At 66.1% G+C, this 57,671-nt stretch carries 44 protein-coding genes and 1 pseudogene (1 of these 45 running past the window's edge); 30 read left to right on the top strand and 15 right to left on the bottom strand.

Going from position 1 to position 57,671, the window contains the following annotated elements; genetic code table 11:
• Window positions 1–218 carry the final stretch of an ANTAR domain-containing response regulator gene (locus tag A5791_RS24160; protein ID WP_067242501.1) on the top strand. It extends 406 nt beyond the left edge of the window, so 218 of the gene's 624 nt are visible here — the last part of the coding sequence; its start codon lies beyond the left edge, outside the window; it ends in the stop codon at window positions 216–218.
• Window positions 219–303: 85 nt separating this feature from the next.
• On the opposite strand, the gene A5791_RS24155 is transcribed toward A5791_RS24160, so the two are convergent.
• Together A5791_RS24155 and A5791_RS24150 are read right to left on the bottom strand one after the other, a co-directional pair.
• Window positions 304–1,506: a lipid-transfer protein gene (locus A5791_RS24155; RefSeq protein WP_197504768.1), complete on the bottom strand. Its 1,203-nt coding sequence runs from the start codon at window positions 1,504–1,506 to the stop codon at window positions 304–306.
• Window positions 1,503–1,946, bottom strand: coding sequence for a Zn-ribbon domain-containing OB-fold protein (locus A5791_RS24150; RefSeq protein WP_067242498.1), 444 nt, complete (start codon window positions 1,944–1,946; stop codon window positions 1,503–1,505). The genes A5791_RS24155 and A5791_RS24150 overlap by 4 nt, the downstream gene beginning before the upstream one ends.
• Window positions 1,947–2,066: 120 nt before the next feature.
• Between A5791_RS24150 and polA the strand changes: the two genes are divergently transcribed.
• From polA to coaE, 3 genes are all read left to right on the top strand, one after another.
• Window positions 2,067–4,742, top strand: a complete 2,676-nt coding sequence (polA, locus tag A5791_RS24145; protein ID WP_067242679.1) for a DNA polymerase I — start codon at window positions 2,067–2,069, stop codon at window positions 4,740–4,742.
• Between the two features lie 178 nt (window positions 4,743–4,920).
• Entirely contained in the window at window positions 4,921–6,366 is a 1,446-nt protein-coding gene (gene rpsA / locus A5791_RS24140) for a 30S ribosomal protein S1 (RefSeq protein ID WP_067242494.1), read from the top strand.
• A 10-nt stretch (window positions 6,367–6,376) separates the two neighbouring features.
• Window positions 6,377–7,600: a dephospho-CoA kinase gene (coaE, locus tag A5791_RS24135; protein ID WP_067242491.1), complete on the top strand. Its 1,224-nt coding sequence runs from the start codon at window positions 6,377–6,379 to the stop codon at window positions 7,598–7,600.
• Between the two features lie 28 nt (window positions 7,601–7,628).
• Here coaE and A5791_RS24130 read toward each other — a convergent pair whose 3' ends face one another.
• Complete coding sequence (locus A5791_RS24130; protein ID WP_067242487.1) at window positions 7,629–8,039, bottom strand: hypothetical protein; 411 nt, start codon at window positions 8,037–8,039, stop codon at window positions 7,629–7,631.
• Window positions 8,040–8,417: 378 nt separating this feature from the next.
• Complete coding sequence (locus tag A5791_RS24125) at window positions 8,418–9,086, bottom strand: response regulator transcription factor (protein ID WP_067242484.1); 669 nt, start codon at window positions 9,084–9,086, stop codon at window positions 8,418–8,420.
• A gap of 115 nt (window positions 9,087–9,201) precedes the next feature.
• Between A5791_RS24125 and A5791_RS26935 the strand changes: the two genes are divergently transcribed.
• From A5791_RS26935 to A5791_RS24115, 3 genes are all read left to right on the top strand, one after another.
• Window positions 9,202–9,357 (top strand): DUF6131 family protein, encoded by a 156-nt coding sequence (locus A5791_RS26935; RefSeq protein ID WP_172828949.1) that lies wholly within the window; start codon window positions 9,202–9,204, stop codon window positions 9,355–9,357.
• A 113-nt stretch (window positions 9,358–9,470) separates the two neighbouring features.
• A complete protein-coding gene (locus tag A5791_RS24120) occupies window positions 9,471–10,046 on the top strand; it encodes a hypothetical protein (RefSeq protein ID WP_067242481.1) in 576 nt (191 codons plus the stop codon).
• Window positions 10,043–10,522 carry a hypothetical protein gene (locus A5791_RS24115; RefSeq protein WP_067242477.1) on the top strand — a complete coding sequence of 160 codons (480 nt, stop codon included), beginning with the start codon at window positions 10,043–10,045 and terminating at the stop codon, window positions 10,520–10,522. The genes A5791_RS24120 and A5791_RS24115 overlap by 4 nt, the downstream gene beginning before the upstream one ends.
• 28 nt (window positions 10,523–10,550) lie before the next feature.
• Here A5791_RS24115 and A5791_RS24110 read toward each other — a convergent pair whose 3' ends face one another.
• Window positions 10,551–10,985, bottom strand: a complete 435-nt coding sequence (locus A5791_RS24110) for a DUF402 domain-containing protein (RefSeq protein ID WP_156661589.1) — start codon at window positions 10,983–10,985, stop codon at window positions 10,551–10,553.
• Window positions 10,986–11,071: 86 nt separating this feature from the next.
• Complete coding sequence (locus A5791_RS24105; protein ID WP_231995995.1) at window positions 11,072–13,723, bottom strand: ATP-binding cassette domain-containing protein; 2,652 nt, start codon at window positions 13,721–13,723, stop codon at window positions 11,072–11,074.
• Window positions 13,724–13,895: 172 nt separating this feature from the next.
• Here A5791_RS24105 and A5791_RS24100 point away from each other — a divergent pair, with 172 nt between their 5' ends.
• The 3 genes from A5791_RS24100 (at window position 13,896) to A5791_RS24090 (ending at window position 19,599) form a co-directional block, all read left to right on the top strand.
• Window positions 13,896–15,905: a serine/threonine-protein kinase gene (locus A5791_RS24100; protein ID WP_369828129.1), complete on the top strand. Its 2,010-nt coding sequence runs from the start codon at window positions 13,896–13,898 to the stop codon at window positions 15,903–15,905.
• Window positions 15,906–16,015: 110 nt separating this feature from the next.
• Window positions 16,016–18,187, top strand: a complete 2,172-nt coding sequence (gene uvrB, locus A5791_RS24095; protein ID WP_067242469.1) for an excinuclease ABC subunit UvrB — start codon at window positions 16,016–16,018, stop codon at window positions 18,185–18,187.
• The gene (locus tag A5791_RS24090) at window positions 18,184–19,599 is read left to right on the top strand and encodes an MFS transporter (RefSeq protein WP_067242465.1); all 1,416 of its coding nucleotides are present in this window, start codon (window positions 18,184–18,186) and stop codon (window positions 19,597–19,599) included. Before uvrB ends, A5791_RS24090 begins: the two co-directional genes overlap by 4 nt.
• Here the strand turns inward: A5791_RS24090 and A5791_RS24085 are convergent.
• Window positions 19,588–21,174: a glycosyltransferase family 39 protein gene (locus A5791_RS24085; RefSeq protein WP_067242462.1), complete on the bottom strand. Its 1,587-nt coding sequence runs from the start codon at window positions 21,172–21,174 to the stop codon at window positions 19,588–19,590. The genes A5791_RS24090 and A5791_RS24085 overlap by 12 nt on opposite strands.
• A gap of 186 nt (window positions 21,175–21,360) precedes the next feature.
• Between A5791_RS24085 and A5791_RS24080 the strand changes: the two genes are divergently transcribed.
• On the top strand, window positions 21,361–21,804 hold the full coding sequence (locus tag A5791_RS24080) for a universal stress protein (RefSeq protein ID WP_067242459.1): 444 nt from the start codon (window positions 21,361–21,363) through the stop codon (window positions 21,802–21,804).
• Window positions 21,805–21,864: 60 nt separating this feature from the next.
• On the opposite strand, the gene A5791_RS24075 is transcribed toward A5791_RS24080, so the two are convergent.
• Entirely contained in the window at window positions 21,865–22,551 is a 687-nt protein-coding gene (locus tag A5791_RS24075) for an MBL fold metallo-hydrolase (protein ID WP_067242673.1), read from the bottom strand.
• A 96-nt stretch (window positions 22,552–22,647) separates the two neighbouring features.
• Between A5791_RS24075 and uvrA the strand changes: the two genes are divergently transcribed.
• Complete coding sequence (gene uvrA, locus A5791_RS24070; protein ID WP_067242455.1) at window positions 22,648–25,566, top strand: excinuclease ABC subunit UvrA; 2,919 nt, start codon at window positions 22,648–22,650, stop codon at window positions 25,564–25,566.
• A gap of 108 nt (window positions 25,567–25,674) precedes the next feature.
• On the opposite strand, the gene A5791_RS24065 is transcribed toward uvrA, so the two are convergent.
• The 6 genes from A5791_RS24065 to lysX all read right to left on the bottom strand — a co-directional run bounded on the left by A5791_RS24065 (window position 25,675) and on the right by lysX (window position 34,724).
• A complete protein-coding gene (locus A5791_RS24065) occupies window positions 25,675–26,856 on the bottom strand; it encodes a winged helix DNA-binding domain-containing protein (protein WP_067242451.1) in 1,182 nt (393 codons plus the stop codon).
• The gene (gene htpG, locus A5791_RS24060; RefSeq protein WP_067242447.1) at window positions 26,857–28,803 is read right to left on the bottom strand and encodes a molecular chaperone HtpG; all 1,947 of its coding nucleotides are present in this window, start codon (window positions 28,801–28,803) and stop codon (window positions 26,857–26,859) included.
• Window positions 28,804–28,903: 100 nt separating this feature from the next.
• Window positions 28,904–30,640, bottom strand: coding sequence for a serine/threonine-protein kinase PknH/PknJ (locus A5791_RS24055; protein ID WP_067242443.1), 1,737 nt, complete (start codon window positions 30,638–30,640; stop codon window positions 28,904–28,906).
• Window positions 30,633–30,860 (bottom strand): hypothetical protein, encoded by a 228-nt coding sequence (locus tag A5791_RS24050; RefSeq protein ID WP_067242439.1) that lies wholly within the window; start codon window positions 30,858–30,860, stop codon window positions 30,633–30,635. The genes A5791_RS24055 and A5791_RS24050 overlap by 8 nt, the downstream gene beginning before the upstream one ends.
• A 10-nt stretch (window positions 30,861–30,870) precedes the next feature.
• Complete coding sequence (locus A5791_RS24045) at window positions 30,871–31,296, bottom strand: DUF6653 family protein (RefSeq protein ID WP_067242435.1); 426 nt, start codon at window positions 31,294–31,296, stop codon at window positions 30,871–30,873.
• Window positions 31,297–31,391: 95 nt separating this feature from the next.
• Entirely contained in the window at window positions 31,392–34,724 is a 3,333-nt protein-coding gene (gene lysX, locus A5791_RS24040) for a bifunctional lysylphosphatidylglycerol synthetase/lysine--tRNA ligase LysX (RefSeq protein ID WP_082967107.1), read from the bottom strand.
• Between the two features lie 483 nt (window positions 34,725–35,207).
• On the opposite strand from lysX, the gene infC reads away from it, so the two are divergent.
• From infC to A5791_RS24020, 4 genes are all read left to right on the top strand, one after another.
• Complete coding sequence (infC, locus tag A5791_RS24035) at window positions 35,208–35,810, top strand: translation initiation factor IF-3 (RefSeq protein WP_082967117.1); 603 nt, start codon at window positions 35,208–35,210, stop codon at window positions 35,808–35,810.
• Window positions 35,811–35,894: 84 nt separating this feature from the next.
• Window positions 35,895–36,089, top strand: coding sequence for a 50S ribosomal protein L35 (gene rpmI / locus A5791_RS24030; protein WP_067242428.1), 195 nt, complete (start codon window positions 35,895–35,897; stop codon window positions 36,087–36,089).
• Window positions 36,090–36,173: 84 nt separating this feature from the next.
• Complete coding sequence (gene rplT, locus A5791_RS24025) at window positions 36,174–36,563, top strand: 50S ribosomal protein L20 (protein ID WP_067242424.1); 390 nt, start codon at window positions 36,174–36,176, stop codon at window positions 36,561–36,563.
• A gap of 14 nt (window positions 36,564–36,577) precedes the next feature.
• Window positions 36,578–37,363, top strand: coding sequence for an RNA methyltransferase (locus A5791_RS24020; RefSeq protein WP_067242419.1), 786 nt, complete (start codon window positions 36,578–36,580; stop codon window positions 37,361–37,363).
• On the opposite strand, the gene A5791_RS24015 is transcribed toward A5791_RS24020, so the two are convergent.
• Window positions 37,364–38,416 (bottom strand): oxygenase MpaB family protein, encoded by a 1,053-nt coding sequence (locus A5791_RS24015; RefSeq protein WP_067242415.1) that lies wholly within the window; start codon window positions 38,414–38,416, stop codon window positions 37,364–37,366.
• Between the two features lie 273 nt (window positions 38,417–38,689).
• Between A5791_RS24015 and A5791_RS24010 the strand changes: the two genes are divergently transcribed.
• From A5791_RS24010 to A5791_RS23945, 14 genes and pseudogenes are all read left to right on the top strand, one after another.
• The gene (locus A5791_RS24010; protein ID WP_369828132.1) at window positions 38,690–39,544 is read left to right on the top strand and encodes an adenylate/guanylate cyclase domain-containing protein; all 855 of its coding nucleotides are present in this window, start codon (window positions 38,690–38,692) and stop codon (window positions 39,542–39,544) included.
• Window positions 39,545–39,553: 9 nt separating this feature from the next.
• Complete coding sequence (locus A5791_RS24005) at window positions 39,554–40,351, top strand: rhomboid-like protein (protein WP_067242409.1); 798 nt, start codon at window positions 39,554–39,556, stop codon at window positions 40,349–40,351.
• 134 nt (window positions 40,352–40,485) lie between these two features.
• The gene (gene pheS, locus A5791_RS24000; protein ID WP_067242405.1) at window positions 40,486–41,529 is read left to right on the top strand and encodes a phenylalanine--tRNA ligase subunit alpha; all 1,044 of its coding nucleotides are present in this window, start codon (window positions 40,486–40,488) and stop codon (window positions 41,527–41,529) included.
• On the top strand, window positions 41,529–44,042 hold the full coding sequence (gene pheT, locus A5791_RS23995; RefSeq protein WP_067242402.1) for a phenylalanine--tRNA ligase subunit beta: 2,514 nt from the start codon (window positions 41,529–41,531) through the stop codon (window positions 44,040–44,042). Before pheS ends, pheT begins: the two co-directional genes overlap by 1 nt.
• 146 nt (window positions 44,043–44,188) lie before the next feature.
• Window positions 44,189–45,248 (top strand): annotated as a pseudogene (gene argC / locus A5791_RS23990) (N-acetyl-gamma-glutamyl-phosphate reductase).
• The gene (gene argJ, locus A5791_RS23985) at window positions 45,245–46,459 is read left to right on the top strand and encodes a bifunctional glutamate N-acetyltransferase/amino-acid acetyltransferase ArgJ (protein ID WP_067242395.1); all 1,215 of its coding nucleotides are present in this window, start codon (window positions 45,245–45,247) and stop codon (window positions 46,457–46,459) included. Before argC ends, argJ begins: the two are co-directional and overlap by 4 nt.
• A complete protein-coding gene (argB, locus tag A5791_RS23980; protein ID WP_067242390.1) occupies window positions 46,456–47,337 on the top strand; it encodes an acetylglutamate kinase in 882 nt (293 codons plus the stop codon). Before argJ ends, argB begins: the two co-directional genes overlap by 4 nt.
• Window positions 47,334–48,533, top strand: coding sequence for an acetylornithine transaminase (locus tag A5791_RS23975; protein ID WP_067242387.1), 1,200 nt, complete (start codon window positions 47,334–47,336; stop codon window positions 48,531–48,533). Before argB ends, A5791_RS23975 begins: the two co-directional genes overlap by 4 nt.
• Complete coding sequence (gene argF, locus A5791_RS23970; protein WP_067242384.1) at window positions 48,530–49,456, top strand: ornithine carbamoyltransferase; 927 nt, start codon at window positions 48,530–48,532, stop codon at window positions 49,454–49,456. Before A5791_RS23975 ends, argF begins: the two co-directional genes overlap by 4 nt.
• On the top strand, window positions 49,453–49,947 hold the full coding sequence (locus tag A5791_RS23965) for an arginine repressor (RefSeq protein ID WP_067242381.1): 495 nt from the start codon (window positions 49,453–49,455) through the stop codon (window positions 49,945–49,947). The genes argF and A5791_RS23965 overlap by 4 nt, the downstream gene beginning before the upstream one ends.
• Before the next feature lie 12 nt (window positions 49,948–49,959).
• A complete protein-coding gene (locus A5791_RS23960; RefSeq protein ID WP_067242378.1) occupies window positions 49,960–51,156 on the top strand; it encodes an argininosuccinate synthase in 1,197 nt (398 codons plus the stop codon).
• 82 nt (window positions 51,157–51,238) lie between these two features.
• Window positions 51,239–52,651 (top strand): argininosuccinate lyase, encoded by a 1,413-nt coding sequence (gene argH, locus A5791_RS23955; RefSeq protein ID WP_067242375.1) that lies wholly within the window; start codon window positions 51,239–51,241, stop codon window positions 52,649–52,651.
• Between the two features lie 118 nt (window positions 52,652–52,769).
• Window positions 52,770–53,831, top strand: a complete 1,062-nt coding sequence (locus A5791_RS23950; RefSeq protein WP_067242372.1) for a type III polyketide synthase — start codon at window positions 52,770–52,772, stop codon at window positions 53,829–53,831.
• A 181-nt stretch (window positions 53,832–54,012) separates the two neighbouring features.
• Window positions 54,013–57,671, top strand: a 3,659-nt coding sequence (locus A5791_RS23945; RefSeq protein ID WP_156661583.1) for a type I polyketide synthase, incomplete at its 3' end; no start/stop codon positions are given.

Raw genomic sequence — 57,671 nt, 5'->3', positions numbered from 1 at the left:
AACTCAGCGCGCTGGAGCAGGAAGTGGCGACGCTGACCGATCGGCTGGAGACCCGCAAGCTCGTCGAACGGGCCAAAGGCCTGCTGCAGGCCAAGCAGGACATGACCGAGCCGGAAGCGTTCAAGTGGATTCAGCGTGCGGCCATGGACCGGCGGACCACCATGAAGCGGGTCGCCGAAATCGTGCTGGAAACCCTGTCCGACCCCAAGGACGCGTAACCCCCATTTCTCCCCGCGAGCGTGCGCGTCTGTACGGCGACACGCGCTATGGGGCCGTACATTTGCGCACCCTCGCCGGCAAGAATTAGCGGGCCACGATCACCGATGAGCCGTGGCCGAACAGCCCCTGGTTGGCGGTGACACCGACCGTCGCGTTCTCCACTTGGCGACCGGTCGCCTGACCCCTAAGTTGCCAGGTCAACTCGCAAACCTGAGCGATCGCCTGCGCGGGAATGGCTTCACCGAAGCATGCGAGCCCGCCCGACGGATTGACCGGAACCTTGCCGCCGATCGTGGTCGCGCCGCTGCGCAGCAGCCCCTCTGCCTCACCCTTGGCGCACAGCCCCAGGTGTTCGTACCAGTCGAGTTCAAGTGCGGTGGACAGGTCGTATACCTCGGCCAAGCTCACGTCTTCCGGGCCGATGGCCGCTTCGGCGTAGGCGGCGTCGAGAATCTGATCCTTGAACACCCGGTCCGGCGCGGGCACCACAGCCGTGGAATCCGTTGCAATATCCGGCAATTCGGGCAGGTGCTGGGGGTAGCGCGGGGTGACGGTGCTGACCGCACGCACCGACGGCACGCCGTCGAGCGAGCCCAGGTGCTTGCGCGCGAAGTCCGCGCTGGCGACGATCAGCGCCGCGGCGCCGTCGGAGGTGGCGCAGATGTCCAGCTGCCGCAACGGCTCGGCCACCACCGGGCTGGCCAGCACGTCGTCGACGGAGGATTCCTTGCGGTAGCGGGCATTCGGGTTCTGCAGACCATGCCTCGAGTTTTTGACCTTCACCTGCGCGAAATCCTCAGACGTGGCGCCGTAGAGGTCCATCCGGCGTCGCGCGAGCAGTGCGAAGTAAACCGGGTTCATCGCGCCGATCAAATGGAACCGTTGCCAGTCGGGGTCGTTCTTGCGTTCGCCCCCAACGGGTGCGAAAGCCCCCTTGGGAGTGGTGTCGGCGCCGATCACCAGCGCAACGTCGCAGAAGCCGGCCAGGATCTGTGCCCGCGCGCTCTGCAGCGCCTGCGAACCACTGGCACATGCGGCGTAGCTGGAGCTGACCGGTACGCCGTTCCACCCCAGCTTCTGCGCGAACGTCGATCCGGCGATGAAGCCGGGATATCCGTTGCGAATGGTGTCGGCCCCGGCGACCAGCTGGATTTGCCGCCACTCCAGGCCGGCCTCGCGCAGGGCCGCCCGCGCGGCGACCACCCCGTATTCGGTGAAGTCCCGGCCCCATTTGCCCCAGGGGTGCATTCCGGCGCCCAGGATGTACAGCGGTTCAGGCGTGCTCACGATGCGATCCTCCACGCGTGCACGATGCGCTCGACGCCGTCGTCGTCGACGAACAGCGGCATCGTGGTCAGCTCCATCTCCATGCCGACTTTCAGGTCCGCGGCCAGGGTGCCCTCGACCACCTTGCCCAGCACGATGAGTCCCTCCTCGGCCAGTTCTACCGCGGCGATGGCAAAGGGCTCGAAGGGGTCCGGCGCGGGGTAGGGCGGCGGTGGGGGATAACGGTTTTCGGTGTAGCTCCACAGCTTTCCCCGAGCGGACAAGGCGACCGACTCCAGGGTGTCGCTGTCGCAGGCCGGGTTGGGGCAATTGTTCTCGCGGGGCGGGAAGACGTAGGTGCCACACTGCGGGCATTTGCTGCCGGTCAGATGTGGGCTGCCGGCGTCATCGGTGGCGAACCATCCATCGATCGCCGGTTCTTGGCTGGTGACCTCGGGCATCGGGCCAGCCTACCGAGCGCACGCGCAAAACTGAAACGTGTTCCAGTTCTAGCGGCGCATGGGCCGTCGGACCGAGTGCCTAGAGTGAGAGCCGTGAGCGAGGATGCCAAGCCGACGCTGATGTTGCTGGACGGCAATTCGCTGGCGTTTCGCGCGTTCTACGCGTTGCCGGCGGAGAACTTCAAAACGCGCGGCGGGCTGACCACCAACGCGGTCTACGGCTTCACCGCCATGCTGATCAACCTGCTGCGCGACGAGTCGCCGACGCACATCGCGGCGGCGTTCGACGTATCGCGTCAGACCTTCCGCTCCGAGCGCTACCCGGAGTACAAAGCCAACCGGTCGTCCACCCCCGACGAGTTTCACGGCCAGATCGACATCACCAAGGAAGTCCTTGCCGCGCTGGGCATTACGGTGCTCGCGGAGCCGGGCTTCGAGGCTGACGACATCATCGCCACGCTGGCCACCCAAGCCGAGGACCAGGGCTATCGCGTGCTGGTGGTCACCGGCGACCGCGACTCGCTGCAGTTGGTCAGCGACGACGTGACCGTGCTGTATCCGCGCAAAGGCGTCAGCGAACTCACCCGCTTCACCCCGGAGGCAGTCGTCGAGAAATACGGGCTGACCCCCAAGCAATACCCGGACTTCGCCGCGCTGCGCGGCGATCCCAGCGACAACCTGCCCGGCATTCCCGGCGTCGGAGAGAAGACCGCGTCCAAGTGGATCGTCGAGTACGGCACGCTGCAATCGCTGGTGGACAACGTCGACTCGGTGCGCGGCAAGGTGGGCGACGCCTTGCGCGCGCATGTGGCCAATGTCGTGCTGAATCGGGATCTCACCGAGTTGGTCCGCGATGTGCCGTTGGCGCAGACGCCGGACACGCTGCGCTTGCTGCCCTGGGACCGGGACCAGATCCACCGGCTTTTCGACGACCTCGAGTTCCGGGTGCTGCGCGACCGCTTGTTCGAGACCCTTGCGGCGGTCGAGCCCGAGGTCGACGAGGGGTTTGACGTGCGCGGCGACGCGCTGGAGCCGGGCACGGTCGGCCAGTGGCTGGCTGAGCACGCCGGCGACGGACGCCGGTCGGGGCTGGCCGTCGTGGGCACCCATCAGCCGTATGACGGGGACGCCACCGCGCTGGCCATCGCCGCCGCCGACGGCGAAGGCGGCTATATCGACACCGCGACGTTGACTCCCGAAGACGATGCCGCGCTGTCGGCTTGGCTGGCCGATCCCCAGCAGCCCAAAGCCCTACACGAGGCGAAGTTGGCCATACACGACCTTGCGGGACGTGGATGGACGCTGAACGGCGTCACCTCCGACACGGCGCTGGCGGCCTATCTGGTGCGACCGGGCCAGCGCAGCTTCTCCCTCGACGACTTGTCGCTGCGCTATCTGCGTCGCGAGCTGCGCGCTGAAACCTCGGAACAGCAACAGCTTTCGCTACTCGACGACATGGACGGCGTGGACGGCCAGGCCGTTCAGACGGTGATCCTGCGAGCCCGGGCGGTGGTGGATCTCGCCGACGCGCTCGATGAGGAGCTGGCCCGCATCGACTCCACCGCTCTGCTGGGTGAGATGGAGCTGCCGGTCCAGCAGGTGCTGGCAGACATGGAAGCCGCGGGCATTGCCGTCGACTTGAAGATGCTGACGGAGCTGCAAAGCCAGTTCGGCGACCAGATCCGTGACGCCGCCGAGGCCGCCTACGCGGTGATCGGCAAGCAGATCAACCTGGGGTCACCCAAACAGCTGCAGGTCGTGCTGTTCGACGAACTGGGCATGCCGAAGACCAAACGGACCAAGACCGGCTACACCACCGACGCGGACGCCTTGCAGGGTCTTTTTGACAAGACCGGGCACCCTTTCCTGCAGCATCTGCTGACCCACCGCGATGTCACCCGGCTCAAGGTCACCGTTGACGGGCTGCTCAACTCGGTGGCCGCCGACGGCCGGATTCACACCACCTTCAACCAGACGATCGCGGCGACGGGCAGGTTGTCGTCGACCGAGCCCAACCTGCAGAACATCCCGATCCGCACCGACGCGGGACGCCAGATCCGCGACGCGTTCGTGGTTGGTTCCGGCCCGGCCGGCGGATACAGCGAGCTGATGACCGCCGACTACAGCCAGATCGAGATGCGGATCATGGCTCACCTGTCGCGCGACGACGGCCTGATCGAAGCATTCCGGACGGGGGAGGACCTGCACTCGTTCGTCGCATCCCGGGCGTTCGGCGTGCCGATCGAGGAGGTCACCGCCGAATTGCGGCGGCGGGTCAAGGCGATGTCGTACGGGCTGGCCTACGGGCTGAGCGCCTACGGGCTGTCGCAGCAGCTGAAGATCTCCACCGAGGAGGCCAAGGAGCAGATGGACGCCTACTTCGCCCGCTTCGGGGGGGTGCGGGACTACCTCATGGACGTCGTCGAGCAGGCGCGCAAGGACGGCTACACCTCGACCGTGCTGGGACGCCGGCGCTATCTTCCCGAGCTGGACAGCAGCAACCGCCAGGTCCGTGAGGCCGCCGAGCGGGCGGCGCTCAACGCGCCGATCCAGGGCAGCGCGGCCGACATCATCAAGGTGGCGATGATCGAGGTCGAGAAGGCGATCAAAGCGGCCGGCCTGGCCTCCCGGATGCTGCTGCAGGTACACGACGAACTGTTGTTCGAAATCGCGCCCGGTGAGCGTGAGCAGGTCGAAGCGCTGGTCCGGGAAAGAATGGGTGGCGCCTACCCGCTCGACGTCCCGCTGGAGGTGTCGGTGGGCTACGGGCGCAGCTGGGACTCGGCGGCCCATTAAGCGGCGTCCGGCGAGACGGTCTGACCAGGAATTACCAGCTGGGAAGACCGGGTTTGTCCAGCATGTACGCAGTCGAGTAGCCTCGACAGGTGCCCGTTGGTGCTCGATGGCGGGTCACACCAACAACAACTGTCACTTAGTCCCTACGACCTGACCCTGTCCGGAGCAACCCAACAATATGCCGAGTCCCACCGTCACCTCGCCGCAAGTAGCCGTCAACGACATAGGCACCAGCGAGGACTTTCTCGCAGCAATAGACAAAACGATCAAATACTTCAACGACGGCGACATCGTCGAAGGCACGATCGTCAAAGTGGACCGGGACGAGGTGCTCCTCGATATCGGCTACAAGACCGAAGGGGTCATTCCCGCCCGCGAACTCTCCATCAAGCACGACGTCGACCCCAACGAGGTCGTTTCCGTCGGCGATGAGGTCGAGGCTTTAGTCCTCACCAAGGAGGACAAAGAGGGTCGGCTGATTCTCTCCAAGAAGCGCGCCCAGTATGAGCGCGCCTGGGGCACCATCGAGGAGCTCAAGGCCAAGGACGAGGCCGTCAAGGGCACCGTCATCGAGGTGGTCAAGGGTGGACTGATCCTCGACATCGGGCTGCGCGGCTTCCTGCCCGCGTCGCTGGTCGAGATGCGCCGGGTCCGTGATCTGCAGCCGTATATCGGCAAGGAGATCGAGGCCAAGATCATCGAGCTGGACAAGAACCGCAACAACGTGGTGCTGTCCCGCCGGGCCTGGCTGGAGCAGACCCAGTCCGAGGTGCGCAGCGAGTTCCTCAACCAGCTGCAGAAAGGCACCATTCGCAAGGGTGTGGTCTCGTCGATCGTCAACTTCGGCGCGTTCGTCGACTTGGGCGGTGTGGACGGTCTGGTGCACGTCTCCGAGCTGTCCTGGAAGCACATCGACCACCCGTCCGAGGTGGTCCAGGTGGGCGACGAGGTAACCGTAGAGGTGCTCGACGTCGACATGGACCGCGAGCGGGTTTCGTTGTCGCTCAAGGCGACTCAGGAAGACCCGTGGCGGCACTTCGCCCGCACCCATGCCATCGGGCAGATTGTGCCCGGCAAGGTCACCAAGCTGGTCCCGTTCGGTGCGTTCGTGCGCGTCGAAGAGGGTATCGAAGGCTTGGTGCACATCTCCGAGCTTGCCGAGCGTCACGTCGAGGTCCCCGACCAGGTGGTAGCCGTCGGCGACGACGCCATGGTCAAGGTCATCGACATCGATCTGGACCGGCGCCGAATCTCGTTGTCGCTCAAGCAGGCCAACGAGGACTACACCGAGGAGTTCGACCCGGCCAAGTACGGCATGGCCGACAGCTACGACGAGCAGGGCAACTACATCTTCCCCGAGGGCTTCGACGCCGAGACCAACGAATGGCTGGAAGGTTTCGACGCTCAGCGTAACGAATGGGAAGCCCGCTACGCCGAGGCCGAGCGCCGTCACAAAATGCACACCGCGCAGATGGAGAAGTTCGCCGCCGCCGAGGCGGCCGGACACGGCGGGGGCGAGCAGGCGCCGTCCAGCAGCAGCTCGCCGGAAAAGTCGGCCGGTGGATCGCTGGCCAGCGACGCCCAACTGGCCGCTCTGCGGGAAAAGCTCGCCGGCAGCGCCTAACCCCGGACGGATGCTGCGCATCGGATTGACCGGCGGCATCGGCGCCGGCAAATCGTCGTTGTCCGCCACCTTCTCGCAGTGCGGCGGGATCATCGTCGACGGGGATGTCATCGCCCGCGAGGTGGTGGAGCCCGGCACCGAAGGTCTGGCCTCGTTGGTTGACGCGTTCGGCGAGGACATTCTGCTACCCGATGGCGCGCTGGATCGGCCCGCGTTGGCCGCCAAGGCATTTGCCGACGACGAGGAGCGTAAGAAGCTCAACGGGATCGTGCATCCGCTGGTGGCGAAACGCCGCTCGGAAATCATCGCCGCGGTTTCGGAAGATGCCGTTGTGGTGGAAGACATTCCGCTGCTGGTGGAATCCGGGATGGCGCCCCTGTTCCCACTGGTTGTCATCGTGCATGCCGACGTGGAATTGCGGGTACGGCGGTTGGTCGAGCAACGCGGCATGACCGAGGACGCCGCCCGCGCCAGGATCGCCGCGCAGGCCACCGATGAGCAGCGTCGTGCCGTCGCCGACATTTGGCTGGACAACTCCGACAGCCCAGATGTCTTGGCGCAGCAGGCCCGCGACGTGTGGAACAACCGGATACTGCCATTCGCCCACAACCTGACCGAGCGCCGGATCGTCCGAGCGCAGGGCCGACTGGTGCCTGCCGACCCAGCCTGGCCAGATCAGGCACGGCGCATCATCGACCGGTTGCGGACCGCATGTGGTCATCGGGCGTTGCGGGTCGACCACATCGGGTCGACGGCCGTGCCGGACTACCCGGCCAAGGACGTCATCGACATCCAGATCACCGTCGAATCATTAGCGGTGGCAGACGAACTCGTCGAGCCGTTGCTGGCAGCCGGGTACCCTCGGCTCGAGTCCATCACCGAGGACACCGTCAAGACCGATGCCCGCAGCACGGTGGGCCGTTACGACCACAGCGATGATCCAGCACTGTGGCACAAGCGGTTTCACGGCTCCGGGGATCCGGGACGGCTGACCCATGTGCATATCCGGGTGGATGGCTGGCCGAATCAGCAGTTCGCGTTGCTGTTCACCGACTGGCTGAAAGCCAATCCGGACGTGCGCGCGGACTACCTGGCCACCAAGCGCGCAGCCGAACTCGGCGCGGCCTCGGGGGGTGCGGACATCGGTAACTACGCCGACGCCAAGGAGCCGTGGTTCCTCGACGCCTACCGGCGGGCCTGGGCGTGGGCCGACTCCACCGGCTGGCGGCCGTAGCTGCGGTGACGACCCGCGGCGCTTGCCACTAGCTCACCGGTGCGCCGCACTGCAACACGCCGTTCATCGGATCGGCATTCCCGGGTACCGGCGCGACGCGTTGGTCGACTTGGACGAAAACATTGTCGTCCACGTCTATCTCGCAATGCACGTTGGCGGAGTACGGCCATCGCAGCACGATCCGCAGGCCGGCCTTTTGCGGGTCGTCAAGCACCGTGTTGGCTTCAAATGCGCGGCCCGGCACGGTGCCTAATGGTGCGGTGTTGGTCTGGCCGCCCGTGATGACGAAGGTGGCCTGACTTCCCGTCGTCAGGGCGTCGACCCTCGCGATGTAGGTGATGTTGTGCAGTTCCGCCCGTGCGGTTGCCGGAAATAGCTGGGAGCCAGCCGCTATCAGCGTCACGGCGATTGTCGGAAGCCTGCGCGTGAATAGACTCATAGCTGCTGAGATTACGCCCGGCAATATTGGAAGCCTGCGACCCCTTCACCCGGGCTAACAGCGGTGTCGGCCACTTCACACCGAAACTCTTCCACGTCAGGCAGTTCAGGCATGAAGCTTCGCCAGGCGCCGCAGCGGACCGCTCGATGACGGTGAGTGTCTCAGCATATCGGCTCACGGATCATGTTGCTCGACACAACGTTTGGGAATATCGCGGATTTTGAAAGCGGTCGGCACGCAGGCCGCGGGTGTCGGAGAGCCGCTTGTCGGTGAGCGTGGCCGGCGTGGGTGATCGCCACTCGGGAACCGGGTCGTCGGGCAGAGCGGCGAGATCGAGCAAGGCATACCGGAGACTTCCCGGCGTGCCGATGCAGAAACTCAGGGTCCGCCGCGCCAGTGTTCGATGCGGTGATGGTCCGGTGTGAAGCCGTGGTTCACGCCCCACAGCACCGCCTGGGTGCGGCTGGCAACACCGATTTTGCGGTAGATCGTGCGGATGTAGGACTTCACGGTGTTCGGACTCAGGTAGGTCAGGCGTGCGACGTCGGCGTTGCTCATGCCCTGGGTGATCAAGGCCAGGATCTCTGACTCGCGGTCGCTCAGCCCTTCGCCGCGCCCGGGCCAGTCCAGCCCTGGCACGCTACGCGCCCGCCCTTCGACCTCGCTGATGATTATTTCGCCGGCATGTACCGCCTCCAATGCGGCGACCAGCTCGCGTGCAGGCAGAGTCTTTGATAGATACCCGTGAGCTCCGTGTTGCCGTGCACTTTGGACGAGATCCGGGTGAAAGTTCCAGGTATAGACCACAACTCGACGCGCTCGGGGGTTGGCAACCAGGACCCCGATCTCTTCGTGGTCCGATTCGGGCTGGGCGAACGAGTCGTACAGGACGATGTCGACTGCGTCTTTGACGGGCATGGTGGAGTCGAGTTCTGCGATCACGACGCGGTCCCGGTATGGCTCAAGCATGTTGGCCACGCCCTTGACGACAACGTCGTAGTCGTCGACGAGCGCGACCGTGATCGGACCGTGAGACGGGGTCGGCATGTCGGCGAGATTACCTCCTTAAGGGTGTATTTCTACCCCCCTTAAGGGTGGTCGACTGAGAGCAGAGTCGGGACAACCGACCCGATTCACTCACAACCCAAGGGGAAGGCTTGTCATGATTATTCTCGGCGTCATCCTGCTGATCGCAGGGCTCGTGCTCAAGATCCAAATCCTGTGGACCCTGGGGATCATCGCGCTCGTCGTCGGTGTGATCCTGGCGATCCTGGGCAGCACCGGACGCGCGGTCGGCGGTCGCAGGCATTACTTCTGAGTCGGGCAGTCGGACCACGCTTGGTCCGCCCCGGCTGTGTGTGGCGCGTCACAAAATTGCGTTTGTGTTGGCGCCCCTCGGGCTATTCGACATGTGTAGGAGAGGAGCACGAGATGCCCGCATGGGAATGGATTTTGATCGCGGTCTCCGCCGTCGTCGTGGTCGCCGTGCTGGTCGCCGCGGTAAGCGTCATCAGCAGCCGCAGAAAAACGGAGAGACTCAAGCAGCACTACGGCCGCGAATACGAGCGCCTGGTGTCCGAGACCGGTAGCCAGAAGGGGGCGGAGAATGAGCTCACCGCCCGGGAACGCAAGCGGGAAAATCTCGAGATCGTCCCGCTGACGCCGTCGGCCCTATCGGATTTCACAACGCGCTGGCACGAGGTACAGACCAAGTTCGTGGACAATCCGGCAACCGCCGTCGGCGTCGCCGATCGGTTGGTCACCGAGGTGATGCGCGAACGGGGTTATCCGGTCGACGATTTCGAGCAGCGGGCCGCTGACATCTCGGTAGACCATCCGCAGATCGTCGAGAACTATCGCGCGGCGCACGGCATTCACCTGGCGCAGCAGCAGGCCGACGTCAGCACCGAGCAGCAACGCGAGGCGTTCGTGCACTATCGAGCGCTGTTCGAAAAGCTGCTCGAGACCGACAGAGAGAATCACACGTCCAAGGAGGCAAGCGCATGACTACGCATGAAGATCAAACGATGACCGGGTCGCAGGTCTCGGAAGCCGCGCCTTCAGGCGCCTCGTCGCCAGCGGCCGGGCAGGAGCAGAGCCAGGCATCGGTTGCACCGGCGGATCATGCGGTGGTTTCCGAGGAAACAACGCCCCGCCCCGAGGCTGCGACGACATCCGCGGAGCCGACGGGCGCAGAACGCGAAGTACCAACCGCCGAAACGCTATTCGGCGACGACGAGCTCGCCGAGTTGCGCGCGCGGTGGGCCGGCGTGCAGGCGGCGTTCGTCGACGATCCGAAGGATTGCGTCCAGAAGGCGGACGTCCTGGTCTCCGATCTGGTAGAGCAGCTCACCACTGGCTTCGCCCAAGCGCGCTCACATCTTGAAGAGCAGTGGGCTCAGGGTCAGGAAGCCTCTACTGAGGACCTCCGTTTGGCACTGATGCATTACCGCGAATTCTTCGAGCGGTTACTCGCCGTCTAACGCGCGAACCGGCTAGTGCCGAAACAGTTCAGCGCCAGGTGAGTTCCATGCTGCGGCCGGCTAACCATTGGCCGAGGTCGTAGCCGTTGCGGGCCAGTCCGTCGATTGCGTTCATCGCGCGACGGACTGCCCGCTCGGCGACGTCCGGAGTCAGCAGCCCGTGCCGGACGGCGTCCAGCAGCTCGTCGACGTCGGCCAGACTCGCCCCCTGACCGGTGCGCACCGCGATGTCGAGGTAGTGGTCTTCGGAGCGCCAGATGTGCTGGCCGGGCGTGTATTCGCCGATGTCGAGGTAGTAGTCCTCATCCCGCTCGTGACCGGGGTTGAAGTGAAACACGGTGGCGCGCAGGCCCAATGACGGCAAAAGCCACGATTCGAGGTAGTGGAACTGGGCCCGGCCGGGAGTGGGCCGCGCCAGATAGAGACCCCACGGTTGCACGGCATACTCGTCGACCGCACGCACGATGCCCTTCGGATCGGTGTTGGTGCGTGCGAGCAGGTCGAATGTTTCGTGCTTCGGCGGATGGATGGGTCTCAGCCTACCTAGCCCTACCGCTTGAGCCGGATCTTCCACCGCACAAAGCAGGCGTAGAAGAGCGAGAGCCCGGCCAGCATGCCCATGTCGATCAGCCAGATCTTTGACGTGTGCTGCCAGAACCGGTCCTGGGGCAGCAACGAACCCGGGACCAGCGTCCGCAGGTCGACCGTCGACGCGCCGGCGGCATATCCCCAACGCGCCGGCACCACCGACGAAACCTGTTCGAGCCCAATCCGATTGGTCACCGGGACCATTCCGCCGCACAGCACCAACTGCACCATGATCGACACCACGAACAACGGCATGATCTGTTCAGTCGAGCGGACCAGCGACGAGACCAACAGACCCAGCATGGCCGAGGCGACGCACGTCGCAGCGACCGCCGCAAACAGCTCGAGGCTGGCCGCGAGAGCGCTGTGGCCCATGACGGCGGCGCCCCGGGTCGGCGCACCCTTGCCGAGGACCACGATCGCGGTGGCAATCGCCGCCTGCACGATCGCGAAGACACAGAAAACGCCGGTTTTGGCCAGCAGGTAGGCACCGGTCGACAGACCGACCGCCTGTTCACGCTGAAAAATGGCGCGTTCGCCGACCAGGTCGCGGATGGTCAGCGCGGTACCCATGAAGGCAGCCGCGTTGACCAGCAGGTTGAGTATTTGCGCTGATTCGTCGGGGGGGCTGGCGTGCTCGGAGGCGATGTGGAATCCGCCGGAACCCGGCACGGTCAGCGACAACGCACCGAGAATGAACGGCAACAGCGCCACGAACACGAAATAGGCGCGGTCGGCGACAACCAGGCGCACCTGCCGACGCGCGATCGTCGAAATTTGGCGCCGCAGACTGGTATGTGCCGGCTTGCCCAGCTCGGCGGGCTCGGTTTCCGGCCTCTTCGGCGCCTGGTTCTTGGCCTGGCTGCGGGCCAAGAAGCGGCGGTTGGCTTCCTCGGGGTCGGCGCCCACATCGGTGAAGATCTTGGCCCAGTTGGTGGTACCCATCGCCTCGCCGATGCGGTCGGGAGGGCCGCAGTATGCGGTCTTGCCGCCGGGTGCCACCAGCAACAGCTGGTCACAGATGTCGAGGTAGGACAACATGTGTGTCACCACGATCACCACCCTGCCGGCGTCGGCCAGCTGGCGCAGCATCATCATGACCTGGTGGTCCAGCGCGGGGTCCAGGCCCGACGTCGGCTCGTCCAGGATCAGCAGCGACGGTCCGGTGAGCAGTTCGAGTGCCACCGAGGCGCGTTTGCGCTGCCCGCCGGACAGCTTGTCCACCCGGGTGTCCGCGTGTTTGGTCAGGTCGAGTTCTTCGAGCACCTGGGCGACGACCCCGGCGCGGTCGGCTTTGCCGGTGTCGGGCGGGAGGCGTAGCTCCGCCGCGTAACCCAGCGCCTGGTTGATCGTCAGCTGCCGGTGCACCACGTCGTCCTGCGGGACCATGCCGATCCGGCTGCGCAGCGAGGCATATTCGCCGTGGATGTCGTGGCCTTCGAAGGTCACCGAGCCGGCAGTGGGACGGGAGTATCCGGCGATAAGCCGGGCGAGTGTGGTCTTGCCCGCGCCGGATCCGCCGATGATTGCGGTCAGCGTTCCGGGTCTGGCGGTCAGCGAGATGTCATCGAGCAGTTGTTTGCCTTGTTTGCTTTGGTCGACGCTGTATCTGACCCCGCGCACCTCCAGGCCGCCGGTGCGCGTCTCGGCCTGGGTGCGCGGAACCAGGGTGCTGTTGGTGAAGATCAGGTCGACGTTGCCGATGGTTACCACGTCGCCCTCGGACAAGATCGCCGACCCGACCCGGGTGCCGTTGACGAACGTTCCATTGACGCTGCAGTCGCGGATTTCGGTACCGACTGGCGTCAGAGCCAGCGTCGCGTGCTCCCGCGAGGCCAAGACGTCCGAGACGACGATGTCGCTGCCGTCGGCACGACCAATCGTGACGGTGCCGGCCGCTTTCGGGTGCCCCGAACCTCCGGCCGGTCGTTGCGAGAGGAACTTCACCATCCGCGTTGCCAGGTTCGACGAATCGCCGGTCCTGACGTCGATCGCGGTGAACTCGACGGGTGGCGTCGACGTCGGGGAAGCTGTCCGCCCGGCGTTGACCACCGTGCGCTCTTGCGGCGGCGTCTGAGGGATCCGGCGTGGCTCGGGCCGTGGGACGGCCGCCTCGCGAAACCCGGACGCCGGATGGCGTCGCTGCGGCGGCTTGGGGGCCGACGTGGGTCGGCCCCGGGGTGGGGTCCCGGTGTGACCTCCCGCCGGGGTCGGAGAAGGTCCCGGCGTCAGCGACCACGCGAGCGTTGGCGGCCCGGAATTGACCATCGACCTGGCCTGCGCCGGCCGGCCGGTCGTTCCCTGCTGCGGCCCGATCTCGAAGGTCAGTCGCGGTCCCTCCGGGTTACCGACGTTGACGCTCTGCCCGTCGTGGATGTCGAACACGGGCATCCGGTAGCCGTTGACATACGTCCCGTTCAGCGAGCCGTTGTCGATCGCCAGCCATCGGCCCTGATCAAAGCGCACGATCAAGTGCTCGCGGGAGATGCGCGGGTCGGCGATCCGCAAGTCGGCCTGCAGGTCGCGGCCAATGACCACTTCCTGGCCTGCCGCAAACGACTGTCGAGATCCGTTGTGCCGGACGGTCAATAACGGCGGGGCGGGTCGATTCACCCTTTCAGTATTTTTGGACACGTGTGAGGCCTGGCTTGGACTGGCCTGTGAACTAGCTTTGTTTCGCCATTCGGCACTCACAGCCGATTCATAGCCTGCGTTGGTCGGACGCCCACCCGCGTTCGGCAGTATTGGCGTGCCGAGAAGGGGAGGACGGTCGATGGAAGAGGCCATGAGCGGTACGCGGCGGCTGCGGGTCGGGCGACGCCTGCTCTCCCATCCGGGCCTGGCAGGTGCTGCCCTACGTGCGGGCTTCCAGTCGCTGCCGTCGGCAACCGTCGCGCACCTGTTCCGCCGGATTCCACCGGTCAACTCGACCCCGAACGCGCAAAGTTTCGATGCCGCAGACGGGCGCGACGAGATCAGCGGTTCGCGCATAGCCAGCGGCGCGCCATTCGCCGGGTACACCATCCTGCGGCCGCTGGGGGCCGGCGCGATGGCCGAGGTGTATCTGGCGTTGCATCCCAGGTTGCCACGCCGCGATGTGATCAAGGTCCTCGCCGAGGCCGTCACCGCGGACAGCGAGTTTCGCGAAAGGTTCAACCGGGAAGCCGATCTCGCCGCGACACTGTGGCACCCACATATCGTCGGAGTCCACGATCGCGGCGAATTCGACGGTCAGCTCTGGATTTCCATGGACTACGTCGAGGGCACCGACGCCGCGCGGCTGCTGAAAGAGCGTTACCAAGACGGCATGCCCGTCGACGTCGTCTGCGAGATCGTCCAGGCTGTCGCGGGTGCCCTCGACTATGCGCACACCCGCGGCCTGCTGCATCGCGACGTCAAGCCCGCCAACATCCTGCTTGCCCATCCCGACACCGAGGAACGCCGAATCCTGTTGGCAGACTTCGGAGTAGCTCGTCACCTCGGCAATATCAGCGGGATCACCGAAACAAACGTCGCGGTCGGAACCGTCGCCTATGCCGCGCCCGAGCAGCTCACCGGCTCCAACATCGACGGACGCGCCGACCAATATGCTTTGGCGGCAACGGCTTTCCACCTGCTCGTCGGCGCTCCGCCATTTCAGCACGCCAATCCGGTCGCGGTGATCAGTCAGCACCTGCACGTCGATCCGCCCCGACTCAGCGACTATCGTCCGGATCTGGCCTATCTCGACGACGTGTTCTTCCAGGCGCTGGCCAAGAAGCCCGGAGACAGATTCGAGCACTGCCGCGCGTTTTCCGCCGTGCTAAGGGGGCACATCGCCAAGGCTGGCGGTGCCACGTCCGGACGGCGAACTTCGCGCGGTTCCCTCGCGTCGGTCACCCACCGGTTTTCGTCCCGAACCCGGTGGTCGGTGGCAATGGTCTGTGTAGTGTTGATCGCGGTGGCGGCGACCTGGTCGATCTTGTACAGCTTCCAGCAGGAAAGCCCGCAGCCCAGCCCCGCCCTCGCGTCGAGACCCTCGGTTCCCGCTCCAGGCAGCACTCCCGCGAGTTCCGGGCGGGTCCTCAACGGCACCTACCGATTGGACTACGACAAGTCGAAGAAGACCACCAACGGAGTGCCGATTCGTCACGACGTGGCCGCCACCGACTGGTGGGCCTTCCGTTCGGCGTGTACCACCAACGGCTGCGCCGCGACGGGGTCGCAGCTGGACGATGCCACCCACCAGGTGGCTGGCACGACCGATGTCCTGCGCTTCGTCGCGGGCTATTGGCAGGGCGCGCCGCAGCAGGAGCGGGTGGGCTGCCGTCAGCCCAACGGACCGGTCAGGGCGACTCAGCAGGAGACGCTCGCGTGGTCGCTGGCGCCGCAGCCCGACGGCACGCTACGCGGCACCGAAACCGAAACCGTGTTGTCCAATGAGTGCGGGGCGCAGGGTGCGGTGGTGCGGATTCCGGTGGTGGCCACCAGGACCGGAGACGTCCCGCCGAACGTGGTCCTGGGCGATCCCGCGGCGGTGCTCAGCGCGCCGGCCACGCCATCCGCCAAGCCGGCGCCGCCCGTTCTCGGCGGCCTGTGCAGCGACGTCGACAAGCTCGGCTACGACCAGACCAGCAATCAGCAGGTCGTGTGCGAAGGCAACACCTGGGACAAAGCCCCGATCACCACCGGGGTGCACGCCGCCGGAACGTCGTGCGATCTGCCGGATGTGCCGGTGTTCGCCATGTCCACCTCCAACGACGGCTACCTGCTGCAATGCGATCCGGTGACCCGGTTGTGGACCCGCCACAGCTAGTTTCTCCGGTCGCGAGCGTGCGTGGTTGGACGGCGACACGCCGATAGAGCCGGCATTCTGCGCACGCTCGCGGTCGGTAGCTTGTCAGTGCTCGCCTCTACTCTGGTGACATGGCTTTCGCCACCGAGCATCCAGTAGTCGCACATTCGGAATACCGCCCAGCCGCCGAGGACGTGGAGGGGCTGGTGCGCACCGGCGCACGCTTCGAGGTGGTCAGTCAGCACGCGCCGGCCGGCGACCAGCCGACGGCCATCGAGGAGCTGGAGCGGCGGATCAGAGCGGGGGAGCGCGACGTGGTGCTGCTCGGCGCCACCGGCACCGGCAAGTCGGCGACCACGGCGTGGCTCATCGAACGCCTGCAGCGGCCCACGCTGGTGATGGCGCCCAACAAGACGCTGGCCGCTCAGCTGGCAAACGAACTGCGAGAAATGTTGCCGCACAACGCGGTCGAGTACTTCGTGTCGTACTACGACTACTACCAGCCGGAGGCGTACATCGCGCAGACGGACACCTACATCGAAAAAGACAGCTCTATCAACGACGACGTCGAGCGGCTGCGGCACTCGGCGACCTCGGCTCTGCTGTCTCGGCGCGACGTGGTCGTGGTGGCCTCGGTGTCCTGCATCTACGGACTGGGCACCCCACAGTCCTATCTGGACCGTTCGGTAGAGCTGAAGGTCGGCGCCGAGGTCCCACGCGACGGCCTGCTGCGACTGCTGGTCGACGTGCAGTACACCCGCAATGACCTGTCCTTCACCCGTGGCTCGTTCCGGGTGCGCGGGGACACCGTGGAGATCATCCCGTCCTACGAAGAGCTGGCGGTCCGCATCGAGTTCTTCGGCGACGAGATCGAGGCGCTGTATTACCTGCACCCGCTGACCGGTGAGGTGATTCGCCAGGTCGATTCGTTGCGGATATTCCCTGCCACGCACTACGTCGCCGGCCCGGAGCGGATGGCGCACGCGATCTCGACCATCGAGGCGGAACTCGCCGAACGGCTCGCTGAACTCGAGGGTCAGGGCAAGCTGCTGGAGGCCCAGCGGCTGCGGATGCGCACCAACTACGACATCGAGATGATGCGCCAGGTCGGGTTCTGCTCGGGCATCGAGAACTACTCGCGCCACATCGACGGCCGCGGGCCGGGCTCACCGCCGGCGACCTTGCTGGACTACTTCCCGGAGGATTTCCTGCTGGTGATCGACGAGTCGCACGTCACCGTGCCGCAGATCGGCGGCATGTACGAGGGCGACATGTCCCGGAAACGCAACCTCGTCGAGTACGGGTTCCGTCTGCCGTCGGCCTGCGACAACCGCCCGCTGACTTGGGAGGAATTCGCCCAGCGGATCGGTCAGACGGTGTACCTGTCGGCGACGCCGGGGCCGTATGAGCTGAGCCAGACCGGCGGTGAGTTCGTCGAGCAGGTGATCCGGCCCACCGGTCTGGTCGATCCGAAAGTCGTGGTCAAGCCGACGAAAGGGCAGATCGACGACCTCATCGGCGAAATCCGGAAACGCGCCGACGCCGATCAGCGGGTGCTGGTGACCACGCTGACCAAGAAGATGGCCGAAGACCTCACCGACTATCTGCTCGAGATGGGTATTCGGGTGCGCTACCTGCACTCCGAGGTGGACACGCTGCGCCGGGTCGAGTTGCTCAGGCAGCTGCGGCTCGGCGAGTACGACGTGCTGGTCGGCATCAACCTGCTCCGGGAAGGCCTGGACCTGCCCGAGGTTTCGCTGGTCGCGATCCTCGATGCCGACAAGGAGGGCTTCCTGCGCTCCACCCGCAGCCTGATCCAGACCATCGGCCGCGCGGCCCGCAACGTCTCGGGCGAAGTGCACATGTACGCCGACACGGTCACCGATTCGATGAAGGAAGCCATCGACGAGACCGAGCGCCGGCGCGCCAAGCAGATCGCGTACAACGAGGCCAACGGCATCGACCCGCAGCCACTGCGCAAGAAGATCGCCGACATCCTCGACCAGGTCTATCGCGAGGCGGACGACACGGAAACGGTCGAGATAGGTGGGTCGGGCCGCAACGCGTCGCGTGGCCGGCGGGCGCAGGGCGAGCCCGGCCGCGCGGTCAGCGCGGGGGTGTTCGAGGGCCGGGACACCTCTGCCATGCCGCGAGCCGAGCTGGCCGACCTGATCAAAGACCTCACCGCCCAGATGATGGCCGCGGCCCGTGACCTTCAGTTCGAGTTGGCCGCGCGGTTCCGCGACGAGATCGCGGACCTGAAGAAAGAACTGCGCGGGATGGACGCCGCCGGGCTCAAGTGACCGATACGACAACCGAGACCGGCAGTTGGCGTGAGCTGCTGGGCCGCTACCTCGGGACGTCCGTCGTGCTGGCCGGCGGCGTCGGTCTCTACGCCACCAACGAGTTCCTGACGGTCAGCCTGCTGCCCAGCGCTATCGCCGAGATAGGCGGCAGCCGGCTGTACGCCTGGGTGGTCACCCTCTATCTGGTCGGCTCGGTGGTCGCGGCGACCACAGTCAATTCGGTACTGCTGAGATTCGGCGCGCGCAACTCGTTTCTGCTGGGGTTGGCCGTTTTCGGCGTCGCCAGCCTGGTGTGCGCGGCAGCGCCGAGCATGGAGGTCCTGATAGCCGGACGAACCCTGCAGGGAGTGGCCGGCGGTCTGCTGGCCGGTCTCGGGTATGCCCTGATCAACTCCGCCCTGCCCCGATCGTTGTGGACCCGGGGGTCGGCGCTGGTGTCGGCGATGTGGGGGGTCGCAACCGTCGTCGGGCCGGCGATCGGTGGCGTGTTCGCCCAGTTCGGGTTGTGGCGCTGGGCATTCGGCTCGATGACGATCCTGACGGCGCTGATGTCGATCCTGGTGCCGACGGTACTGGCCGCGAGCCGAAACGGCCCGGGTGGCGACGCACCCGCGACGCCGGCCCTCAAGGTGCCGGTCTGGTCATTGCTGCTGATGGGCGCCGCGGCGCTGGCGGTCAGCGTCGCACAACTCCCGCGTCACGTCCTGGCGACCACTGGCTTGCTGGCCGCCGGTGTGCTGCTGGTTGGGGTGTTCGTGGTTGTCGACTGGCGCAGCCATGCAGCGGTGTTGCCGCTGAGCGTGTTTGGCTCCGGCCCGTTGAAATGGGTCTACCTGACGATGGCCGTGCAGATGATGGCGGTGATGGTGGACACCTACGTGCCCTTGTTCGGTCAGCGGCTCGGTCACCTGAACCCGGTTCTGGCCGGCTTCCTGGGTGCGGCGCTGGCGGTCGGCTGGACGGTCAGCGAGATCGTCAGCGCATCGCTGAACAATTCTCGACTGATCGGGTACGTGGTCTTGACCGCCCCTCTCGTGATGGCGTCCGGTCTTGCGGTGGGTGCCGTCACTCAGCGCGCCGACGCATCGATCGGAGTCATCGTGCTTTGGACGGTGGCATTGCTGGTGGCCGGAATAGGCATCGGAATGGCCTGGCCGCACCTGGCGGTAAGGGCCATGGAATGTGTCGACGACCCCGCCGAAAGCGGCGCGGCCGCGGCCGCGATCAACACCGTGCAGCTGATTTCCGCAGCTTTCGGTGCCGGACTGGCCGGGGTGGTGGTGAACATGGCCGACGGCGCCGACCTGTTGGCCGCCCGGTGGTTGTTCACGGTGTTCACGCTGCTGGCCGCGGTCGGATTCGTCGCCTCCTACCGGGCGACGCGCGGCGACCGGCACTCACCGCGTTGACTTGACCACTTGCGAGTAGTGGAACTGCCACCGCTCGACAATGCGGAACCCCAGATAGCGGGGGAACTGATACGCCGGCGCGCGCCCGAACGCCTTCCCCGGCGGCAGCGAGTCGCCGGTTTGATGATCGGGCAACGATTTGTCCCGGTCGGTGATGGTCCACAGCGTGGAGCACTTGTTGATTTTGGCCGTCGTCAGCCACACCGCCACGTGACCGTCCCACAAGGCACCGACCTTGGGCCCGTAATACCCACGCTCCACATCGATCACCGACCGGAACGCGGCGGGGCGGGCGGCCAGCAGCGCACGGACCGGCCCGGGTCGCCAGGGGACGGTGTTGTCCACCATGAGGCAGTCGCCAGGCGCGGCGTGGGAACTGATCAGATCGGCAACCTGGCTGTAGTCCCAGCCCGCTTTGGCGTACGGGCCGCGTTGCGTGACAAGGTAATTCGGCAGTGCGGCGACCGCGAACAGTGCTACCAGACCGGCGATGAGCAATGGTTTGCGGGCGACCGTGACGATGCAGACCGCCAGCACCACGGCCGCCGCAGGCGTGGTGAGAATCAGGTAGCGCGGGTAGTACATGGGTTCGACGGTTGCCGAATAGATCAGCACGATGGCGTTGGGAATGACGATCCACGCCGAGCAGGCCACGAGAAGCCGGCCGGGTCCGGGCGCACCGGGACCGGGTGCGCCGGCCAGCCGCGCCGCGATGGCGGCGACGACGATCACTCCCGCCAGGATCGCGAACGGAACGCTGTGGTCGAAATACTGCCGGTGCACCACGTCGAGGAAAAGGTTGCGATGCAGGCCCGCGATCCACGAGACCTGAAACGCCTGCCCATGCGCGAACAGCAGGAACGGTGTCATGGCGCCCAGCGCGACGGCCGAGCTGGCCGCCCACCAGATGACGACTGACTTGTGGTTGCCGGATTGTTCGGGCGCGAGCACGGCCAGCATCGCGGCATACACCGGCACCAACAGCACCAGATAGACGCTGACCAGTATGGAAAGCATCAGTACGAGCGCGTAGACCAGCCACAACCGTGGCCTGTTGCGCCGCACAGCGGCGACGAACAACACCGTCAGCCAGACGGCGGCCGCCACCGACAGAGCCGACGAGCGCGCCTCGATACCGGCCCACGTGACCCGAGGCAGGATGGCGAAAATGACGCCCGCGCACAGCGCGGTGAGACGGCCTCGCGACGGAAATTGCTTGGCGAAAACCACCACACCTGCCGCTGCGGCCCCTACCGCCAGACAGCTGGGAAGCCGCGACCAGAATTCCGTCGGCGGAAAGATGGCGAACCAGCCGTGCATCAGCAGGTAGTAGAAGCCGTGCACCGCGTCGATATGGCCGAGGAGCTTCCACAGTTCGGGCAGTGTCCGGCTTGCCGAGGCCGAAATCGTGGCGCCCTCGTCGTACCACAGCGACGGCCTGCCCGCCCAGCCTGCGCTGATCACCGCGGCCAGCAGGGCGATCGCCAGCGGGTCGAGCAGCCTGCCGCGAGCGTGTGCGCGCCCCGGCTCGTCGGCGATATCCGCCGCGCGTCCTTCGAGTGTCGGTACAGGCATGATGCTTGTCACTGTAATGAACCTGGTCAGCGGTCCGTCCCGGGTGCGCTGGCCAGGGTTCCGGCCGATTGCGAACCCGGCACGTCCGCGTGGCCCTGAGGTATTCGACGCGGTTTAATCGCACCATCTGCATGCGGCACGCGATAATGTCTTGGCTTGGCGTAGCAACCGACATTGGGAGGGTAAATGAGCGCCTACAAGACCGTGGTGGTAGGAACCGACGGCTCGGATTCATCGATGCGTGCGGTGGACCGGGCGGCCACTATCGCCGGGGCGGACGCGAAATTGATCATCGCGTCGGCGTATCTACCCCAGCATGACGACGGCCGGGCCGCCGACGTCCTGAAACAGGAGAGCTACAAGGTGTCGGGCACCGCTCCGATCTACGACATCCTCCACGACGCGCGGGAGCGGGCGCACAAAGCCGGCGCGAAGAACGTGGAGGAGCGACCGATCGTCGGGGCCCCGGTCGACGCGCTGGTGCACCTCGCCGAGGAGGAAAAAGCCGATCTGCTGGTCGTCGGCAACGTCGGTCTGAGCACCATCGCCGGTCGTCTGCTGGGATCGGTGCCGGCCAACGTCTCACGTCGGGCGAAGGTCGACGTGTTGATCGTGCACACCACCAACTAGTCCTGATGGTGGCGACCCGCATCGCCCGGCTCCGCCGCGCTCGCGATCGCCACTGGCCGCCTACCAGCCTCGTTTACGCCATTCGCCGAGGTTGGGACGCTCAGTTCCCAGCACGGTGTCGTCACCATGACCCGGGTAGATGACGGTGGAGTCGTCGTACACGTCGAACACCCGGGTGCTGACGTCGTCGAGTAGCTGGGTGAAGTCGCCGGGCTGCCACGTCTTGCCGACCCCTCCCGGGAACAGGCAATCACCGGTGAACAGTTGCGTGACTCCTCCGGTCGCCGGCCCGTCGAGGGCCAGGGCAACGGATCCGGGCGTGTGCCCGCGCAGGTGGATGACGTCGAAGCTCAGCTTGCCGATTTGAACAGTATCGCCGTTGGCCAGCAAACGATCGGGCTTGACCGGCAGCGGATCGGCGTCGATCTCGTGCGCGGCGGTCGGCGCGCCGGTGGCCGCGGCCACCGCCTCCAGCGCCTGCCAGTGATCGAAGTGCTGATGGCTGGTCACGATCAGCGACAGTTTCGGCGCGTACCGACGGATCAGGTCGATGAGTATCTCGGCGTCGTTGGCGGCGTCGATCAGGAGAGTTTCGCCGGTCTCGGAACATGTCACCAGGTAGGCGTTGTTGTCCATGGGACCCACTGACGCCTTCAGGATCGTGGCCCCGGGCAGCGTGCGGCGCGCCGCGGTACCGGGATCGACGTGTCCGGTGTAGTTGTCGCTCAGCTTGTCGGGGGCAGTCATACCGGTCAGGTTACTGGTCTGAGGATGCTTGTCGGTACGGCCACATAGCATGGGGGACGAGTTCTATCTGAAAGCCAATGGGTTGAAAGGGAGTGCGTGGCTGATCGCCTCATCGTCAAGGGTGCTCGCGAGCACAACCTGCGCAGTGTCGACCTTGACCTGCCTCGTGACGCGCTGATCGTCTTCACCGGCCTGTCCGGATCGGGCAAGTCGTCGCTGGCCTTCGACACCATCTTCGCCGAGGGCCAGCGGCGCTACGTCGAGTCGCTGTCGGCGTACGCCCGCCAATTCCTGGGACAGATGGACAAGCCGGACGTCGACTTCATCGAGGGCCTTTCCCCGGCGGTGTCCATTGACCAGAAGTCCACCAATCGCAACCCGCGATCGACGGTCGGAACCATCACCGAGGTCTACGACTATTTGCGTCTGCTGTATGCCCGCGCGGGCTCGCCGCATTGTCCGGTCTGCGGTGAGCGGATCGCACGGCAGACGCCCCAGCAAATCGTCGACCAGGTGCTGGCGATGGAGGAGGGCACCCGGTTCCTGGTGCTGGCACCGGTGGTGCGCACCCGCAAGGGCGAGTTCGCCGACCTGTTCGACAAGCTGAACGCGCAGGGTTACAGCCGGGTGCGGGTCGACGGCGTGGTGCATCCGCTGACCGATCCGCCGAAGCTGAAGAAGCAGGAAAAGCACGACATCGAGGTGGTGGTGGACCGCCTCACCGTCAAGGCCACCGCCAAGCAGCGACTCACCGACTCGGTCGAGACCGCGCTGAACCTGGCCGACGGCATCGTGGTGCTGGAGTTTCCCGACGACCACGACGAACACGGCCACCCACGCGAACAGCGGTTCTCCGAGAAGCTCGCCTGCCCCAACGGACACCCACTGGCGGTCGACGACTTGGAACCGCGGTCGTTTTCGTTCAATTCGCCCTACGGCGCCTGCCCCGAGTGCACCGGGCTGGGAATCCGCAAGGAGGTCGACCCGGACCTGGTGGTGCCCGACCCGGAACGCACGCTGGCCGACGGCGCGGTGGCGCCGTGGTCCAACGGCCACACCGCGGAATACTTCACTCGCATGATGGCCGGCCTCGGTGAGGAGTTGGGTTTCGACGTCGATACTCCCTGGCGCAAGCTTCCGGCCAAGGCGCGCAAGGCAATTCTCGAGGGTTCCGACCACCAGGTGCATGTGCGGTACCGCAACCGGTATGGCCGCACCCGCTCGTACTACGCCGACTTCGAAGGCGTGCTGGCGTTCTTGCAGCGCAAGATGGAACAGACCGAGTCCGAGCAGATGAAGGAACGCTACGAGGGCTTCATGCGTGACGTGCCCTGTCCGGTATGCGAGGGCACCCGGCTCAAGCCGGAGATCTTGGCGGTGACGTTGGCGGCGGGAGAACGCGGCGCCAAATCGATCGCCGAAGTCTGCGAGCTGTCGATCTCGGACTGCGCCGACTTTCTGAACGCGCTCACCCTCGGTACGCGTGAGCAGGCGATCGCCGGGCAGGTGCTCAAGGAAATCCAGTCGCGGCTCGGCTTCCTGCTCGACGTCGGGCTGGAGTATCTGTCGCTGTCCCGTGCGGCGGCCACGCTGTCCGGCGGTGAGGCCCAACGGATCCGGCTGGCGACTCAAATCGGGTCCGGCTTGGTCGGAGTGCTCTACGTGCTCGACGAGCCGTCCATCGGGCTGCATCAGCGCGACAATCGTCGGCTCATCGAAACCCTCACTCGTTTAAGGGATTTGGGTAACACGCTGATCGTGGTCGAGCACGACGAGGACACCATCGCGCACGCCGACTGGGTCGTCGACATCGGCCCGGGAGCCGGCGAGCATGGTGGCGCCATCGTGCACAGCGGTACCTACAGCGAGCTGCTGGCCAACGCGGAGTCCATCACCGGCGCCTACCTGTCGGGCAAGGAACGCATTGAGATACCCGCCATCCGCCGTCCCGCCGACCGGCGACGCCAACTGACCGTCGTCGGTGCCCGCGAGCACAACCTGCGCGGAATCGACGTGTCCTTTCCGCTCGGGGTCCTGACCGCGGTGACGGGTGTGTCCGGTTCCGGAAAGTCGACCCTGGTCAACGACATCCTGGCGGCGGTGCTGGCGAACCGGCTCAACGGCGCCCGGCAAGTGCCGGGTCGGCACACCAGGGTCACCGGGCTGGACCATCTGGACAAGCTGGTGCGGGTGGACCAGTCGCCGATCGGTCGCACGCCGCGGTCCAACCCGGCCACCTACACGGGGGTTTTCGACAAGATCCGCACGCTGTTCGCCGCCACCACCGAGGCCAAAGTCCGTGGCTATCAACCCGGCCGGTTCTCGTTCAACGTGAAAGGCGGCCGCTGCGAGGCGTGTACCGGTGACGGCACCATCAAGATCGAGATGAACTTCCTGCCCGACGTGTACGTGCCGTGCGAGGTCTGCCATGGCGCCCGCTACAACCGGGAAACCCTGGAAGTTCACTACAAGGGCAAGACGATCTCGGATGTGCTGGACATGTCGATCGAGGAGGCGTCGGAGTTTTTCGAGCCGATCACCGGCATACACCGCTACCTGCGCACGCTGGTCGACGTGGGGCTGGGCTACGTCCGGCTCGGGCAGCCCGCGCCCACCCTGTCCGGCGGTGAGGCGCAGCGGGTGAAGCTGGCCTCGGAGTTGCAGAAGCGCTCCACCGGGCGCACCATCTACATCCTCGACGAGCCCACCACTGGTCTGCATTTCGACGACATCCGCAAGCTGCTGGGCGTCATCAACGGCCTTGTCGACAAAGGCAATACGGTGATCGTCATCGAACACAACCTGGACGTGATCAAGACGTCGGACTGGATTGTCGACATGGGGCCCGAGGGCGGCGCCGAGGGTGGGACAGTCGTCGCCGAAGGCACACCGGAAGACATTGCGGCGGTGCCGGAAAGTTACACCGGGAAGTTCCTCGCCGAAGTGGTCGGGCGTAACGGCGCGTCGACGAGCACGCCGCGTCGCCCATCCCGGCGCCGGAAAGTCAGCGCCTGATCTTTCCCCGCTCGGCATTCTGGGGCGCATCGAGACTGCGCTGAGGGCGTTGATTCTGTGGTGAGGGCGCGCTCCACTCGCAGTTCCACGCCCTGGCCGCAGAATCGATCAGCTTGGCAACTGGGTTCCAGACTTGGACAGCGGCGACGGGAAGCGAGGGCTGACCCGCACGCCGTCCAGCCACTCGGTGAGTTCGTCGGCACGTCGCTGCAGGGCACGTCGCGCGTCCCGGCCGGGGTCTTCGAGCAACTGCAACTCGACGCGGGCTTGATCGTCTTGATACCAGCCGCCTACCACGCGTCCGTTGCACCATGCGGTCGGGCCCGCGTTGCCGTTGCGGTCGAAAACCTGGTCCCGGTGGGCACCGAGATACCAGTCACGTTCACACCAGCCCATTGTCGTGGCATCGAGGCCCGGAAGCAGCGCACACCAGGGTTCCACGCCCGGCTCGGTCTCGAGATCGTCCGGCATCGCGTAGCCGAGCTTTCCGTCCAGGTCCACTTGCGTCGCGTCGATGTCGGCCAATGCCTTTCGTGCGGCAGTCAGGGTGGTGCCGAACCACCACTTCACGTCGTCGACGCTCGCCGGCCCGAACGTCCGCAGCCAGCGCCGGGTGAGTTCCGCCTGCGCATCTGCCGACGACGCCGGCCGGCGAAGCTCACCCAGCCAGTGCGCGGTGGTCGCCCAACGTGGACGCGACGTGGTCCAGGTTCCGTCATTCGGGCCGCGCACGATCTCGCCGCGCGCCGAAAGCACCGTCAAAACCCGTGGGGCGATCGGAACCTCACCGCCCCAGCGCTTTCCGGGTGCCGGATCGTAGGTGCCAGCCAGTTCCGGCAACGCGGCCCGCAGCTCTGTGCTGCTGGCGGGCCCGTGCTCGCCGAGGTACCTCAGCACCGCGGCACGGGCCGCTTCCAACCAACGCTCGCCGTCTGCGGCCACCCCGGCCTTGCGGACATCGGCGGCCAACCGGCGACTTTCGTTGTCGGCCACCCGGTCGCTGGCCGCGACCTGCGCTAGTCCAAGGTCAGCGGCGTTCACCAACCACAGCGTCCGCCGCATCGCCAGTTGTTTGACGGCAGACCGCTGCACGTACAGCTCGCCGTCCAGGTTGGTGGTGGAGAAACCCGCCGACCGCGCCCACAGCGACAGGTACGGAGTGGACGGGTCGGTGGCATGCAGCCCGATCAGGCCGGTGATGACCGTGCCTATCGGCGGCGAGCCGACAGGCGCCAGGAAATGCCTGCGCGCCAGTCGGTTTCGCCGTTCGTCGACACCGAATTTGCGCACCTACAGAGTACGGACCAGCCGGTCGGCGAGCAGCCCGGCGAACTTGGCCGGATCCTCGAGTGCGCCACCTTCAGCGAGAAGGGCTGTGCCGTAGAGCAATTCGGCGGTTTCGGCGAGCCGCTGCATCTCAGCCTCGTCGCCGCCCTTCTTGTGTGCCTGTTGCAGCCCGGTGACCAGCGGATGGTTCGGATTGAGCTCGAGAATCCGCTTGCCGACCGGAAGCGCCTGTCCGCTGGCACGGTAGATGCGCGCCAGCGCGGGCGTGATGCCGAAGGCGTCGGTGATCAGGCAGGCCGGCGATTCGGTCAGGCGGGTCGACAACCGCACTTCCTTGACATGCTCGTCCAACGTTTTTTGCAGCCAGGCCAGCAGGTCGGCGAATTCCTTTGCCTGCTCTTCGCGTTCGGTCTCGGACTTGTCCTCCTCGGAGTCCAGGTCCACCTCGCCTTTGGCCACCGACTGCAGTGGTTTGCCGTCGAACTCGGGCACCATTCCCGTCCAGACCTCGTCGACCGGGTCGGTGAGCAGCAGCACCTCGTAGCCCTTGGCTTTGAACGCTTCCAGGTGCGGGGAGCTGAGCAGTTGCTGACGCGACTCGCCGGTGGCGTAGAAGATCTGCTCTTGGCCCTCCTTCATCCGCTCCACGTACTCGGCCAGCGTGGTGAGTTCCTCGTCGCTGTGTGTGGAGGCGAACGACGAAACCCGAAGCAGCGTGTCCTGGTTGTCGTGGTCGGACATCAGGCCCTCTTTGAGAACCCTGCCGAACTGCGACCAGAACGTGCGGTAGTCCTCAGGGCGATCGGACTGCAGTTCCTTGATGGTGGACAGCACTTTTTTGGTCAGCCGCCGCCGGATCGCCTTGATCTGCCGGTCCTGCTGCAGGATTTCGCGGGAAACGTTGAGCGACATGTCCTGTGCGTCCACGACGCCCTTGACGAAGCGCAGGTAGATCGGCATGAGCTCCTCGCAGTCGCTCATGATGAAGACCCGCTTGACGTACAGCTGGATGCCGATCTTGTTGTCCTGGTTGAACAGATCGAACGGGGCGTGCGACGGAATGAACAGCAGAGCCTGGTACTCGAAGGTCCCTTCGGCCTTCATCTGGATGACCTCGAGCGGGTCGTCCCAGGCGTGCGCGATGTGCTTGTAGAACTCCTTGTATTCCTCGTCGGACACTTCGTCTCTGGACTTGGCCCACAGGGCTTTCATCGAGTTGATGGTCTGCGTCTCGATGGTGACCTGCTCTTCGCCGCCGTCTGCCCCTTCTTCTTGGGAAGCAGGGGTGCGACGTTCCACGTCCATCCGGATGGGCCAGGCGATGAAGTCCGAGTACTTCTTGACCAGCTCCCTGATCTTCCACTCCGAGGTGTAGTCGTGCAGCTCGTCTTCGGCGTCTTCGGGCTTGAGGTGCAGTGTGACCGAGGTTCCCTGAGGAGCGTCGTCGACCGACTCGATGGTGTAGGTGCCTTCCCCGGTGGACTCCCACCGGGTGGCCGCGCTCTCGCCGGCTTTGCGGGTGAGCAGCTCGACCTTGTCGGCCACCATGAACGTCGAATAGAACCCGATCCCGAACTGGCCGATGAGTTCTTCGGAGGCCGACTCGTTCTTCGCGTCCCGCAACTTCTGCCGCAATTCGGCGGTCCCCGACTTGGCCAGCGTGCCGATCAGGTCGACGACCTCTTCGCGGGTCATCCCGATCCCGTTGTCGCGGATGGTCAGCGTCCGGGCGCTTTTGTCGGGCTCGATCTCGATGTGCAGATCGCTGGTGTCGACGTCCAGGTCCTTGTTGCGGAAGGCCTCCAGCCGCAGCTTGTCGAGCGCGTCGGAGGCGTTCGAGATCAACTCCCGCAGAAACGAGTCCTTGTTTGAGTAGACCGAGTGGACCATCAAATCCAGCAGCTGGCGCGCCTCCGCCTGGAATTCCAGCTGCTCTGCCTGCGCGTTCATATACCTCCTTCGACTGGTCTGGCGATGTGCATATCTCGGAACCGATTATCCACAGCGTGCCGGGCGGCATCCGGGCTGCCACTGTGAACATCAGCGACGTCTACTTGGGCACTTTGGCGGCCATGTCGGTGGCGATCTGGCTGGCCTGGTTGGTGAGCTGCGATGCGCACGCGTTGACGTCGAGGACCACATTGGACACCGCGCTCAGCACGTGCTGGCACGTCGCGCCCGTATTGTCGGTCGAGTCGTGCACCAGCGCGATTTTCGGGGGAGTGCCGTCGACGTCATGGAATCTCCATGCGAAGGTCTTGCCGTCATGGGTCGTCTGAGTGATGGTCTTCCCGGCACACCCCTGCCACTGCAGTCTCTGAGAGTAGACGAATTGGTTCGCCTGCTGCGCGGACGCAAAGTGCACAGCACCTTGGACGACAACGATGCCGGGATTTCCGCCCTTCTGCAACAGCTGGGCCACCGTTGCGGTATAGCCACTGCTCTTGTAAGTCGGACTTTGGAAACCGATCAACGCCCCGAGACATTGCGCGTCCGACAGCTGGTCTCCGGGATCGACGTCTGCCATATCCGTTCTGGTCTTGCTGACGGCGACGCCGGACGTCGAGAAGAGAGCGTTGATTTGTGCCGGCGTAAGCAGCAGCGAATTCAGCTGCGCGGGAGCAACTGTCGGAACCTCCCTGGTCGTGGTGGCCGCGGTTGTGGTGGAAAGCGCGGGGGCGGTGGTCGTGATCGGAGTGGTTGTCTGGCTGTTCTGCTGCTCGCTGCCGGTATTGCGGACTGCCAGCCAGATGGCCGCGGCGACGAGCACGGCGACGACCACCGCCGCGGCGCCGACGAGCAACCACGGTTTGCGCTGAGACGGCCTTGGCGGAGCCCATGCTTGGGGCGGCAGCGGGAGTTGAGGCGGCATCATCGGCATCGGCCCGCTCGGCGGCGGAGCGAATTGCCGGGTGTGTTCGAGCAGCGTGTCCGCCCGATGCTGATCGGTCGCGCTCAACGCCTCATGGGCGGCCTTCGCGAGGGTGCCGGCGCTTTCGTAGCGCTCGGTGGGTTCCTTGGCCATCCCGCGGGCGATCACATCGTCGAAACCGCTTGGCACCGAGGGGTTTTGTTGGCTGGGTCGGGGAATAGGGCGGGTGAGATGTGCTGCCATCAGCGCGGGCAGATTCTCCGAGGAATACGGCGGAACGCCAGTCAGGCATTCGTAAAGGACGCACGTCAGCGCGTAGATGTCGGCGCGGTAGGTGATTTCGCCGTCGTCGAATCGTTCGGGTGCCATGTAGCACCAACTGCCCACTGCGGTACCGGTCTTCGTCACGTTCTTGTCGGTGAAGGCTGCGGCGATCCCGAAGTCCGCGAGGTAAGCGAAGTCTTCGCCGGTGAGCAGGATGTTCTCGGGTTTGATGTCGCGGTGGATCACCCCGGCCCGGTGCGCGGCATCCAGCGCCGCGGCGACCTGTTCGATGATGGCCACCGCGCGAGGCGGAGCCAGCGGTCCCTCGCGGCGGATCAGCGCCGCAACGTCGTTGCCGTCGACGTAGCGCATGTCGATGAACAGCTGACCGTCGATTTCGCCGTAATCATGGATCGGCACGATGTGTGGTTCTTGCAGGCGACCTGCGGTGTGTGCTTCGCGTTGCATGCGACGGCGAAACACGTCGTCGGAACTGAAGTGCTGCGACATCAGCTTCAGCGCGACAGTGCGGTCTTTGACCGTGTCGTAGGCCGCGTAGACCTCGCCCATACCGCCACGGCCCAGCAGTCGCTGCAGCTTATAGGGGCCGAACTGGGTGCCTACCCGCGAAATCGGTCCGGTGTCAGTCATCGCTTCGCATCGAGTCACGGATCTGCGCCAGCCGTTCGGCAGCCGCGCGCTGACGCTTCTCGTACTCGTCTTCGATCTTGCGCCCTTCTGCGCTCTCCGCGTCGAGTTCCGTTGCGCCCACCGAGGTTCCGTAACGGGTTTCGATCTTCTCGCGGACGGATTCGAAGGTCGGCACCCCCGAGTCGTCGTATCCGTCCGACGTCGTTTCTTCGTCAGGCATGCAGACCAGGCTACTTGGGCTCCCGATCGAAGTACCGCACCATCTGCTCCCAGTACACCAGCGTCAGCGCCATCTGCACGACCGTCGCGACAGTCGCCGGAATCAATTGGCGGCGACGGGCGGCGACGATCGCGCCCAGCGCCACCGCGGAAGTGAGCCCGGTGACCGCCATGGCTGCATCCCGGGGCCGACGGGTGATCCAGAGCTCCTCGCCCAGCATCGCCCGGGTGGACCAGGCCCGCTCGTCGCGCGGTTTACCGAAGACCACCGGGTTGACCGCCAGCCAGAATGCGACCAGCGCGGCGTCGCGCCACCGCCGCGTCCAGATCGGCACCAATACCAAGGGTGTGCTCGCCCAGCGCGTCCAGGCACTCCACGGATTGGCGTGCCGCGCAAAAATCGCCCGGCGAAACGCTGCGATCGACAACTTGGGCATGCGACAAAGCCCGGACTAGTGGCGATCGCAAGGGCGGCGAAGCCGGGCGCTGGGGGCACCTCCCGCTTGCGGGGGACGGGTCGTCACCATCGGAACTAGTGTGGCTTTGCCAGGGGGAAGGGCAGCGTCTCGCGGATGCTGCGACCCGTGATGAGCATCACAAGCCGGTCGATGCCCATCCCCAGTCCACCGGTGGGCGGCATCGCATATTCCATGGCCTGCAGGAAGTCTTCGTCGAGTTCCATTGCTTCGGGGTCGCCGCCGGCGGCCAGCAGCGACTGTTCGTGCAGACGACGCCGCTGCTCGACCGGATCGGTGAGCTCGCTGTAGGCGGTGCCGAGCTCGACGCCCCAGGCCACCAGATCCCAGCGCTCGGCGAGACCGGGCTTACTGCGGTGCGGGCGGGTCAGTGGCGACACCGACGCCGGAAAGTCGATGTAGAACGTCGGATGCTCGGTCCGGTCCTCGACCAGATGCTCGTACAGCTCGAGCACCACCGCGCCCGCGTCCCACTGCTTCCGGTAGGGAATGTGCGCGGCATCGGACAGCCTGCGCAGGGTGGCCAGGCTGGTCTCGACGTCGATTTCCTCGCCGAGCGCCTCGGAAACCGCTTGGTGCACGCTCTTCACCGGCCAGCTGCCGGAAATGTCCACTGGTTCGATGCGGTCCGACCCGTCGGTCCGGAACCGCATGACCGTCTGGGAGCCGTTCGCGGCTTCGGCGGCATTCTGAATGAGTTCGCGGCAGCCGTCGGCCCACACCATGTAGTCGGCATGCGCCTGGTAGGCCTCGAGCAATGTGAATTCCGGGTTGTGACTGAAGTCGACGCCCTCGTTGCGGAACGCGCGGCCCAGCTCGAACACCCGCTCCACACCGCCGACGCAGAGCCGTTTGAGGTAGAGCTCCGGCGCGATGCGCAAGAACAGATTCATGTCGTAGCTGTTGATGTGGGTCACGAAGGGCCGCGCCGCGGCGCCGCCGTGAATTTGTTGGAGAATCGGGGTCTCGACTTCGATGAATCCCTTGGCGAACAACGTCTCCCGGACCGAACGCAACACGCTGCTGCGGGCTGTCACCAGATCGCGGGATTCGGGGTTGACCGCCAAATCGACGTATCGAGTCCGTACCCGAGCCTCCGGGTCGGTCAGCCCCTTCCACTTGTTCGGCAGGGGCCGCAGGCACTTACCGATCATTCGCCAATCCCGCACGATCAACGAGCGGTTCCCGTTCTTGCTGAAGCCCATCTGGCCGGTCAACTCGACCAGGTCGCCCAGATCGATGGCGGCGGTGAAATCGCGCGTGCGGCTCTGCTCCAAGCGTGAATTGTCAAGCAGCACTTGCATTTCACCCGACCAGTCACGCAGATCGGCAAACAGCACGCCGCCGTAGTCGCGGATCCGCAGTATGCGTCCGGAAACCGAGACGTTGTCCTTGTCGTCGGCGTCGATCGCCTCGGCGATCGTGTGGCTGGGCGGACTGCCCACCGGGTAGGCGTCCATGCCCGTGCGCTGCAACGTCTTCAGCTTGGTCAGGCGCACCCGGACCTGTTCGGGCAGCCGGGACTTCGGTTCTCCCTCGGTGACGACGCCTCGTTGTTGTTGTAGCCCACTGACGTCCGGAGCTGACCCGTCGTGATGCAGCAAGCCGGATTCGGCCAGTCTCGCCGGCACGGCCGAGTGATGACCGGTGTGCTCCTTGTTGCGCCGGCTGAACGGCAACACCAGGTAGCCTTCTGCGATCACCGAGGCGACACCTACCCGCGGCATCAGCCGGGCATCGTCATAGCAGGCGTACCGCGGTACCCACTCGGGCTGGTATTTCATGTTCGAGCGGTACAGCGCCTCCAGTTGCCAGAATCGCGAGAAGAACAGCAACAGCCCGCGCCACAGTCGTGCAACCGGGCCGGCGCCGAGTTGGGCGCCCTGCTCGAACGCCGAGCGAAACACCGCGAAGTTCAGGGAGATACGGCTGAGGCCGAGCTTTTCCCCGTTCAGGGCGAGCTCGCTGACCATCAGTTCGATGGTGCCGTTGGGGGACTGCGGCGAGCGACGCATCAAGTCCAGGGAGACGCCGGTCTGGCCCCAGGGGACCAGCGACAGCATTGCGACCACATTGCCGCCGCGATCGACGGCTTCGACCAGCAGGCAGTCGGAATCGGCCGGATCGCCGAGCCGGCCCAACGCCATCGAGAAGCCGCGCTCGGTTTGGGTGTCGCGCCAGGCATCCGCGCGAGCAATGGTGTCCGCCATTTCCTCCGGGGAGATGTCGCGGTGTCGCCGGAATCGTACCGTCAGCCCCGCACGTCGCGCCCGCGTCACCGCCTGACGCACCCCGCGCATCTCCGGGCCGGACAGCTTGTAGTCAGCGGTCCGCAGGATCGCCTCGTCGCCGAGCTCCAGGGCGTTCAGACCGGCCTCGCGGTATGCCTTGGCCCCTTCCGAACTGGCACCCATGACGCCCGGTGCCCAGCCGTAGGCCTGGCAGAGACCGAGCCAGGCGTCGATCGCCTGCGGCCACGCTCTGGGGTCGCCGATCGGGTCGCCGCTGGCCAGGCAGACGCCTACCTCGACTCGATAGGTGACCGCGGCGCGGCCGCTCTGCGCGAACACCACCGACTTGTCGCGACGGGTGGCGAAGTAGCCCAGTGAGTCGTTCTGCCCCCACAATTCGAGCAGTCCGCGGATGGCGGATTCGTCCTCGCCGGTGAGCGCGTTGTCCGCCCGCTGGGACTGAAACAGCACGACTGCCGCGACCATCAGCGCAAGCGCGCCGAACAACCCGAATATCGCGTTGAGGAATACCTGCGGTTGCGGCCGGCCGGTGAACAAGTGCGAGGGCACGACGGCGAACCCGACCACCCGGTTGGCCACGTACAGCAACCGATCACCCGGGGCGAGGGTGCCGTGAAACATCTCTACCAGGCCCCAGGACAACAGGATCCCGATCATCCACCCGGTAACCAGCACCGCGGCCGCCTTGAACAGGGCGCCCCTGCGGACCTTGGCCCAAAATTCCCGATAGCTCAGGATCAGCACAATGGCTGCCACGACATGGAAAGCGAAGCCCAGGCTTTCGCCGAAGTTCTCGGAAGGCCGGTTACCACCCTGGGCGAGATCGAGGACGTTCAAGGCGGCCGAGAAGACCATGTTGCCGAGCAGCAGCAACCAGGCGATCCGTTTGCGGGCGGTCAGGGCGGCGGCCAGCAGTGCCAGCACGAACGACCACGCGATGCTGGTGTCCGGGAAGTTGAACAGATAGGCGTTGATGAACTCCCGCGGCGGCCTGATGAGCCACCGGAGCAGTGGTGACACGCTTGCGATAAGTGACACGGTGGCGATGACGCCGACGGTCCAGCCGGCCGCCGCCGGCACCCAGTGAAGCCGGGAGTTCGACTGGCTAGTCCTCGGGCGAGTCGATGCGAGTGTCACAGACCGCGAGAATATTCCTTCAAACACTGAAATTGCTGGCGAACGGCCAAGACTGGCCAAGAGTACCAAGACCGGACGAGAGCATTCAGGGACGGCCACGAGTTCGCCCGCCTCGTCGACGGTCGTCAGCAACGCCTTCGAGCCCCGTGCTGCTAGACTGGCCTGCGCGACCATCCCGGCTAAGGCCAGGGACAGTTAAGTGGAGTCCCACTCCCACCGCATGCCAAGAGAAGATTCCGACTATCGAGAACTTCTGTAAGGCTATGCGGTCCGGTCAACGGGCGTGTTTTGATGCCCGTCCTGCGCACGGCGCAGGCGGCTTGAGCTTTCGGGCCGCGACCGGTCGGCATTGGGCCCTGCTTGTGCAGGGCTTTTTTGCTGGTGGCGTGGTATATCCACCGCTGGCTTCCCGGTGCATTTGCGGCCGATTCCAGGCTCTGGTCACGAACAACAGACCAGAAGAAGCCGAGCAGGGGAGGCCCCATCAGCACTGAGACCCGCGTCAACGAGCGCATTCGCGTACCTGAAGTCCGATTGATTGGCCCTGGAGGGGAGCAGGTAGGCATCGTGCGTATCGAAGATGCACTCCGCGTCGCCGCGGACGCCGACCTCGACCTCGTCGAAGTTGCCCCCAACGCCAGACCGCCGGTCTGCAAAATCATGGATTACGGCAAGTACAAGTACGAGGCGGCGCAGAAGGCGCGCGAATCCCGCAGGAACCAGCAGCAGACCGTCGTCAAGGAACAGAAGCTGCGGCCGAAGATCGACGACCACGACTACGAGACCAAGAAGGGTCACGTGGTCCGCTTCCTCGAGGCGGGGTCGAAGGTCAAGGTCACCATCATGTTTCGCGGACGCGAGCAGTCCAGGCCCGAGCTTGGCTACCGATTGCTGCAGCGGCTCGGTGCCGACGTCGCCGACTATGGCTTCGTCGAGACCTCGGCCAAGCAGGACGGACGCAACATGACGATGGTGCTGGCACCGCACCGCGGCGCCAAGACCCGCGCCCGGGCGCGGCATCCTGAGGGGCCGGCTGGGGAGCCCGGCGGGCCCGGAGCCGGGGAGACGACACCGTCACCGAACTGACTGCCAGCAAAAGGCGCAACTGAACAAGAACCACGACCTGATAAAGCATCAGAAGCACCAGAAAGCACCAGAAGCGGAGGAAACATGCCCAAGGCCAAGACCCACAGCGGGGCGTCCAAACGGTTCCGGCGCACCGGCACCGGGAAGATCGTCCGCCAGAAAGCCAACCGCCGGCACTTGCTCGAGCACAAACCGACCACCCGGACGCGGCGGCTTGACGGCCGCACCGCGGTGTCGGCCAACGACGCCAAGCGGGTCAATTCCCTGCTGAACGGCTGACACGCCGAGCGGCGCTGCGCTCAGCGCCACCCTTGTCAATCACGTCCAACCGCATCTGAAGTTTGAACGAGAGTAGGAACATCCATGGCACGCGTGAAGCGGGCAGTCAACGCCCACAAGAAGAGGCGCAGCGTCCTCAAGGCCTCGAAAGGCTATCGCGGCCAGCGGTCCCGGCTCTACCGCAAAGCCAAAGAGCAGCAGCTGCATTCGCTGAACTACGCCTACCGCGACCGTCGTGCGCGCAAGGGCGAGTTCCGCAAGTTGTGGATCTCGCGGATCAACGCGGCCGCGCGCGCCAACGACATCACCTACAACCGGCTGATCCAGGGCCTGAAGGCCGCGGGCGTCGAGGTGGACCGCAAGAACCTCGCCGACATTGCGATCAGCGACCCCGCGGCGTTCACTGCGCTGGTGGACGTCGCGCGGGCGGCGCTTCCCGACGACGTCAACGCACCGTCCGGAGAGGCTGCCTAGCCCAGGCCCGGGTAGTGCTCACCGAACGCTCGGCCAGGGTGGCCGCGGCGGTGAAACTGCATCGCCATGTCGCTCGGCGACGAGCCGGGCGGTTTCTCGCCGAGGGGCCCAACCTGGTGCGCGCAGCGTCGGCGAGCGGATTGGTTCGCGACGTCTTCGTCACAGAGTCCGCGGCACAGCGGCACGCGTCCTTGTTGGCCGCCCAGGACTCGCCGGTGCATCTGGTGACCGAGCGCGCCGCAAAGGCGCTGTCCGACACGGTCACCCCGGCGGGGTTGGTCGCGGTTTGCGAGACGCCGACGACCCGGCTCACCGATGCGCTGGCCGGCTCACCTCGGCTGGTTGCCGTCGCTGTCGAGATCGGGGAGCCCGGCAACGCGGGCAGCGTCATCCGCATCGCCGACGCCATGGGCGCCGCGGCGGTCGTGCTCGGCGGGCACAGCGTCGATCCCTACAACGGCAAATGCCTGCGTGCGTCGGCCGGCAGCATCTTCGCGATTCCCGTCGTGGTCGCGCCGGACCCGTTTGCCGCGATCATCGCGCTTCGCGCGGCCGGGCTGCAGGTGCTGGCCAGCACGGTGGACGGCGAGACCTGCCTCGCCGACGCCGAGCCGCTGCTGGCAAAGCCGACGGCGTGGCTGTTCGGTCCCGAAGCACACGGCCTGTCCGCCGACGTGGCGGAACAAGCCGACCACCGCGTGCGCATCCCGATGTTCGGCGGCGCCGAGAGCCTGAACGTGGCGGCAGCCGCAGCCATCTGCTTGTACCAGAGTGCGCGGGCGCTGGCTCGGACGCGGTAATCAGGCCGCCCGTTTACGCCCTCGGGCGGGCCGCAGGCCGGCAATCGACAGCGTGCCGTGCACCAGTGATCCGGCACGCTCGAATAGAAACTTGGCCGGATTGGAACCAGGCGGAAAGTAATGCATCGGCAGTCCGCGGCGATCGGGTGGCGGCGCCATGAACGCGGGGGCTTCGATCAGTGGCGCGTCGTTTCGGATTCGTCCCTCGGCCCGGCGGTAAGCGGCCAGCGCACGCGGATGCAGCCGGATCTCGTCGGGAACCGCCAGGAACGCCAGCTCGACCACCTTTCCGAACAGCCGCAGCAGTATCTCGTCACCCGGCGTCCAGCGCATTCCCGCCTTCTCCCGGACGGCGGGTTCGAAAAGGCCGGCCGCGATCCAGCGTTGGCCGGCGAACATCGGCTTGAACAGCTGGTCCCACAGCGGCGTGGGCATCAGAACGAACCTCGGCTTGGGGATCCGCATATTGAAGATGTCCAGCGTCGCCTGGTTGATCTCGAGCTGCTCGCGGCCTACCCGCTCCCAGTACTCCTGGAATTCTTCCCACGATTTGGGCACCGGCCGCATGCTCATCCCGTACATCCGGTACCACTGCACGTGCTCGTCGAACAATTGGCGTTTCTCAGCTTCGGTCAAGCCGCCGCAGAAGTACTCGGCCACCTTGATGACCAGCATGAAGAACGTGGCATGAGCCCAGTAGAACGTTTCCGGGTTCAGCGCGTGGTACCGGCGCCCGTCAGCGCCGACACCCTTGATGGTGCGGTGATAGCCCTTGATCTGCTGGCCGGTTAAGGCCGCGCGATCGCCGTCGTAGACGACGCCCATGATCGGGTACACCGAGCGGGCCACGCGCTGCAACGGCTCGCGCAGCAGGATCGAATGCTCCTCGACTCCGGCACCCAGCTCGGGATACATGTTCTGGATCGCGCCGATCCACACGCCCATCATCCCGGTGCGCAGGTCACCGAAATACTTCCAGGTGAGCGAGTCGGGTCCGAGCGGTTGAGCGGATGTCGCGGATGTGGCCTGGGGTGAGATCGACGTCGTTGTCATCGCTGGCCTCCTACTGCCAATTGCGCTCACGATAACTTTGACAACGCACGTTGTCTATGATTTCCGCGCATCGCGGGGGATCGTGTTGCGCGCGGTCCGGAGACGATGTGACGAGGCTCTGATCGAGGCCCTGATCAGGCGCTTCGTCGTGAGTTGCGGCACCGCCGGGACGGCCGTCGTTGCCGCGTTCAGGCGCAACCGCCTACCCTTGCGATCGTGGAAGTCGGACCTGGGGATACGGATTCCGGCGGGTCTGACAAAGCGGCCACTGCGCTGGCGTCGCCGACGCCGCAACGACGCTCTCCGGCGCATTGGCTGCGCTCCAGGAACCACAGTCCGGGCGTCGTGGCGTTCATCCGCCGGGCGCGACGGTTGTTACCCGGTGATCCGGATTTCGGCGACCCGCTGTCCACGGCGGGCGAAGGGGGCCCGCGTGCGGCGGCGCGGGCCGCGGATCGGCTGTTGGGGGATCGTGATGCCGCATCGCGGGAGGTCAGTCTGAGCGTGCTACAGGTGTGGCAGGCGCTGACCGAGGCCGTGTCCCGCAAGCCGGCGAATCCCGAGGTGACGCTGGTTTTCACCGACCTGGTCGGGTTCTCGGCATGGTCGTTGCAGGCCGGTGACGACGCAGCGCTCACGCTGTTACGACAGGTTGCCCGGGCCGTCGAGACGCCACTGCTGGATGCCGGTGGACACATCGTCAAACGGCTGGGCGACGGTCTGATGGCGGTGTTCCGCAACCCGCTGGTCGCCGTGCGGGCCGTGTGCGTCGCCGAGGAGGCAATGAAATCGGTCGAGGTGGACGGCTACACGCCGCGAATGCGGGTCGGGATCCACACCGGGCGGCCGCAACGGCTGGCCTCGGACTGGCTCGGTAACGACGTCAACATCGCCGCTCGCGTCATGGAGCGAGCCACCAAAGGTGGCATCATGGTGTCCGGCGCGACCCTGGACCTGATACCGCAAAGTGATTTGGACGAACTGGGTATCGTCGCGAAGCGCGCGCGTAAACCCCCGTTTGCACACAAAGCCGCCGGCGTTCCGGCGGACCTGGCGATATACCGCCTCAAAACTCGTAGGGAGTTCTTAACCTCTGATGATCATGCCGAAACAAATGCAGAGGCATAGTAGAACGCGATGATTTACGGCATCTTCGCCAGGCTCGCCCGGGTGCGGTTCACCGTCGGTTACATGGCAGCCCTGGTCGCGGTCAGCACCGTAATCCTCATGGTTGATCCGCAGACGCACGACCGGATCATCCAGCGGGCCAGCACCAACCTGCACAATCTGTCTCACGGCCACCTGAGCACGTTGCTGAACAGCGCGCTCGTCGTCGAGGCCGGTCCGCTTTACTTCTGGATGCCGTTTCTGGCGTGCCTGCTTGCGCTGGCCGAACTGCATTTGCACACCATCCGGCTGATGGTGGCGTTCGTCGTCGGCCATATCGGAGCGACGCTCGTGGTGGTCGCGGCCCTGGCGGCGGCGGTCGAGCTCGGCTGGATGCCCTGGTCCATCACCCGTACCAGCGACGTGGGGATGAGCTACGGCGCTCTGGCGGTGCTCGGGGCGCTGACTGCGACCATCCCGCGCCGGTGGCGTCCGGCGTGGGTGGGCTGGTGGATTTCGGCGGGACTGACCGCCGGGGTCGCCGGCGGAGAATTCACCAACGCGGGCCATGCGGTCGCGCTGATCCTGGGTGTCTTGGTGGCATCACGGTTTCGTCCGCCGGTGCACTGGACGTGGGTGCGGCTGCTGATGCTGGCCAACGCCTCGGGGTTCGGCTTTTTGATGCTGGCTCACCACTGGGGCTCGATGGCTGCCGTGCTCGGATTCGGCGCGTTGGGGTCACTCGTGGCCTACCAAGTCAGCGGGCGCGCCAGGGCCCGCCGCCCGGCACTGGCTACGCCGGTCGCGGCCGCGCTGACCGGTCCGTAGCCGGCGCGGGGCCGCCTAGCGGCAATCACCGGATCACTTATGATCGGGCGAATCCAGCCCGGCAGAAGTGGGTCCCGTCAACGTCGATGCGGGCCACCCGGAACACCCTCGTCAGCCAAGGAGAAGTTCGCCGCGTGGGGGATCAACCCGTCGATTTGTCACCCGAGGCGCTGGCCGGGGCGGTCAGTGCCGCGCAGCGGGCGATCACGCTCGCTGACGACCTGGACGCGCTGGCGCGAGTCAAGACCGAGCACCTGGGTGACCGCTCGCCGTTGGCGCTGGCACGCCAGGCATTGGCGACTCTGCCCAAGGCGGAACGCGCCGACGCAGGCAAGCGCGTCAACGTCGCACGCGCCGACGCCCAGCGCAGCTTCGACGAACGACTCGCGGTGCTACGGGCGGAACGCGACGCGGCCGTGCTGCTCGCCGAAGGTATCGACGTCACCCTGCCGTCGACCCGGCAGCTGCCCGGGGCCCGTCATCCGATCACCCAGCTGGCCGAGCATATTGCCGACACCTTCATCGCGATGGGATGGGAACTGGCCGAGGGGCCGGAGGTCGAGACGGAGCAGTTCAACTTCGACGCGCTGAACTTTCCTCCCGACCACCCCGCACGCAGCGAACAAGACACCTTCTACATCGCACCGGAGGACTCCCGGCAGCTGCTGCGCACCCATACGTCGCCGGTGCAGGTGCGCACCCTGCTCGAACGCGAGCTGCCGGTCTACATCATCTCGATCGGCCGCACCTTCCGCACCGACGAGCTCGATGCCACCCACACCCCGGTTTTCCATCAGGTCGAAGGTTTGGCGGTGGACCGCGGCCTGTCGATGGCACACCTGCGCGGCACGCTGGACGCGCTGGCCCGCGCCGAGTTCGGGCCGTTGGCGCGCACCCGGATCCGCCCGCACTTCTTTCCGTTCACCGAACCGTCCGCCGAGGTCGACGTGTGGTTTGCCAACAAGAAGGGCGGCGCCGACTGGGTGGAGTGGGGCGGCTGCGGAATGGTGCATCCGAATGTGTTGCGGGCCGCCGGAATCGATCCGGAGGTCTACTCGGGCTTCGCGTTCGGGATGGGCCTGGAACGCACCCTGCAATTCCGCAACGGCATTCCCGACATGCGCGACATGGTCGAAGGCGACGTCCGGTTCTCGTTGCCGTTCGGGGTGGGCGCCTGATGCGCGTCCCCTACAGCTGGCTGCGTGACGTGATCTCGGCCGGGGCACCGGACTGGGATGTGGCCCCAAGCGATCTCGAGCAGACGCTGGTGCGGATCGGCCACGAAGTCGAGGAGGTCATCACCCTCGGTCCGGTCGACGGGCCGTTGACCGTGGGACGGGTCACCGCCATCGAAGAACTCACCGAGTTCAAAAAGCCGATCCGGGCCTGCCGGGTCGACGTCGGTGAGCAGGCTGATCGCGAGATTGTCTGCGGTGCAACCAACTTCGTGGTCGGCGATCTGGTGGTGGTGGCCTTGCCCGGTACCACCCTGCCGGGTGGATTTGCCATCACGGCGCGCAAGACCTATGGCCGTAACTCGGATGGCATGATCTGTTCGGCCGCCGAACTCGGTTTGGGCGCAGACCATTCCGGCATTCTCGTGCTTCCGCCGGGAACCGCTGACCCGGGCGCCGACGGCGCCGGCGTGGTGGGACTCGACGATGTGGTTTTTCACCTGGCGATCACGCCCGACCGCGGCTACTGCATGTCCGTGCGCGGGCTGGCCCGCGAGATCGCCTGCGCCTACGACCTGAATTTCGTCGACCCGGCTTCCGATGCTGCGGTGGCGCCGTTGCCGGTCGAGGGCGAGGCGTGGCCGTTGACGGTGCAGCCCGAAACGGGCGTGCGCCGCTTCGCGCTGCGCCCGGTCACCGGAATCGACCCCGCGGCCGTCTCGCCGTGGTGGCTGCAGCGCCGGCTGCTGCTGTGCGGCATCCGCGCGGCTTCTCCGGCGGTGGATGTCACCAACTACGTGATGCTCGAACTGGGCCATCCCATGCATGCGCACGATCGCAAGCGCATCACCGGGGGCTTCGGCGTGCGGTTTGCCCGACCGGGCGAGACCGTCGTCACCCTTGACGACATCGAACGCAAGCTTGATCCGGCCGATGTCCTGATCGTCGACGACGTGGCGACCGCGGCGATCGGCGGCGTGATGGGTGCGGCCAGCACCGAGGTGCGCGCCGACTCCACCGACGTCCTGCTGGAGGCCGCGGTGTGGGACCCGGCCGCGGTATCGCGGACCCAGCGACGGCTGCATCTACCCAGCGAGGCCGCGCGACGTTACGAACGCGGCGTGGACCCGGCCATCTCGGTGGCCGCCCTGGACCGGTGCGCCACGTTGCTCGCCGACATCGCCGGGGGCACGATTTCGCCGACGCTGACCGATTGGCGCGGCGATCCGCCGGTGGGCGACTCGGTCGCCGACTGGGCCGGGCCGCCGATCCGGATGGCCGTCGACCTACCGGACCGCATCGCCGGGGTGGCGTACCCAGCGGGAACCGCGGCGCGACGGCTGACCCAGATCGGCGCGGACGTTGCTGAAAGCTCTGAACGTGGAGTTTTGACGGTGACGCCGCCCAGTTGGCGGCCCGACTTGCGGCAGCCCGCCGACCTCGTCGAAGAGGTGCTGCGGCTAGAAGGTCTGGAAGTGGTGCCGTCGGTGCTGCCGCAGGCCCCCGCAGGCCGTGGTCTTACGGCGGTGCAGAAACGCCGCCGGGCGATCGGAAAGTCTTTGGCCTTGTCCGGCTACGTGGAGATCCTGCCGACACCGTTCTTGCCGGCCGGCGTCTTCGATCTGTGGGGTCTGCCGGCCGACGACCCGCGGCGCAGCACGGTCAACGTGGTCAACCCGCTCGAGGCAGACCGTCCGCAGCTGGCCACCACGCTGCTGCCCGCTCTGCTGGAAGCGTTGGCGCGCAACGTGTCCCGCGGGATCGTCGATGTGGCGCTGTTCAGCATCGCGCAGGTGGTCCGGCCGACAGAGCACACACGCGGCGTCGAGCTGATCCCGGTCGACCGGCGGCCCACAGACGCCGAGGTCGACATGTTGGAAGCCTCGTTGCCCCGCCAGCCACAGCACGTCGCCGTGGTCTTGGCCGGACTGCGTGAACCGCGAGGTCCTTGGGGTCCTGGTCGCCGGGCGGAAGCGGCGGACGCTTTCGAGGCGGCGCGAATCATTGCGCGCGCCAGTGGGATTGACGTCGCGCTTCGGGCCGCCCAATTCCTGCCCTGGCACCCCGGTCGGTGCGCCGAGGTGCTGGTCGGCGAAATGCTGATCGGTCATGCGGGTCAGTTACATCCGGCCGTGATCGAGCGATCGGGTCTGCCGAACGGCACCTGCGCGGTCGAGCTGAACCTCGATGCGATTCCCATCGTCGACGCGCTGCCGGCGCCCAGGGTTTCGCCGTTCCCCGCGGTTTTTCAGGATGTCAGCCTGGTGGTGTCGTCGGATGTGCCCGCCGAGACCGTTCAAGACGCGGTGCGTGAGGGTGCCGGCGAACTGCTGGAAGACATTCAGTTGTTCGACGTCTATACCGGGCCGCAGATCGGTGAAGATCGCAAGTCGCTGACGTTCGCGCTGCGGTTCCGCGCACCGGACCGCACGCTTACCGAAGACGACGCCAGCGCGGCGCGCGATGCCGCCGTGCGCTGCGCCGCCGAGCGCGCCGGTGCGGTATTGCGGACCTAGAGAGCGGGGCGAAAGCCTCTGCGCCGAGCCTGCGCTCAGGGCGTGGAAATCCGCCGCCAGATTCTGGCCGTGAGAACACGTTCGGTGAAATACCCCCGATCCAGAAAACGCCAACTTGGAATGAATTTGCAAACCAGTGCATAATCATGCAGAATCGACGGAATGGCCGACGCGATAAGAGTGGCGATAGCCGGCGCCACCGGATATGCCGGCGGTGAAATTTTGCGCCTATTGCTCGGGCATCCGGGTTACACCGGCGGTCGGCTCACGATCGGCGCGGTGACCGCCGCGACCAGTGCCGGCAGCACGCTCGGTGAACACCATCCACACCTGACGCCGCTGGCGCAGCAAGTGGTCGAACCCACCGAGCTGGCGGTGCTCGACGGTCACGACGTCGTCTTCCTGGGCCTGCCGCATGGGCATTCGGCCGCCCTTGCCGAACAATTGAGCCCGGACACGCTGATCATCGACTGCGGCGCGGACTTTCGGCTCACCGATGCCGACGCGTGGGAACGGTTCTACGGGTCTCCGCACGCGGGCAGCTGGCCCTATGGGCTGCCCGAGCTGCCCGGCGGGCGGGAGCGGCTGCGCGGCGCGCGTCGCATCGCGGTTCCGGGGTGCTATCCCACCGCGGCACTGCTGGCGTTGCTGCCTGCGGTGGCCGAGGATCTCGTCGAAGCCGCCGTCACAGTGGTCGCGGTCAGCGGAACTTCCGGCGCCGGCCGCGCCGCCAAGACAGACCTGCTCGGCGCGGAGGTCATCGGATCGGCGCGCGCCTACAACATCGCCGGCGTCCATCGGCATACCCCCGAAATCGCGCAGGGGCTACAAAGTGTCACCGAGCGCGACGTCAGGGTGTCGTTCACGCCAGTGCTCATCCCCACCTCCCGGGGCATCTTGGCCACCTGCACCGCGCGCACCCGATCGCCGTTGTCGCAGTTGCAAGCGGCGTACGAAAAGGCCTACGACGCCGAGCCTTTCATCTACCTGATGCCGGATGGCCAACTGCCGCGGACCGGTGCGGTGATCGGCAGCAATGCCGCGCACATCGCCGTCGCGGTGGACGAAGCCGCCGAGACGTTCGTGGCGATCGCGGCGATCGACAACCTGGTCAAAGGCACGGCCGGCGCGGCGATCCAGTCGATGAACCTGGCGCTGGGCTGGCCGGAGACCGAAGGCCTTTCCACGATCGGGGTGGCGCCGTGACCGAAACGGTCAGTGCGGCAAGGCTGCTGCGCGCGCAGGGTGTCACCGCTCCGGCAGGCTTTCGGGCCGCCGGCATCGCCGCCGGGATCAAGGCATCGGGGGCCCGCGACTTGGCGCTGGTGTTCAACGAAGGACCCGACTACGCGGCTGCCGGTGTGTTCACGCGCAACAAAGTCAAAGCCGCGCCGGTGATGTGGACGCAGCAGGTGCTGACCACCGGCCGGCTGCGTGCGGTGATCCTCAACTCCGGTGGCGCCAATGCGTGCACCGGGCCGGCCGGCTTCCAGGACACGCACGCCACCGCGGAGGCGCTCGCCGCCGCGCTGTCGGACTGGGGAACCGAAACCGGCGCTGTCGAGGTCGCGGTCTGCTCGACCGGCCTGATCGGCGACCGGCTGCCGATGGACAAAGTGCTCGCCGGTATCAGCGAGATCGTGCACGAGATGGCCGGCGGACTCGCCGGCGGCGACGACGCCGCCCACGCCATCATGACCACCGACACTGTGGCCAAACAGGTTGCGCTGCATCATCAGGACAACTGGACGGTAGGGGGCATGGCCAAGGGGGCGGGCATGCTGGCGCCGTCGTTGGCCACCATGCTGTGCGTGCTCACCACCGACATAGTCGCTGACGCCGCCGATCTCGACCGGGCATTGCGGCGTGCCACCGCCCGCACGTTCGACCGGCTCGACATCGACGGCAGCTGCTCCACCAACGACACGGTGCTGCTGCTCGCCTCGGGAGCCAGCGAAATCACCCCTGCCCAGGCTGAATTGGACGAAGCGGTGCTGCGGGTCTGCGACGATTTGTGCGCCCAGCTGCAAGCCGACGCCGAGGGCGTCACCAAGCGCCTCACCGTGACCGTGACCCGGGCAGCCAGCGAAGACGACGCGCTCATCGCCGCCCGTCTGATAGCCCGCGACAGCCTGGTCAAGACCGCCGCCTTCGGCTCCGACCCCAACTGGGGCAGGGTACTCGCGGCCGTCGGCATGGCGCCGGTCACTCTCGACCCCGATCGAATCACCGTGTCGTTCAACGGCTCTGCGGTGTGCATGAACGGCGTGGGTGTCCCGGGCGCCCGCGAGGTGGATCTGTCCGGGCCGGACATCGACATCGTGGTCGATCTGCAGGTCGGCGACGGGCATGCGGCCATTCGGACCACCGACCTGTCGCATGGCTACGTCGAAGAGAACTCGGCCTACAGCACATGAGCGTCCAGGCCCTGCCGACGCAGGTCAAAGCCCAGGTGCTGGCCGAAGCGCTGCCATGGCTGAAGCAGTTGCACGGCAAGATCGTCGTGGTCAAATACGGCGGCAACGCCATGACCGATGACACGCTGCGCGCGGCATTCGCCGCCGATATGGCTTTTCTGCGCAACTGTGGCATCCATCCCGTCGTCGTACACGGCGGCGGACCGCAGATCACCACAATGCTGCGCCGTCTCGGCATCGAAGGTGACTTCAAGGGCGGATTCCGGGTCACCACACCGGAAGTGCTCGACGTGGCCCGGATGGTGTTGTTCGGCCAGGTGGGCCGTGAGTTGGTCAACCTCATCAACGCCCACGGACCCTACGCCGTCGGGATTACCGGTGAGGACGCGCAACTGTTCACCGCGGTGCGGCGCAGCGTGACCGTCGACGGTGTCGCCACCGACATCGGACTGGTCGGCGACGTCGCACAGGTGAACGCCGCGGCGGTACTGGATCTGATTGCGGCCCGCCGTATTCCGGTGGTGTCGACGCTTGCGCCGGATGCTGACGGCGTGGTGCACAACATCAATGCCGACACCGCTGCGGCGGCGCTGGCCGAAGCTCTGGGGGCCGAAAAGCTGTTGATGCTCACCGATATCGAAGGGCTCTACACCAGCTGGCCGGACCGGGATTCGCTGGTGAGCGAAATCGACACGGCCACACTGGCACAACTGCTGCCCACGCTGGAGACGGGCATGATCCCCAAGATCGAAGCGTGCCTGCGGGCCGTGACCGGTGGCGTTCCGAGCGCCCACGTCATCGACGGACGGGTCAAACACTGTGTGCTCGTGGAACTCTTCACCGATGCGGGCACCGGCACCAAGGTGGTACGCGCATGACTCGCACGCAGAGCGTCCAGCAGCGCTGGCAGGCCGTGATGATGAACAACTACGGCACTCCGCCGGTAGCCCTGGCCAGCGGCGACGGCGCCGTGCTCACCGACGTCGACGGCAAGACCTACCTCGACTTGCTCGGCGGCATCGCCGTCAACGTCCTGGGCCACCGCCACCCCGCGGTGATCGACGCGGTAACGCAGCAGATGTCCACGCTGGGCCACACCTCCAACCTGTACGCCACCGAACCCGGTATCACGCTGGCCGAGGAGCTGGTCGCGCTGCTCGGCGCCGGCTCGCAAGCCCGGGTGTTCTTCTGCAACTCCGGCACCGAGGCCAACGAGGTGGCATTCAAGCTGTCGCGGCTGACCGGCCGGACGAAACTGGTTGCGGCACAAGAAGCCTTCCACGGCCGCACGATGGGCTCGCTGGCACTCACCGGTCAGCCCAGCAAGCAGGCGCCGTTCGAACCGCTGCCCGGCGACGTCACGCACGTCGTCTACGGCGACGCCGACGCGCTGGTTGCCGCGGTCGGTGACGACACCGCCGCGGTGTTCCTCGAGCCGATCATGGGGGAGAGCGGTGTCGTCGTCCCGCCCGACGGCTATTTGGCCGCCGCCCGGGAGATCACCGCGCGCCACGGCGCCCTGCTGATCCTCGATGAGGTGCAAACCGGAATGGGCCGTACCGGTGCGTTTTTCGCCCACCAGCACGACGGCATCACCCCGGATGTGGTGACGCTGGCCAAGGGGCTGGGCGGCGGCCTGCCGATCGGGGCGTGCCTCGCGGTCGGGTCGGCCGCCGACCTGCTGACGCCCGGCCTGCACGGCAGCACCTTCGGCGGCAACCCGGTGTGTACCGCCGCGGCCCTCGCCGTCCTGCGAGTACTTGCGGCCGAAGACCTGGTCCGGCGTGCCGACGTGCTGGGCAAGTTGTTGAAAGACGGCATCGAGTCCCTTGGGCACCCGCTGATCGGCCAGGTGCGCGGCCGGGGGCTGCTGATGGGGGTGGTGCTGACCGGCCCGCGCGCCAAGGACGCCGAGGCGACCGCCCGCGATGCCGGGTTCCTGGTCAACGCGGCCGCCCCCGACGTGATTCGGTTGGCGCCGCCGCTGGTCATCACCGAGTCCCAGATCGACGCCTTCATCGCCGCCCTGCCGGGCATCCTCGATGCCGCCGGAGCGACAGAGGGCAAACGATGATCCGCCACTTTCTTCGCGACGACGACCTCGCACCAAAAGAACAGACCGAAGTCCTCGAGCTCGCCGCCGAACTCAAAAAGGACCCGCTCAGCCGTCGTCCCCTCGAAGGCCCGCGCGGCGTCGCGGTGATCTTTGACAAGAACTCCACCCGCACCCGGTTCTCGTTCGAGATGGGTATCGCGCAGCTCGGTGGGCACGCGGTCGTCGTCGACGGCCGCAGCACCCAGCTGGGGCGTGATGAAACCCTGCAGGACACCGCAAAAGTGTTGTCCCGCTATGTCGATGCCATTGTCTGGCGGACCTTCGGTCAGGACCGGTTGACCGCGATGGCGTCCGCCGCGACCGTGCCCGTTGTCAATGCACTCTCCGATGAATTCCATCCCTGCCAGGTGCTGGCAGACCTGCAGACCATTGCCGAACGCAAGGGTGGGCTGCCGGGACTGCGGTTGTCCTACTTCGGTGACGGCGCCAACAACATGGCCCATTCGCTGATGCTCGGCGGGACGACCGCCGGCATCCATGTCACGGTCGCAGCACCCGACGGGTTCCTGCCCGACCCCGGTGTGGTTGCCGCAGCCGAGCAACGCGCGAAGACCACCGGAGGCTCGGTCACGGTAACCGCCGACGCCGACGCGGCCGCCAGGGGCGCCGATGTGCTGGTGACCGATACCTGGACATCCATGGGGCAGGAGAACGACGGACTGGACCGGGTGCAACCGTTCCGGCCGTTCCAGGTGAACGCGCGGCTGCTCGGGCGGGCTGACCCGGAAGCCATTGTGCTGCATTGCCTTCCGGCCCATCGCGGGGACGAGATCACCGACGACGTGATGGACGGGCCATCCAGCGCGGTGTGGGACGAGGCGGAAAACCGGTTGCACGCCCAGAAGGCGCTGCTGGTGTGGCTTCTGGAGCGGCGCCAGTGACCCGGTCGAAGGCCGCATCCGAGACTACCCGCGCCGGTCGCCAAGCCCGCATCGTCGCGATCTTGTCGTCGGCGCCGGTGCGCAGCCAGAACGAGCTCGCGACACTGCTGGCGGACGAGGGCATCGACGTCACCCAGGCAACGCTGTCGCGGGACCTGGAGGAACTCGGCGCGGTGAAGCTGCGGGGTGCCGACGGGGGTAGCGGCGTGTATATCGTGCCCGAGGACGGCAGCCCGGTGCGCGGCGTGTCCGGGGGCACCGACCGGATGTCCCGGCTGCTCAGCGAGTTGCTGGTTTCCACCGATGCCAGCGGCAACCTCGCGGTGTTGCGCACGCCGCCTGGTGCGGCACACTATCTGGCCAGCGCAATCGATCGCGCGGCCCTGCCCCAGGTCGTCGGCACTGTCGCCGGTGATGACACCATCCTTGTGATTGCCCGAGAGCCGCTGACCGGTGCGGAACTCGCTGGCATGTTCGAGAACATTCGGTAAGGAGATCGGTTCATGTCAGAGCGAGTCATCCTGGCGTATTCCGGCGGACTGGACACCTCGGTGGCGATCAGCTGGATAGGCAAGGAGACCGGCCGCGAGGTCGTGGCGGTGGCAATCGACCTCGGCCAGGGCGGTGAGGACATGGAGGTGGTGCGCCAGCGGGCGCTGGATTGCGGCGCCGTCGAGGCGGTTGTGGTAGATGCCCGCGACGAGTTCGCCGAAGGCTATTGCCTGCCGACCGTCCTGAACAACGCGCTCTACATGGATCGCTACCCACTGGTGTCGGCGATCAGCCGGCCGCTGATCGTCAAGCACCTCGTTGCGGCCGCCCGTGAGCACGGTGGCGGCATCGTCGCGCACGGCTGCACTGGTAAGGGCAACGACCAGGTCCGGTTCGAGGTCGGATTCGCCTCGCTGGCACCGGATCTCGAGGTGCTGGCGCCGGTCCGCGACTACGCGTGGACCCGGGAAAAGGCGATCGCATTCGCCGAGGAGAACGCGATCCCGATCAATGTCACCAAACGTTCGCCGTTCTCAATCGACCAGAACGTCTGGGGCCGCGCGGTGGAAACCGGCTTCCTCGAGCACCTGTGGAACGCCCCGACCAAGGACATCTACGCCTATACCGAAGACCCGACGCTGAACTGGAGCACGCCCGACGAGGTGATCGTCGGCTTCGAGCGCGGCGTGCCGGTCTCGATCGACGGCAAGCCGGTGTCGATGTTGCAGGCCATCGAGGAGCTCAACCGCCGCGGCGGGGCCCAGGGTGTCGGGCGGCTCGACGTCGTCGAGGACCGGCTGGTGGGCATCAAGAGCCGCGAGATCTACGAGGCGCCCGGGGCGATGGTGCTCATCACCGCCCACACCGAGCTCGAACACGTCACCTTGGAGCGCGAGCTGAGCCGGTTCAAGCGTCAGACCGACCAGCGCTGGGCCGAGCTGGTCTACGACGGTTTGTGGTACTCGCCGCTGAAGACCGCGCTGGAGAGCTTCGTCGCCAAGACGCAGGAGCATGTCTCCGGCGAGGTCCGGCTGGTGTTGCACGGCGGCCACATCGCGGTCAACGGCCGGCGCAGCTCCGAGTCGCTGTATGACTTCAACCTGGCGACCTACGACGAGGGCGACAGCTTCGATCAGTCGATGTCGAAGGGCTTCGTCTACGTGCACGGCCTGTCCTCGAAGATCGCCGCCCGCCGGGACCTGCGGTGACGCAGTTGTCTAGGCGAACAGACACAGAATCGCACGCAAACCGGCGTCTCAGTGCGATTCTGCGTCTGCTCGCGGGGAAGAAGTGAGCACCAACGAGGGGTCGCTGTGGGGTGGGCGGTTCGCCGACGGCCCGGCCGACGCGCTGGCCGCTCTGAGCAAATCCACCCACTTCGACTGGGTGCTGGCTCCCTACGACATCACCGCTTCCCGCGCGCACACCGTGGTGCTGTACCGAGCCGGGTTGCTCACCGAAGAGCAGCGCGACGGGCTCTTGGCCGGCCTCGACAGCCTCGCTGCCGACGTTGCCGACGGCAGCTTCGGCCCGCTGGTCAGCGACGAGGACGTGCACGCCGCCCTGGAACGCGGACTGATCGACCGGGTGGGCCCCGACCTGGGCGGCCGATTGAGGGCCGGACGGTCGCGCAACGACCAGGTGGCCACGCTGTTCCGGATGTGGCTGCGCGACGCGGTGCGCCGGATAGCGGCCGCTGTGCTCGACGTCGTGAATGCTCTGGCTGCTCAGGCCGGCGCGCATCCGAAAGCCATCATGCCCGGCAAAACCCATCTGCAGTCCGCTCAGCCCATCCTGCTGGCGCATCATCTCCTGGCGCACGCCCACCCGTTGCTGCGCGATGTCGACAGAATCGTCGACTTCGACAAGCGAGCGGCGGTGTCGCCGTACGGCTCAGGGGCGCTGGCCGGCTCGTCGCTGGGGCTGGATCCCGACGCGATCGCCGCGGATCTGGGCTTTGTGAGTGCCGCCGACAATTCGGTCGACGCGACCGCTGCGCGGGACTTTGCTGCTGAGGCGTCGTTCGTGTTCGCGATGATCGGGGTCGACCTGTCGCGACTCGCCGAGGACATCATCCTCTGGAGCTCAACGGAGTTCGGTTACGTGACTTTGCACGATTCGTGGTCGACGGGTAGCTCGATCATGCCGCAGAAAAAGAATCCTGACATCGCTGAGCTGGCGCGCGGCAAATCCGGGCGGTTGATCGGAAACTTGGCTGGATTGCTCGCGACACTGAAAGCGCAGCCGCTGGCCTACAACCGCGACCTGCAGGAGGACAAGGAGCCGGTGTTCGATTCGGTGGCCCAGCTGGAGTTGCTGCTGCCGGCGATGGCTGGGCTGGTAGCCCACCTGACGTTCAACGTCGAGCGGATGGCGGAGCTGGCCCCGGCAGGCTATACGCTGGCCACTGACATCGCTGAATGGCTTGTGCGCCAAGGCGTTCCGTTTCGTGCGGCACACGAGGCGGCCGGTGCCGCGGTGCGTTCCGCTGAGCAGCGTGGCGTCGGGCTGGAGGAGCTGACCGACGACGAGTTGGCGGCCATCAGCCCGGAATTGACGCCGCAGGTCCGTGATGTGCTGACGATTGAGGGCTCGGTGTCGTCGCGCGATGCCCGGGGCGGCACCGCGCCGACTCGAGTTGCTGACCAGCTAAGGGCGGTCCTGACGAGCTGTGACGAGCTCAGAGCCCGGCTGCGCCGCTAGTCGCCGCTGATCTGGTTTGCCGGGTTTTGCCGGGTGGTTGCAAGCCGACTAAACTCGATCTCTCAGCGATCGGGGTGAACCTTCAGTCCTAAATGTTCGTAATCAAGGGGTGGGACCAATGAGCGTGATCGCAGGCGTGTTCGGAGCGTTGCCGCCGTATCGCTACTCCCAAAAAGAGCTCACCGACTTTTTTGTCAGCATCCCGGATTTCGCGGGCTACGAAGACATCGTCCGGCAACTGCACGCCAGCGCCAAAGTCAACAGTCGCCACCTGGTTCTGCCGCTGGAACGGTATCCGCAGCTGACCGACTTCGGCGAGGCCAATCGGATTTACATCGAAAACGCGGTGGACCTCGGCTGCGAGGCGCTGACCGGCGCGCTCGACGATGCGGGACTGCGACCGCAGGACCTCGACTTGCTCATCACCACGTCAGTGACCGGTGTAGCGGTCCCGTCGCTGGACGCCCGGATCGCCGGACGGCTCGGGCTGCGCCCCGATGTGCGGCGGCTTCCGCTGTTCGGCCTTGGCTGCGTCGCCGGCGCGGCGGGCGTGGCGCGGCTGCACGACTATCTGCGCGGTGCGCCCGACGGCGTTGCCGCCCTGATTTCGGTGGAACTGTGCTCACTCACCTATCCGGGGTACCGGCCGTCGCTGGCAGGTATGGTCGGCAGCGCCCTGTTTGCCGACGGGGCGGGCGCGGTGGTCGCCGTCGGTGACCGTCGTGCCGACGAGCTGGGCGCCGGCGGGCCGCACATTCTCGATTCCCGCAGCCACCTGTACCCGGACTCGCTGCGCACCATGGGCTACGACATCGGCGCTGCCGGCTTCGAGCTCGTGCTGTCGAAAGACGTCGCGGATGTGGTCCGGCAGTACATCGCCGATGACGTCGGCACTTTCCTGGCTGCGCATGGACTAGGCACCACCGATGTCGGCGCCTGGGTCAGTCATCCGGGGGGGCCCAAGATCATCGAGGCGATCAATGAAAGCCTCGACTTGTCACCGCAGGCCTTGGAGCTGACGTGGCGCTCGCTCGGCGAGATCGGCAACCTGTCGTCGGCTTCGGTCCTGCACGTACTGCGGGACACGCTTGCCAAACCGCCGCCAAGCGAAAGCCCTGGGCTGATGATTGCGATGGGTCCCGGATTTTGTTCCGAGCTCGTTTTGCTGCACTGGCATTGATGCGCCGGTGAGGTCTTCTGCCTCCCTTAACCGTGGCCTGGAACGGTGACGGCGATGAGACAAAACAACTCTGGTGGGGGTTTCCCAAAGCCCGGATCCGCGGAATGACGCTGGGTATGCTGTGCCGGTCAACCCATCTATCCCCACTCTTTGGTTTGAGTGACACGAGAGGCCGAGTCGGATGAACAGCACTCACGAAGATCTTGTTCGAGCGCTGCGCAAGTCTCTCAAGGAAAATGAGCGGTTGAAGCGGGAGAACCACGAGTATCTGGCTGCACTGGCAGGCGGCCTTGCCGAGCCGGTTGCGGTGGTGGGGATGGCGTGCCGGTACCCGGGTGGGGTGGATTCGCCGGAGGCGTTGTGGGACATGGTGGCTGCCGGACGCGACGTCGTGTCGGACTTTCCGGCGGATCGTGGCTGGGATCTGGCCGGGTTGTTCGACCCGGATCCGGATGCGACAGGCAAGTCGTATTGCCGCGCCGGCGGCTTTTTGGCCGACGCTGCCGACTTCGACGCCACGTTCTTCGGTATCGCGCCGAGTGAGGCACTGGCGATGGATCCGCAGCAGCGATTGCTGCTGGAGGTCTCGTGGGAGGCGTTGGAGCGCGCGGGAATTGACCCGTCCGGGTTGCGAGGATCGGCAACCGGCGTGTTTGCCGGGGTATTTCACGGCTCGTATGGCGGCCAGGGCCGGGTTCCCGGGAATCTCGAGAGGTACGGTCTGCGCGGTTCCACTTTGAGCGTGGCGTCGGGGCGGGTGGCCTACACGTTAGGGCTCGAAGGCCCGGCCGTATCGGTGGATACCGCGTGTTCGTCGTCGTTGGTGGCGCTGCATCTGGCGACGCAGTCGTTGCGCTCGGGGGAGTGCGAACTGGCTTTGGCCGGCGGGGTGACGGTAATGGCCACACCGGCGATGTTCATCGAGTTCAGTCGGCAGCGGGCGCTGGCGTCGGACGGCCGTTGCAAGGCGTACGCCGGTGCCGCCGACGGCACCGGATTCTCCGAGGGCGTCGGTGTATTGGTACTGGAGCGGCTGGCGGACGCGCAGCGGTTGGGACATCCGGTACTGGCGGTGGTCCGCGGATCCGCGGTGAACCAGGATGGCGCTTCCAACGGTCTGGCAACGCCGAACGGCCCGTCGCAGCAACGGGTTATCCGGGCGGCACTGACCAGCGCGCGACTGGGCACCGCGGATGTGGACCTGGTCGAGGGCCACGGTACGGGTACCACGTTAGGGGATCCGATTGAGGCGCAGGCGATTTTGGCCACCTATGGGCAGGACCGGCCGGCCGATCGCCCGCTGTGGCTGGGGTCGATCAAATCCAACATGGGTCACACGTCGGCTGCAGCCGGGGTTGGCGGGGTGATCAAGATGGTGCAGGCGATGCGGCATGGGGTGATGCCGCAGACGCTGCACGTGGATGTGCCTACGCCGCATGTGGATTGGTCCGCGGGAGCGGTGTCGTTGTTGACCGAGGCGCAACCGTGGCCCGAGCTGGACAGGCCTCGCCGGGCAGGGGTCTCGTCATTCGGGATCAGCGGCACCAATGCGCACGTGATCTTGGAGCAGCCTCCCATACCGGACCCGGCGCTGGAAGCCCTTGAAGAGAAAGGGTTGTCAGAAGGTGCGATTCGGCATCCGGCGATTCCGTGGGTGCTGTCTGCTCGCGCGACGGAGGCGTTGGCGGATCAGGCCGAGCGTCTGCTGGCACATGTGGATGCGCACCCGGATCTGGACGCGCTGGATGTGGGTTGGTCGCTTGTCTCGGCACGTTCGACGTTCGAGCATCGGGCCGTCGTGGTGGGCGCCGATCGCGAGCAACTGATGTCGGGGCTGGCGGGATTGGTGGCGGGCGACCCTGGCGCGGGAGTGGTCGTGGGCCGTGCCCGCCCGGTGGGCAAGACGGTGTTCGTGTTCCCCGGCCAGGGTTCGCAATGGATCGGAATGGGAGCCGAATTACTCAGCACTGCAAAGGTATTCGCTGACCATATGCAGCGGTGCGACAAGGCGCTGGGGGAGCACGTCGAGTGGTCCTTGATCGACGTCATCCGGGGAGCGGCCAACGCGCCGGGGCTGGATCGGGTGGATGTGGTGCAGCCCGTCCTGTGGGCGGTGATGGTGTCGCTGGCCGAGTTGTGGCGCTCGGTGGGAGTGAATCCCGACGCAGTTATCGGCCATTCACAAGGCGAGATCGCGGCTGCGTATGTGGCGGGCGCGTTGTCGCTGGAGGACGCCGCTCGTGTGGTGGCGCTGCGAAGCCGGCTGCTGGTGCAGTTGTCGGGTGCCGGCGGCATGGTCTCATTGGCCTGTGGGTTGCCCAAGGCCCAGGAACTGCTCGCTCAGGGCGGCGATCGACTGAGTGTGGCTGCCGTCAATGGCGTTTCGTCGGTTGTGGTTTCCGGTGCGGTGGACGCGCTGGACGATCTGATCCTGAGTTGCGAGGCTGAGGATGTTCGCGCCCGCCGGATCGACGTCGACTACGCTTCACATTCGCAACACGTCGACGTCATACGTGAGCCGCTGGTGAAAGCGCTGGCCGGTATCGAACCCCAATCCTCCGCGATCGCATTCTTTTCGACGGTCACCGGCGAGCTTATGGACACCTCCGGTCTGGATGCCGAGTACTGGTACCAAAGCATCCGCCGCACCGTGCAGTTCGAGCGTGCAGTACGCGGTGCGCACGATGCGGGATATCGGGTGTTCATCGAATCCAGCCCGCATCCGGTACTCGTCGCCGGTATAGAAGAAACGGTGGCCGGCGTCGCCGCGGACGAATCGGTTGTCGTTCCGTCGCTTGGCCGCGATGACGGTGGTCTGCAACGCTTTTGGCTTTCAGTGGGTCAGGCGCATGTCGCCGGCGTGGCGGTGGATTGGCGGGCGGCTTTCGCCGATTGCAATACGCAACACGTGGACTTGCCGACGTATGCCTTTCAGCGGCAGCGCTTTTGGCTGACGGCCGCGGGTGTGGGCGGCGGTGATCTGGCCGGTCTCGGGATGGCGGGTGCCGAACACGGCTTGCTGGGCGCGGTGGTGGAGCGGCCGGATTCGGGTGGGGTGGTGCTTACCGGCCGGTTGTCGGTGGCTGTTCAGCCGTGGTTGGCCGACCATGCGGTGGATGGGGTGGTGCTTTTTCCGGGGGCGGCGTTCGTGGAGTTGGCCCTGCGGGCGGGCGATGAGGTCGGCTGTTCGGTGGTGGAGGAGCTGACACTGTCGGCGCCGCTACTGTTGCCGCCGGCCGATGCGGTTCAGGTGCAGGTGATTGTGGGCGCCCCCGAAGGGTCAGAAGGTTCAGGCCGTCGCAGCATCTCGGTGTATTCGCTTGGGGCCCGGCCCGGTTCGGAATGGGTCTTGCATGCCGAAGGTGCGTTGGGCACTGGAACAGTGCAGCCGGCCGCGGATTTGTCGGTGTGGCCGCCGGTGGGGGCGGCGGCGGTGGATGTGGCCGACGCCTATGAGCGGCTGGCCGGCCGTGGTTATCAGTATGGTCCGGCGTTTCGGGGTTTGCAGGCGATGTGGCGGCTGGGTTCTGTGGTGTTCGCCGAAGTCGCCGTTCCGGAGGTCGCCGGAGCGGGAGATGGCAGTTTCGGTATACATCCGATACTCGTCGATGCGGCGTTGCACGCGATGGGATTAGCCGACGATCAGCAGCAGACGATGTTGCCGTTTTCGTGGCAGGGGGTGTGTTTGCATGCTGCGGGGGCGTCTCGGTTGCGGGTGCGGATAGCGCCGGTGGGTGCTGGGGCGGTGTCGGTGGAGTTGGCTGACGGTGCGGGGTTGCCGGTGTTGTCGGTGCGCGAGTTGGTCGTTCGCCCCGTCTCGGCAGATGCGTTGTCGGTCGC

This window comes from Mycobacterium sp. 852002-51163_SCH5372311 (assembly GCF_001667115.1).
Lineage (GTDB): Bacteria > Actinomycetota > Actinomycetes > Mycobacteriales > Mycobacteriaceae > Mycobacterium.
The sequence above is the reverse complement of the archived record's forward strand: the minus strand, read 5'-3'. Positions and strand labels throughout refer to the sequence as shown.

Excerpts from the sequence above, each read along its gene's own strand:
- A5791_RS23960 (WP_067242378.1), top strand. The coding sequence starts at position 49,960 with ATGTCAGAGCGAGTCATCCTGGCGTATTCCGGCGGACTGGACACCTCG.
- A5791_RS24125 (WP_067242484.1), bottom strand. The coding sequence starts at position 9,086 with ATGCCGACCCCGTCTCACGGTCCGATCACGGTCGCGCTCGTCGACGAC.
- coaE (WP_067242491.1), top strand. The coding sequence starts at position 6,377 with ATGCTGCGCATCGGATTGACCGGCGGCATCGGCGCCGGCAAATCGTCG.
- A5791_RS24015 (WP_067242415.1), bottom strand. The coding sequence starts at position 38,416 with ATGACAACGACGTCGATCTCACCCCAGGCCACATCCGCGACATCCGCT.
- htpG (WP_067242447.1), bottom strand. The coding sequence starts at position 28,803 with ATGAACGCGCAGGCAGAGCAGCTGGAATTCCAGGCGGAGGCGCGCCAG.
- A5791_RS24085 (WP_067242462.1), bottom strand. The coding sequence starts at position 21,174 with ATGCCTGTACCGACACTCGAAGGACGCGCGGCGGATATCGCCGACGAG.
- A5791_RS24120 (WP_067242481.1), top strand. The coding sequence starts at position 9,471 with ATGCCCGCATGGGAATGGATTTTGATCGCGGTCTCCGCCGTCGTCGTG.
- A5791_RS24080 (WP_067242459.1), top strand. The coding sequence starts at position 21,361 with ATGAGCGCCTACAAGACCGTGGTGGTAGGAACCGACGGCTCGGATTCA.
- uvrB (WP_067242469.1), top strand. The coding sequence starts at position 16,016 with ATGGCTTTCGCCACCGAGCATCCAGTAGTCGCACATTCGGAATACCGC.
- A5791_RS24115 (WP_067242477.1), top strand. The coding sequence starts at position 10,043 with ATGACTACGCATGAAGATCAAACGATGACCGGGTCGCAGGTCTCGGAA.
- rplT (WP_067242424.1), top strand. The coding sequence starts at position 36,174 with ATGGCACGCGTGAAGCGGGCAGTCAACGCCCACAAGAAGAGGCGCAGC.
- argF (WP_067242384.1), top strand. The coding sequence starts at position 48,530 with ATGATCCGCCACTTTCTTCGCGACGACGACCTCGCACCAAAAGAACAG.
- A5791_RS24045 (WP_067242435.1), bottom strand. The coding sequence starts at position 31,296 with ATGCCCAAGTTGTCGATCGCAGCGTTTCGCCGGGCGATTTTTGCGCGG.
- A5791_RS24050 (WP_067242439.1), bottom strand. The coding sequence starts at position 30,860 with ATGCCTGACGAAGAAACGACGTCGGACGGATACGACGACTCGGGGGTG.
- A5791_RS24075 (WP_067242673.1), bottom strand. The coding sequence starts at position 22,551 with ATGACTGCCCCCGACAAGCTGAGCGACAACTACACCGGACACGTCGAT.
- A5791_RS23950 (WP_067242372.1), top strand. The coding sequence starts at position 52,770 with ATGAGCGTGATCGCAGGCGTGTTCGGAGCGTTGCCGCCGTATCGCTAC.
- A5791_RS26935 (WP_172828949.1), top strand. The coding sequence starts at position 9,202 with ATGATTATTCTCGGCGTCATCCTGCTGATCGCAGGGCTCGTGCTCAAG.
- argB (WP_067242390.1), top strand. The coding sequence starts at position 46,456 with ATGAGCGTCCAGGCCCTGCCGACGCAGGTCAAAGCCCAGGTGCTGGCC.
- A5791_RS23975 (WP_067242387.1), top strand. The coding sequence starts at position 47,334 with ATGACTCGCACGCAGAGCGTCCAGCAGCGCTGGCAGGCCGTGATGATG.
- A5791_RS24150 (WP_067242498.1), bottom strand. The coding sequence starts at position 1,946 with ATGCCCGAGGTCACCAGCCAAGAACCGGCGATCGATGGATGGTTCGCC.
- A5791_RS24100 (WP_369828129.1), top strand. The coding sequence starts at position 13,896 with ATGAGCGGTACGCGGCGGCTGCGGGTCGGGCGACGCCTGCTCTCCCAT.
- A5791_RS24130 (WP_067242487.1), bottom strand. The coding sequence starts at position 8,039 with ATGAGTCTATTCACGCGCAGGCTTCCGACAATCGCCGTGACGCTGATA.
- rpmI (WP_067242428.1), top strand. The coding sequence starts at position 35,895 with ATGCCCAAGGCCAAGACCCACAGCGGGGCGTCCAAACGGTTCCGGCGC.
- rpsA (WP_067242494.1), top strand. The coding sequence starts at position 4,921 with ATGCCGAGTCCCACCGTCACCTCGCCGCAAGTAGCCGTCAACGACATA.
- pheT (WP_067242402.1), top strand. The coding sequence starts at position 41,529 with ATGCGCGTCCCCTACAGCTGGCTGCGTGACGTGATCTCGGCCGGGGCA.
- A5791_RS24055 (WP_067242443.1), bottom strand. The coding sequence starts at position 30,640 with ATGACTGACACCGGACCGATTTCGCGGGTAGGCACCCAGTTCGGCCCC.
- A5791_RS24005 (WP_067242409.1), top strand. The coding sequence starts at position 39,554 with ATGATTTACGGCATCTTCGCCAGGCTCGCCCGGGTGCGGTTCACCGTC.
- polA (WP_067242679.1), top strand. The coding sequence starts at position 2,067 with ATGTTGCTGGACGGCAATTCGCTGGCGTTTCGCGCGTTCTACGCGTTG.